Origin of the sequence: Micromonospora sp. WMMD1155, assembly GCF_029581275.1 — a bacterium.
In the GTDB taxonomy this organism is placed as follows: domain Bacteria; phylum Actinomycetota; class Actinomycetes; order Mycobacteriales; family Micromonosporaceae; genus Micromonospora.
This window is the reverse complement of record NZ_CP120742.1, coordinates 2,505,693-2,561,481: the sequence shown is the minus strand read 5'-3', so window position 1 is coordinate 2,561,481 and position 55,789 is coordinate 2,505,693. Positions and strand designations below refer to the sequence as shown.

The window sequence follows — 55,789 nt, the reverse complement described above, 5'->3', positions numbered from 1 at the left end:
AACGTTGAAGCACTGCACCCGCAGCAGTTGCGGCATCTTCGTCTCCTCCTGGATCAACCGTGTCACCTGGTCACCGTCGGACCGCCGCCGCTGCCCCGATCGTCGAGCATCAGCGGGGCTCGACCGTTCACGGCGTACCGGATGTGGGTGACCTCCGGTGTCTGGATGACGCGGGTCGGCGTCAGCTCGATCGCCTCCTTCTCGGCGAGGTCGAGGTCCGCGTCGAACAGTCGCAGGCCGCTGCCGAGCACTACCGGCACGATGTGCAGCTCCAACTCGTCGAGCAGACCCGCCTTGAGGACCTGCCGCACCAGGCTGCCGCCTCCGGCCACCGCGACGTTCTTGCCACCGGCCACGGCACGCGCCTGCTCGACGGCGCCGGCCACCCCGTCGGTCACGAAGGTGAAGCTGGTGCCTCCCTGCCGCAGCAGGCGCTCGCGGGGGCGGTGGGTGACGACGAAGACCGGTGCGCGAAACGGTGGCTCGTCACCCCAGGGCACCTCACCGCCGTCGGCCATCCGGCGTCCCATCACGTACGCGCCGGCGGCCTCGAACGTCTCGGCGATCACGTCGGAGTTGGTGTCCTGCTCGCCACCGGTGAAGCCCTGTCGTTCACGCCACGCCGACACCTCGGTCACCCAGCGGGTGACCCGGAAGAACCCGGCGCTCTCCGCCGAGTCCATCCAGTCGCCGTCGCCGTCGAACCGTGGGCCGGCGTAGAACCCGTCCACCGACACCGACAGCTGTGCGGTCACCTTCGTCATCGCGCTTGGTCCTCTCCTCGGATGGACACCTGTGCAGGTGCCGCTCGCCGAAGGGTCGGAGCCGGACGCGACAGCCCTACCGGAGGGGAGTGTGATCCACGTCACTTTCGGGCCCCCGGTGGTGCCCCGGTCTAGGCTGGCGATCATGCGGATTGGCATCGTGATCCTCCCGGACCAGCGGTGGTCGGAGGCGCAGCGTCGGTGGCGGCAGGTCGAGGAGTGGGGGTTCGACCACGCCTGGACGTACGACCACCTGGGTTGGCGGGACCTGGTCGACGGTCCGTGGTTCGACTCGATGGCCACGTTGACCGCCGCCGCGACGGTCACCTCCCGGATCCGGCTGGGCACCCTGGTGGCGTCGCCGAACTTCCGGCACCCCGCCGCGTTCGCCCGGCAGATCACCACTGTGGACGACGTCTCCGACGGTCGGTTGCTGCTCGGCCTCGGTGCGGGTGGCATCGGCTTCGACTCGGCTGTGCTCGGCGGCGAGACTCTGCCACCGCGTCGGCGCGTCGACCGGTTCGCCGAGTTCGCCGAACTGCTGGATCTGATCCTGCGCGAGGACGGCACGACCTGGCGTGGTGACTGGTTCGCCGCGGTGGACGCCCGCAACAATCCCGGCTGTGTGCAGCAGCCCCGGGTGCCGTTCGTGGTGGCCGCCAACGGGCCGCGGTCGATGCGGCTGGTGACCCGGTTCGGCCAGGGTTGGGTGACCACCGGCACCGGTGACGACGACGACCTGGAGAGCTGGTGGGGCAGCGTGTCGGCGTTGTCGGCGCGGATGGACCGCTCGCTGGACGAGGCCGGCCGGGATCCGGCGACCCTGGACCGTTACCTCTCGATGGACTCCGCGCCGGTGTTCTCGCTCAGCAGCGCGCAGTTCTTCGCCGACCAGGTCGGGCGGGCCGCCGACCTGGGCTTCACTGACGTGGTGACGCACTGGCCGAGGGCCAGCAGCTGGTACGCGGGCGACGAGACCGTGCTGGCGGACGTGGCGACCCGACTGCTCCCGGAGCTGCGCGGCTGAGCCGGTCGTCAGGTGCCGAGGTCGCCGCCGGCCACGCCGCCCTCGCCGCCGGAGACCAGCCGCAGGCGTAGGCAGACGATCGGGCTGTCGGCGTCCACAGGTGTGCCGAGCCGCGCCCAGTAGGCGGAGTGCCCGGCCCGCCACTCCTCGATCGACCGGTCCCCCTCGCCCTCGGCCTGGGCGAACTCCCATGGCACGTCGGCGAAGCGGACCACCTCGACTCCGGTGATCTCCACGACGCCGACCAGCGCGTCGTCGTCGATCAGGGCCAGCCGTTCGCCGACGTGCTCCAACTCCTCGCCCTCCTCCGCGTACTCGGCGAGCCGACCGGCCGTCGCGGTCTTCACACCGGCCAGCACGAGGGTGTTGAGGGTCGTCCGCAGCTCGCCGGGGGTGCCGAGGGCGAGGGTGCGCAGTTCACCGATCCGAGGCCACATCCTGCCGAGGCTAGGCCAGTGCGCCCCGCACCGCCGCCGCATTCTGCCCGGCCCGGTCAGATCAGCTGCCCCGCGTAGCCGGGGGTGGCGAGGAGGCGGTCGTCGCCACTGGCCGCGTGCGCGTCGAGCACCGCGTCGGCCAACTTCACCACGTGTGCGTCGCCGTGCCGAGCCGCCCGGGCGAAGACCTCCGCCGGGGTCGCGGCGGTCACGAGAGGCGGCGCGATGCCGTCGGCTGGGGCGTACACCGAGGTCATGGCCGCCGTCGCGGCCCAGGCCGCGGCGAGGCTCGGCGCCCACAGCGCCCGGTCCAGAGCCGGCAGGGTACGCAGCACGGCGGTCGGCGCGGTGACCGCGTGCACCAGCATCACCGGCTCGGCGTGCCCGAAGCGCAGGTAGTTCAGACCGGCGCGGTGCACCAACGCGGTGAGCCCCTTTTCCGCCTCGGCCGGGCTCCGCGCGGGGCGCAGCGCCGCGAGCGCCGGTTCCCATCGGGGTACGCCAGGCAGCCGTCCCAACCGATCACGGACGCCCCCGCTCTGGTCGTCGATCCGGGGTAGACCGGCCAGTGCCGCGTCCACATCCATCTGCTCCGGGCCTGCGGATTGGTCGACGGAGCGGTCGGCGGGCATCCGGCCGGCGCCCGGGACCGGCTGCCAACGCGCGGCCCAGTAGCCGAGGGCCTGGCCCAGCTCGGTGAGCCGCGGCGGGGTCTGGTCGTCCGTTTCGAGCGCGCGTACGGCGTGCCCGACCCGGATCACCCCGTGGGTGGCACCTGCGGCGATACCCGGCAGCAGTCGGGGCCACCAGGTCCCGAGCACGTCGCGCCACGGGTGTTCGCGCAGTTGCCGGTCGAAGTACGCCAGCCAGTCACCGGCCCGCTTCGCGTCACCCAGCGCGCTCCGCCAGTCGGTGATCGGGTGCAGCCCTCGGGGCAACTCGTCGAGTCGGCCGAGGTAGTCGTCGAGCCAGCGGTGTACCCGCTGCTGGTGCCCGTCTCGGGCCAGCGCCTCGACGGCCATCGGCCCGTGGTTCGAGAGCCACCCCTCGAATTCGGGGCCGGTCCGGTGCAGTCGTTCGTATGCCTCGTCGAGAGTTCCGTCGCTCATGAGTCGATCGTCGGAGCTGAACCGTGCTTGAGGTCAACACGGCAGATCCGCGGCGTCGATCAGGCCGGTGATCCGTAACTCGGCCGCGATCGCGGGCGGGCAGTCGACGGCCACCACGGCGGCGCCCAGCACCTCGGCGCCCCGTGCGGCGCAGATGTCGTGGAGGGCGCGGAGTTGCGCGCCGGTACGCACCCAGTCGTCCACCATCAGCACCCGGTCGCCGGGGCCGAGGTGGCGGTCCCGTACGGCCAGGTCGACCTGCCGGCCCCGATAGTCCGGTGGGCTCTGCGCCCAGGTGAGCGGCCCGGCCGGCAGTCGCCCGTCGCCGGGTTTGTGGGCGGCCACGAAGCCGACCCCGAGCGCGGTGGCGGCCAGGGGCCCGAGCAGCAGGCCGGTGACCGCCGGGGCGAGCACCACCGTCGGCCGGGTGGCCCGGTACGGCGCGACCAGGGCCGGCCCCAGTTCGGCCAGGACCGCCGGGTCCCGCCACCAACCGGAGATGTCGCTGACCAGGTGACTCGTGCCCGGCCCGGGGTCGATCCACCGGAACAGGGCGGCCAGGCGTTCGGTCAGTTCAGCGGGCATCCGCCCATCCTGCGGCACGGTCGGTGGACGCGCTGCGGCACCCGGGCCGCCCGGCCCACCCCGGGTCGGATGATCGGCTAAACGTACTGGTGCAAATGCGGGCATAGCACCATGATCACGTTGACTTCGGAAGTACTTCTCTCGTTACGGTCCGACCCGGTTTGTTCAGTCGACGAAAGGACCGGGCCGGTGGCAGGCAGGCACTCCCGTACCCGCATCTTCTCCTCTCCGGCGGGCATCGTGGCCACCGCGGCGGTCGGCGTCGCCCTCGCCGTCGGGGGCACGTTCGGTGCCGTGCAGCTGACCTCCGGCTCCGCCCAGTCGGGGCAGACGACCCTCGACCTCACCCCGACCACGGCCGCCGGCAGCCTCGCCCCCGGCTCGCCGGCCGCCTCGCCGAGTGCCAGCGCGTCCCCGAGTGCGTCTGCCAGCCCGTCGGCGACCCGATCCCAGCAGGCCGCCTCCCGGAGCAAGGCCCGCACCGCGTCGCCGAAGCCGAGCCCGACCGCCAAGAAGACCACGGCGGCGGCGAAGGTCCTGGACAGTGGCTCGTGTGGTGCCTCGTTCTACTCGGACGGGCAGCTCACCGCCAACGGTGAGTCGTTCAACCCGAACGCACTGACCGCCGCGCACAAGACGCTGCCGTTCAACACCAAGGTCCGGGTGACCAACCCGGCCAACGGCAAGTCGGTGGTGGTGCGGATCAACGACCGGGGCCCCTTCATCGACGGCCGCTGCCTGGACCTCTCCCGGGCCGCGTTCGCCACCACCGCCTCCGTCGACGTCGGCGCGCTCACCGTCCGCTACGAGGTCCTCGGCTGAGCGGGACGGGTGACGTCGGTTCGGGCGCCGGATTGGCCCGCCCGGTCAGAACCTCCTCAGACGACGGGTCAGGTTCATTCACCGTTTCACGAGGATCAGGCAAACTGTCAGTCGTATCCACGCGATTCCTCCAGCCGGGCCGTCGCCCGCTGAGCCCCGGATCCCGCGCCGGCCTCGGCGCGGCCCTCGTTCTGCTCGCGATCGTGTCGGCGGTGGAGGCGGCGGACGGCCGGGTGGCGCACTACGTCGCGCTGCTGGCGGCCGTGCCCTTCCTAGCCGCCGCACTGGCCTCCTGGCCGGTGGTGCTGGGGGTGGGCGTCGCGGCGACGGTGGTCGGGGCCGCCTTCGCCGTGGTCGAGCCGAAGATGTCGCTGGAGACCTCGGTCAGCGTGGTCGGGGTCGCGCTCGCCACCGGGTTGGCGGTGGCGGTGACCTCGGTCCGACAGCGGCAGGCGGAGCAGATCGTCGAGTTGACCAGGCTCGCCTCGGTCGCTCAGCAGGCGGTGCTACGCCCGCTCGGGCCGCAGGTCGGCACCCTCGCGGTCGCCGGTCGCTACATCTCCTCCACCGCGACCGCCGAGATCGGCGGTGACCTGTACGAGGCGATCGACACGCCCTACGGCGTCCGCATGATCATCGGTGACGTGCGGGGCAAGGGGCTGGACGCGGTCCGGCTGGCCAGCATCGTTCTCGGCTCGTACCGGCACGTGGCGTACGAGCGGGCCGACCTGCGCGCCGTCGTCGCCGACCTGGACCGCGCGGTCGCCCGCAACGTCGGTGACGAGGACTTCGTGACGGCGGCGCTGGTCGAGGAACGCGGCGGCACGCTCACCATCGTCAACTGTGGACACCCGCCGCCCCTGCTGCTGCGGCGTGGCGCGGTGATCCCGCTGGAACCGCCGGCCCCGGCTCCTCCGCTGGGGTTCATGCCGGTGGTCCGTCCCCGGGTCGAACGACTGGAGCCCGGTGACCGGCTGCTGCTGTTCACCGACGGGCTCGGCGAGGCGCGGCGGGACGGCGAGTTCTTCCCCACCGCCGACCGGGCCTGGCGGCTGCTCGGCCACGGCACGGTCGCCAACGGGCTGGCCTCACTGGAGACCGCTCTGATCGAGTGGGTCCACGGCCGTCTGGACGACGACATCGCGCTGGTGCTGATGGAGTACGTCGGTGCCCGTACCGGCGCGGCCGCGGCCGTCCCGAGCTGGGAGGTCGGTGCCACCGAGGGCTGATTCCGCCCACCCGGCACCGCAGATGTGTAATCGCCGTCACTCGGGTGATCCGCTTGTCGCTGGCTACCCGCGAGTAATACAGTTGGGGTTACTGATCGGTAACACTGTCCGGAAGCGGGGCCAGCGAGCATGACCCACTACAAGAGCAACCTGCGGGACCTTGAGTTCAACCTGTTCGAGGTCTTCGGTGCGGACCGGGCTTTCGGCCAGGAGCCGTACTCGGAGCTCGACGCCGACACCGCCCGCAGCTTCCTCGCCGAGCTCGACCGCCTCGCTCGCGAGGACCTTGCCGCCAGCTACACCGACAGTGACCGCAACCCGCCGGTGTTCGACCCGGCCACGCACACCGCGCCGTTGCCGGCGTCGTTCAAGAAGTCGTACCAGGCATTCATGGACTCCGAGTTCTGGCGCCTCGACCTCCCGCCGGAGCTGGGTGGCACCAACGCGCCACGGGCCCTCTGGTGGGCGCTCGCCGAGCTGGTGCTCGGCTCGAACGCCCCCATCTGGATGTACGCCTCCGGCCCGTCGTTCGCGCACGTGCTGCACGTCGAGGGCACCGCCCGGCAGAAGCAGTGGGCCAAGCTCTTCATCGACAAGCAGTGGGGCTCCACGATGGTGCTCACCGAGCCGGACGCCGGTTCGGACGTGGGCGCCGGCCGCGCCCGCGCGACGCAGCAGCCCGACGGGTCCTGGCACATCGAGGGCGTGAAGCGCTTCATCACCTCGGGCGAGCACGACCTGAGCGACAACATCGTGCACTACGTGCTGGCCCGCCCGGTCGGCGTGGAGGGCGTCGGTGGCCCCGGCACCAAGGGCCTGTCGCTCTTCGTGGTGCCGAAGTTCCACTTCGACGAGACCACCGGCGAGCTGGGTGAGCGCAACGGCGTCTACACCACCAACGTCGAGCACAAAATGGGCCTGAAGGTCTCCAACACCTGCGAGCTGACCTTCGGCGAGCACGGCGTACCGGCCAAGGGTTGGCTGCTCGGTGACAAGCACGACGGCATCCGGCAGATGTTCATGATCATCGAGTACGCGCGGATGCTCGTCGGCACCAAGGCCATCGCCACCCTCTCCACCGGCTACCTCAACGCCCTGGAGTACGCGAAGAGCCGGGTGCAGGGCGCCGACCTGATCCAGCAGGCGGACAAGGCCGCGCCTCGGGTCACCATCACCCACCACCCGGACGTGCGTCGCTCGCTGCTGCTGCAGAAGTCGTACGCCGAGGGTCTTCGTGCTCTGGTCCTCTACACCGCCTCCTGGCAGGACAAGGTCGCGATCGCCGAGGCGGCCGGCGACGAGAAGGCCACCAAGCTGGCCAAGCGGGTCAACGACCTGCTGCTGCCGCTGGTGAAGGGCGTCGGGTCGGAGCGGGCCTACGAGCTGCTCGGGCACGAGTCGTTGCAGACCTTCGGCGGTTCCGGGTTCCTCCAGGACTACCCGTTGGAGCAGTACGTCCGCGACGCCAAGATCGACACTCTGTACGAGGGCACCACCGCCATCCAGAGCCTGGACCTGATCTTCCGCAAGATCGTCCGGGACAACGGCAAGGCGCTGATGGCGGTAGCCGGCGAGATCCAGGAGTTCATCTCCTCCGAGGCGGGCAACGGCCAGCTCAAGGAGGAGCGGCAGGCGCTCGGTAAGGCGCTGACCGAGGTTCAGAACATCCTCGGCGTGATGACCGGCTGGCTGGGCGAGGCGCAGGGTGGCGACACCCGGGCGCTCTACAAGGTCGGCCTCAGCAGCCGCCGCTTCCTGCTGGCGATCGGTGACCTGGTCGTCGGCTGGCTGCTCCAGCGGCAGGCCGACGTGGCGCTGAAGGCCCTGGCCGGCGAGGTCTCCAACAGCGACAAGGCGTTCTACACCGGCAAGGTGGCCGCTGCCCGTTTCTTCGCCCGCGAGGTGCTGCCCCGCATCGGCGCCGACCGGCGGATCATCGAGGGTGCCGACCTCGACATCATGGACCTCCCGGAGGAGGCCTTCTGACCGTGCCACGGCACGGCTGACGGTCCCGGGTCCGCACCACCCGGGGTCGGCACCGACGGCCGGCGAGGGCTACCTGCCTCGCCGGCCGCCGCCGTTTCCGGTGGTAGCGCCTGCCGAGCCGCCACGGCACGTATGTGGCCCGCCCGGCCGGGTATGCCGGCTGTGTGGCGGGTAACCGTCGCGTGACCTCGAAAGGGAACGCCCAGAGCCACCGCACGGGGGAGTGCAGCGCACATGGGTGTAGGAAGCGGCATCTTTCTCATCGCGATCGGCGCGATCCTGACCTTCGCGCTGAGAGCCAACGTCTGGTGGATCGATGTGCGGGCGGTCGGCTGGGTTTTCATCCTGGCCGGGCTGGCCGTACTGCTGACCACGCTCTGGTTCTGGCAGGACCGGCGTAAGCGGGCCCGGACCCTCATCGTGGAGGAGAACCGGCTCTCTCATCCCACCGCGATGATGCCGCCGCCGCCGGATCCGCCTCCACCGACCGCCCCGCCGTCCTGAGCACGACCTGGGCGCGTACCCCTGAGCCACCCGCCGATGACCGGCGGGTGGCTCAGTCGCGTGCGGTGTGGCCCGCCGTGACCGGCGCTCCCGCCCGGCTCAGCTCCGCCCAGCCGAAGCGGCCACGATGCACCGCCAGTTCGGCGGTACGCAGACCCTCCTCGGCCGCCCCGTCCGGATCGAGGAGCGCGGAGAGCAGAGAAATGCCCGGGTTATGGGCGATCAGGAGCGCGGTCCGGGCGGCCGGATCGACAGTGCGGACCAGCGCCAACAACTCCTCCGGGTGCGCGTCGTACGCGCCCGGCTCGTAACGGACGGTCGGTCGAGGACCGGTCGGACCACCCTCCGGCGGTGAACCGGTCATCCCCATCGCCACCCCGTGCCAGGTCTGCCGGGTGCGCCTGGCCGTCGAGCAGATCACCACGTCCGGCAGCAGGCCGTTCCGCGCCAGCCAGGCACCAGCCGCCGCCGCATCGGACTCCCCGCGTGCGCTGAGCGGGCGTTCGGCGTCGTCCGCCGCATCGCTACCCTGCTCGGCCTTCGCATGCCGAAGCAGGACCAGTGTCCGTGTGTCGGGGTCGGCGTCCGTCATGCCCCCAGCTTGCCCGATTGGCGATCTCCGTGCCTGGGTAAGTCAATGCCTGCCGCACCCCTACCGACGGCCGCGGCGCGTCGTACGCCAGGTTAGAGCCGAGGAGCGAGACATGGGCATTGGTGGCAGCATCTTCTTGATCGCGCTCGGCGCGATCTTCGCATTCGCCGTGGAAGCCGACCTGGGCTGGCTGGACCTGTCCGTGGTCGGCTGGGTGTTGATGCTGGCCGGCGTCGCCGGTCTGCTCGCCACCCTCTATTTCTGGAACAGCCGCCGCCGCACGGTGGTCGCCGCCCCGGTCCGCGAGGAGCGCGTCGTGGCCGACCGCGTCGTGCCGGTCCAGGATGACCAGGTCATGCGGGAGTACCGCGAGGTTCGTCGGCCGGGCCACCCCGTCTGATCCTCGCCCGCGCACTCCGGGGTCCCGCAGCGCCGCGGGGCCCCGGCTCGCGTTCCGACCCAGCCGCGTTGCGCGCGCCCGGCTCGCGGGTGCGCCCCGCCCCGCCCCCGCGCCCTGCCCCACCCCCGCGCCCTCTCAAGATCCGCACACTTTCGGGGAAACTGCTGCCTGCGGGTGTGTTGAGGCAGCAGTTTCCCCGAAGTTGCGCGGATCTTGAGGGGTGTTGCCCGAGGCTGGGCGCGCTCGCTCGTCCCTCGACTGTGCCGGACGTTCCGGTCAGGCGAACAGCGCGAAGTAGATCGCGATGTGGTGGCAGATCGCCGCCAGCAGGGTGCAGGCGTGGAAAAACTCGTGGTGACCGAAGACCGTCGGCCACGGGTTGGGCCGCCGCAACGCGTAGAAGACCGCGCCGACGCTGTAGATCGCGCCGCCGACGATCAACAGCACCAGCGCCGCGACGCCACCGCCGTGCAGGATCTCCGGCAGCATGGCCACCGACACCCATCCGAGCGCCAGGTAGAGCGGCGCGGACACCCAGCGCGGCGCGTGCGGCCAGACCACCTTGAGGGCCACGCCGGCCAGTGCCCCGCCCCAGACCAGGGCCAGCATCACGGTGGCCGGTCGGGGCGCGAGCAGCATCACGCAGAACGGTGTGTACGTGCCGGCGATGAACACGAAGATCATCGAGTGGTCTATCCGGCGCATCACCTGATAGCCGCGCTCCGACCACACTCGACGGTGGTACAGGGCGCTCGTGCCGAAGAGTCCGCAGACCGTCAGGCTGTAGATGACGCAACTGACCAGGGGCGCCCACCCCGGTCGGCTGGCGGCGATCGAACAGAGCACGATGCCGCACACCACCGCGACGAAGAAGGCGTACGTGTGCAGCCAGCCGCGCATCCGGGGCTTACCGATGTCGACCGGCTTCAGGCGAAGCGGGGCGGAGGTGGTCACGACATCAGGTTACGGCACCGTAGGTTACTTTCAAGTAGTCGCGTCGGTGACGCCCGGCACCGTCATCGTGAACACCACGACCCCGGTCCATCGGCGAAGATGAGCCGATGCGGATCCGGACCGTCGGGGCGCACGCCCTCCTGCTCGACTGCACCACCGACGACGATGCGCCCCACGACGACGACACGCCCCACGACGACGTGCCCGAGGCCGACCTGGTCGACGCGTGGCGGGCCGAGTTGTGGCGGCGTCGGGAGCAGGGCGACCTGATCGCCGTCGAGATCGTGCCGGCGGCCAGCACCGTCCTGCTCGACGGTTTGCCCGACCCGAGCGCCACGGCCGAGCAACTGGCCCGTTGGGCGGGCGACGTCGCCGCCGCGACGAACCGTCCCGCCAGCGCCGCGGCGGCCGCCAGGACCGGCGAGCGCGACGCCCTCGCCGGAGCCGCCGAGCGCGACTCCACCACCAGAGCCGCCGACCGCGACGCCGTCGCTGGAGCCGCCGACCGCGACGCCGTCGCCGGAACCGTCGACCGCGACTCCACCACCGGAGCCGCCGACCGCGACGTTGCGGAGGTCGTCGTTCCGGTCTGCTTCGACGGACCGGACCTGCCGACGGTGGCCGAGCACTGGAACGTGGACGTGCCCGCCGTGCTGCGCCGGTTGACCGGCACCCGGTTCCGGGTCGCGTTCTGCGGATTCGCCCCCGGCTTCCCCTACCTGACCGGGCTGCCCGCCGAGTTGGCGCTGCCCCGGCTGGCCACACCCCGCCCTCGGGTGCCGGCCGGATCGGTCGCCCTCGCCGGCCCGTACGCGGGCATCTACCCGGGTGCGTCCCCCGGCGGTTGGCAGTTGGTCGGCCGCACCGAACTGGTCCTCTTCGACGTCCACGCCGATCCACCGGCTCGGCTCGGCCCGGGCACGCTGGTGCGGCTGGTGGCGACGTGACCCACCCGGCTGCCATCGAGGTGCTCCGCGCCGGGGCGCTCACTACAGTGCAGGACCTGGGTCGGCCGGGGTGGGCGCACCTGGGCGTACCCCGTTCCGGCGCCCTCGACCCGGCAGCTCTGCGGTTGGCCAACCGGCTGGTCGGCAACCCCGAGCACGCCGCCGGGCTGGAGATCACCCTGACCGGCTGTACCCTGCGGCTGACCCGGGCCACCACGGTGGCGCTCACCGGCGCGGAGGTCACGGTCCAGGCGGGCGATCGGCCCGCCGACGCCGGACGTCCGCTCACCGTGCCGGCCGGTACGGTGCTGCGGGTCGGCCCCGCCCGACGGGGCGTACGGAGTTGGCTGGCGGTGGCGGGTGGCATCGACGTGTCGCCGGTGCTCGGCAGTCGAGCCACCGACACCCTCTCCGGGCTCGGCCCACCGCCGCTGCGCGACGGTGACCGGCTGCGGCTCGGTGACCCGCTCGGCGCACCCGCGCCGGTGGACCTGACCGTGTGCCCCACGCCCCCCTCCGAGCTGCGGTTGACACTGCGACTCGGTCCTCGCGACGACTGGTTCACACCGACCGCGATCGACCGGCTGTTCGGCAGCGCGTACACCCTCAGCCCGGTGAGCAACCGGGTCGGCGCGCGACTCGCCGGCGCGCCGCTGCCCCGCGCGGTCGCCGGCGAACTGCCCAGCGAGGGCATCGTGCTCGGCGCGGTACAGGTGCCGGCGGACGGACAACCGCTGATCTTCCTGGCGGACCATCCGACCACCGGCGGATACCCGGTCATCGGGGTGGTCACCGACGTGACCCCGCTCGCGCAGGCCCGGCCAGGGACTACCGTCAGATTCCATGGACCTCAACGCTGACCTCGGCGAGGGATTCGGCATCTGGCGACTCGGCGACGACGAGGCGTTGCTGAGCCTGGTCACCTCCGCCAACGTCGCCTGCGGCTTTCACGGCGGCGACCCGTCCACCATGCGACGGGTCTGTGAGGACGCCGCGCGGCGGGGGGTCGCGGTGGGCGCGCAGGTCGGCTACCGGGACCTGGCCGGCTTCGGTCGGCGCAGCATCGCGTACGCCTTCGGCGAGCTACGCGACGAGGTGACGTACCAGCTCGGGGCGCTGAACGCGTTCTGCCGGTTGTTCGGCACCCGGGTCCGCTACCTGAAGCCGCACGGGGCGCTCTACCACGCGACCAGCATCGACGAGTCTCAGGCGGCGGCCGTGGTCGCCGCGGTCACCGGGTACGACCCCGAGTTGCCCGTCCTCTGCCTGCCCGGCTCGACGCTGGCCCAGTTGGCCGTCGGCGCGGGTCTGCCGGTCGTCGCCGAGGCCTTCGCCGACCGCGCGTACCTGCCCAACGGGGCGTTGGTGCCGCGCGGCACCCCCGGTGCCGTGATCAGCGACCCGGAGCAGGTGGCCGAACGGGCGGTGCGGATGGCCGTCGAACGGGTCGTGGTGGCGGTGGACGGCACCGTCATCCCCTGCTCGGTCGACTCGATCTGCGTACACGGCGACACCCCGGGCGCGGTCTCCGCCGCCGAACTGGTCCGCGCCACCCTGATCGACGCCGGCGTGACCCTGGCACCGTTCGCGTGAGAGGAGGGGCGCGCACGGGGCCCCTCCGCACGCGTCAGGCGTCCAGGCCGCGAAGCACCAGCGGCAGCCGGTTCACCGCGCCGTCGACCACCCGGACCGGTACGCCCCAGTCCTGCCGGGTCAGGTGGCACGCCGCGTGTTCGACGTCCGCGTCACAGGTGGCCGCCTGGGCGGTCACCTGCAACACACCGGCGGTGACCTCGCCGTTCAGCACCAGTCGACGGGACAGTTCGGTGCCCGTTCCGGCACCCTCGACCAGCAGCTCCGGTGGAGAGGCGGACACCACCAGCCGGGTCGACGGCCCGTACGTCTCGTCCAGCTTCTGCCCCGGCGCCGGGGTGAAGACGATGTCCAGGGTGACCTCACCGGCCGAGACGTCGGTCGGCTTGCGTTCGGTGCGGTGCCGGGGCCCGTCCACCGTGCTGGCGCCCGCCGCCGACAGTGCGCCCGGAGCGAGCCGGGTCAGTCGGTGCGCGGCGGACTCCACCACCAGCACCTCGCCGGCCGGGGTGAGCACCAGGTCGCTGGGCTCCGCCAACCCGTCGGCGACGGTGGAGACCTGGTTGCTGTCCGGGTCGAAGCGGCGCACCGCACCGTTGTACGTGTCCGCGATCAGCACCGAGCCGTCCGGCAACGCGCACACCCCCAGCGGGTGCTGGAGCAGCGCCGACTCCGCCGGGCCGTCCACGTGCCCGAAGTCGAACAGGCCCTGCCCCACGGCGGTGCCCAGCACGCCGTTCTCGACGTAGCGGACGGCACTGGTCTCACTGTCGGCGATCCAGAGCCGGGTGCCGTCGGCGGAGACGGAGAGCCCGGACGGCTGTGCCATCCACGCCTCGGCCAGCGGGCCGTCGCGCAGCGCTTCGACCGTGGTGCCCGCGTACATGCCGGCGGTCCGTTTGATCGGGTCGAACCACCAGAGCTGGTGGATACCGGCCATCGCGATGATCAGTTTGTCGTCGTACCAGGCCAGGTCCCACGGGGACGAGAGATCCACGGCGAGCGCGTCGTGGGCGTGGTCGTCCACCTCGGCACGCCACTGCCGGCCGCTCCCGGCCACGGTCAGCACCTCGCCGGACTCCAGCCGTACGCCACGCAACAGGTGGTTGACCGTGTCGGCCACCACCAGGTCGTAGCCGGCCACCTCGGCGACGTGCGTGGGCAGCAGGCACACCCCCTGCGGCTCCGAGAACGTCGCCGCGGCAGCCGGCCCGTCGGCGCGGCCCCGGTCGCCCGAGCCGATCCGACGCACCGGCGTCTCGCCGTCCGGTGCCACCTCGACCAGCGAGTGCCGAGCCGAGTCCGAGACCAGCAGGTTGCCGTTCGGCAGTTGAGCCGCCTTGCCCGGGAAGCGCAGCGCGGTCTCCGGCGCCGGTGGCGGAACGTACGGCCCGTCGCCCCGGTGCAGGGTGCCCTTGGCCTCGTGGGTGGCGATCAGCTCGTCGATCAACCGGGCCAGCCCTTCGGCGTGCCCCTCGCCCGCCATGGTGGCGACGACGTACCCCTCGGGGTCGATCACCGACAGCGTCGGCCAGGCCCGGGCGGCGTACTGCTGCCACATGTCCATCTCGGGATCGTCGAGGACGGGGTGGTGCACCCCGTACCGCTCGACGGCGGCGGCGAGCGCGTCCGGGTCCTTCTCGTGTTCGAACTTCGGCGAGTGCACACCGATCACGACGAGCACGTCGCCGTACTTCTCCTCCAGCGGGCGCAGCTCGTCGAGGACGTGCAGGCAGTTGATACAGCAGAACGTCCAGAAATCCGCGATCACGATCTTGCCGCGAAGGTCCTGCAGGGTCAGATTCCGGCCGCCGGTGTTGAGCCACTGCCGGCCCCGCAGTTCGGGCGCCCGTACACGCGCTGTCGTTGCCATGCCCTCAGCCTGCCACGCGCCACCGGCCCGATCGCCGTGACCCGGACGACAGAGGGCCATGACGCGCACTGTCGGAGGGGGTCGACGACCTGCCAACTGGCCAGCCAAGATCCGCGCAAGTTCCCCGATGGTGCTGCCTCCGAGGCGCTGGAGACACCAACATCCCCGATCTTGTGCGGATCTTGGACGGTGCGGCGCGTTCGGCGGCGGGCTTGGGCGCGGGGACGGGTACGACGACGGCGGGGTCACGGTCGCCCGTGACCCCGCCGTCGACGGAGTTACTTCGTGGCCGGCTTGAGGCAGAGCACCCGGTTGGTGCCGTCACCCGGCAGCACCACGTGCGGCTGCGTCGGGTCGGCACACTTCTCCTTCGCGTCCACCTTCGACACGATCGTGAAAGCGCCCGCCTCGCCGCAGTCCGCCGCCGAAGCGCCACCCTGACCGGACTGCTTCACGCAGGTGCCGACCGCCGGGTCGAAGGCCGGCGTGTCGTTGTCGCCGAACTTGCCGAGCAGCAGCAGCAGACCGAGCGGCACCGCGAGGATCAGCACCGCGGCGACCAGCACCGCGGCCAGCACCCGGCCGTTGCGTACCTTCGGGGTCGGCGGTTCCACCTTCGGCTCGTCGGCGTCCGGCTTGAACGCGTCGAACCGGCCCTGCTCCGACTGCCCGGCCTCCTGGCCCCACGGCGACGGGGGCTGCTGCGCGGGCGGGAACGACGGTGGGAAGTTGCCGCCCGGCACCGGTTCCGTTGCCGGCCCGGCACTGAAGCCCGGCCCACCGAAGCCACCAGAGCCCGGCCCACCGGAGCCCGGCCCACCGAAGTCCGCTACGCCGAAGGTGGCGGTGCCGTTGACCGCGGCGCTACCGGCGGCCGGCGACCCGGGGCCGCCGAACTGGTCGGCGGGCCGTTCGGCACCGGCGTTCGGTCGGTTGCCGTTGACCGGCCGGTTGTTGCCGGGCGCGTCGACGAAGGACGGCACACCCGGCGGGAACGCCGGCGGTGCCGACGGAGCCTCACCGAACGCGTTCGGTGCGGGCTGCCGGTCGTCGAAGCGCGGATCGGCAGCCGGCTCGCCGCCCCAGCCGGGGCCGGCCTGGCGCTGCGCGTCGTCCTGCCACTCGGGCACCACCGGGCGTTGCGAGTCGTTCTGCCACTCGGGCACGACCGGGCGTTGCGGATCGTTCTGCCACTCCGGCGCGGCCTGCCGCTCGACTGCCGGCTCGGCCTGGAACGCCTCCGGCTCCGGCTCGTTCTCCGGCTCGGGGCGGGCCGGGCGGCCGTACACCCGGGGTTGTGGCGAAGCCGTGCCGGTCGGTCGGGCGGCCTGGTCGGTCGGGGGCATCACCCGGCTGGCCAGCGGCACCGATGCGCTCGCGGTGGCTCGGGCCGCCGCGCCCGCCGCCTGATCGGCCTCCGATGTGGGTACGACCGCACGGCCTGCACCGGACTCCGGGGAGGTACGCGGGGCGGGCACCACAGCACCACTCGCGGAGGCATCCTCCGCGCGACCCCAGCCGGCCGGCTCCGCCTCGTACTGTGCGGCGGCGTCCGGTGTCTCCCGCTCGGCGTACGCGGGCTGCTCGGGGATCGGAGCGAACTGGGCGTGCGGTGCCGGGTAGTCGGCCGGCGGGATGGCGGCCAGGCTGGCGCCCGGCACGCGCTGCTCCTGCGGGGGCAGCGGCACCGCGTTCGCCGGTGAGATGCCCGGTGCGGGCCCGGGCTGGTAGGCGGGTGCCTCGCCGCCGCGGTCCGCTTCCCAGCCACCACGGGACTGGGCGGAAGCTTCCGCTTCGGCGCGACCCCACACCTCACCGGGTGCCCACGGTTCGGCCTCCGGAACGACGGGAGTGCTCGGGGCCGGGTTGTCCGGGTTGGCGGGCCAGCCGGGCGCCCCGTCGTTGCCGGGCACGCTGACGCTGGCGCGAGCGGGGAGGCCGCTCTGCTCGGGCGGGGTCCACCCCGACGGCTCCGGCCGATCGGTCGGCTGGTCCTGAGGGGTGAGCACCCAGTCGGGCTGCTGCGGACGGCCTTCGGCGGCGCCCCAGGCGGCGGGCTGCGCGGGTTGGTCCTGTCGCGCCTCGCTGCCGTCGTTCCAGGCGGCGGGCTGTGCCTGCTGCTGTGCCGCCCACCCGCCGGACTGCGCCGGGTCCTCCTGGTCGGGTCGGCTCGGTGCCGGCACCTGAGCCGCCCCACGGGCGGCGTTCGGCGGGGCGGCCTGGCCCCACGCCGGGGCGGGCTGCTCCGTCGGCTCGGCGGGTTGGCCCCAGGCCGGCGGTGACTGCTCGGCCGGCGTCCACACCGGCTGGTCGTCGCGGGCGGCGGTGCCGGCGGGCCAGCCGCCGTTGCCGGTCGCGCCCTCCTGCTGGGCAGCGCCGGACCAACCACCGGCCTGCGGAGGCTCGGGCTGCTGCGCCTCGGCCCCGCGCCAGTCACCGGCGGGCGGGTTGGCCTGGGCGGCGCCACCCCAGCCGCCGGACTGGGCCGGGTCTTCCTGGGCGGGCCAGGCAGTGGTGGCCGGAGGCACCTGCGCGGCGCCCCTCGCGGCCGGCTGGGCCTGCACCCACTCGGGCTGGTCGGCGGCACCCGACTGCCAGCCCTGCTGCTGCGCGCCCCACGCGGCGGGCTGGGCGGGGGCGGGCGCGCCTGCGTCGTTGCCGGGCCAGCCGCCGGGCTGCTGCTGCGGTGGTTCGCTCGTGCCGCCGCCGGCGGCCCAGGCGGGCTGCGCGGGGTCGTTGGGCTGCGGGGCGCCACCCCAGGCGGGGGTGGGCTGCTGCTCGCCCTGGGTCGCCCAGGCCGGCGTCGACGGGTTGGGCCGCGTCGGCGGCGGGGGCGCCCAGCCCAGGTCGGGGCCGGCGGCGTTCTGGCCGTTGTCCGGCTGCGCCGGGCGGTCGCCGTACGGCGCCGGTCCGCCGGCGCCCGGTGACACCTCGTCCGGCTCTTGGCCGGGACGGTGCGGGCCCTCGGACGTCATGGGTGCGCCTCCTCCATCACATGTCGGCTCGCCGGTGCCGATCGGTCTCCTCGGCATGGCTGCCGGCGTCACCGGCGTACCGCTGTGCCGGCTCCCCGCACGGTATCGGGTAGCGGCACGGCGCGTCCAAGGAGCACCGGTCGTCACTACGCGTGACCGGTCGGTGTCGAGCAGCTTCTATCGGCTCGGCCTCTGCCGGGTCGGCGGGCGGCGACCGAAGCCCACCGTACCGGGCGTTGCGGCAGGGCGGAATCCCGGTGGTGGGTGGCGGGAAACGCCGATGGCCCACCCGGTGCGCCGGGTGGGCCATCGATCTGGAGGAGGTGCGGAATGTCGTGGAGCGTCAGCTCATGTGACGCTGGGCGATGACGAGGATCTCCTCGCGGACCGCCGGCGAGTTCGCCGAGCGCAGCGCGTGCTCGATGGCACGGGCGCGGCGGTTGGCGTCGCGGTGGTTGCGGATTCGCTCGATCATGCTCATTGGTGGGTCCCCCTAGCTATTCGGTTGTCAGCCCCTGATGCGTCTATTCAACCGCAGAACCCGGTGAACTTCCATCGATTATTAGGTGAGCTGAGACACTTGCCTAACAATCAAAGGTCAACAGGCTGTCTGGCCGACGGTTCCGTTGCCAAAATGACACGGCCGGTGTGCCGGGCGTTAACCCGTGGCACACCGGCCGTGGCTGGCGTCGCGAACGATCAGGTCCAGGCGAGCAGGGCCGCCTCCGGATCGGCGAGGAAGTCGCCGATGTCGCGCAGGAACTTCGAGCCCAGCTCACCGTCGATGATCCGGTGGTCGAAGCTCAGCCCCAGGGTGGTCACCTGACGCACCTTGACCTTGCCCTTGTGCACCCAGGGCATCTCCCGCACCGCACCGAACGCCAGGATCGCCGACTCGCCCGGGGGCAGGATCGGCGTGCCGGTGTCCACCCCGAACACACCGACGTTGGTGATGGTCAGGGTGCCGCCGGACATGTCCGCCGGCGAGGTGCGGCCGGACTTGGCCGTCTGCACCAGGTCGGTCAGCGAGTCCGCCAACTCCCGCAGCGAGAGCCGGCCGGCGTCCTTGATGTTCGGCACGATCAGACCGCGTTCGGTGGCTGCCGCGATACCGAGGTTGACGTACTCCTTGACCACGATCTCGTCGCCGGCCCAGGTCGAGTTGACCATCGGGTGACGCTTCACCGCCAGCAGCACGGCCTTCGCCACCAGCAGCAGCGGCGAGACCCGTACGTCGCGCCACTCCCGTCGGCCGCGCAGTCGCTCCAGCGCCTTCATCGCCCGGGTCACGTCGACGGTCAGGAACTCCGTCACGTGCGGAGCGGTGAACGCCGAGCGCGACATGTTCTCGGCGGTGAGCTTGCGTACCCCCTTGACCGGGATGCGCTGCTCGCGATCCGTGCCGAAGCTCGCGGCGCTCGTCGCCGTCGCCGTGACCGGCTCGGCCACCACGGTGGCGCCGCTCGCCGCCCGCTGCACGTCCTCGCGGGTGATCGAGCCCAGCGGACCCGAACCGGTCAACGTCGCGAGATCGACCCCGAGATCCTTGGCGAGCTTGCGCACCGGCGGCTTGGCCAGAACCGCCCCGCCCCGTCGATCATGGACTTGTGTTGCCGGAACAGCAGGGGTAGGGGCTGGTTTGTCACCCGCCACAACTCCATGATCCACCGCCGGGGCGGGGGTCTGCGCCGGGACGCCGCCCTTGCGGGGGCGGCGCTTCGCCGTCGTGGTGCGCGGGCCGTAGCCGACCAGCACCGCGGTCCGACCACCCGGGGCCGGACCGCCGATCAGGCCGGGCTCCACCATGCCCTCGGCCGGCGCCACCTCCACCGCCGCCAGCGAAGCCGCCGACGGAGTGGGCAGGTCGCCGCTCGGTGCGGCGGTGGTCGACGGGGCTTCCAGCGGACCGGCGCCCGGGTCGGTGTCGATCGCGATGATCGGCGCACCCACCTCCACCGTGGTGCCCTCCGGGTGGTGGATCGCCTGCACCTGACCGGCCCACTTCGCCGGGATCTCCACCGCCGCCTTCGCCGTCTCGACCTCGACGATCGGCTGGTTCAGCTCGATGGTGTCGCCGACCTTGACCAGCCAGGTCAGGATCTCGCCCTCGGTCAGTCCTTCGCCCAGGTCGGGCAGGTTGAACGTCTTGATCCGGGACATGTCGCTCACCAACCGAAGGTGCGGTCGACGGCGTCGAGCACCCGATCGAGGTCGGGCAGATACTCCTCCTCCACCCGGGCGGCCGGGTAGGGGGTGTCGAAGCCGGTCACCCGCAGCACCGGCGACTCCAGGGAGTAGAAGCACTCCTCGGTGATCCGGGCGGCCAACTCGGCGCCGAGACCGATGTTGGACGGCGCCTCGTGCACCACCACCGCGCGGCCGGTGCGCTTGACCGACTCGTACGCGGCGCTCAGATCCAGCGGGGACAGTGAGCGTAGGTCGATGACCTCCAGCTCCCGGCCGTCCTCGGCCGCGGCGGTCGCCGCCTCCAGGCAGGTCCGCACCATCGGCCCGTAGGCCAGCAGGGTGACGTCGGTGCCGGGCCGCACGACCCGGGCCGAATGCAGGGGGTACGCCTCGGACAGCGGCGCGTCCAGGTCGACCTGACCCTTCTCCCAGTAGCGCCGCTTGGGCTCCAGGAACACGATCGGGTCGTCCGAGGCGATGGCCTGCTGGATCATCACGTACGCGTCCTGCGGGTTGGAGCAGGACACCACCTTCAGACCGGCGGTGTGCGCGAAGTACGCCTCCGGCGACTCGGAGTGGTGCTCGACCGCGCCGATGCCGCCACCGAACGGGATCCGGATCACCATGGGGATGCTGAGCTTGCCGCGCGAGCGGTAGTGCATCTTCGCCACCTGCGACACGATCTGGTCGTACGCGGGGTAGACGAAACCGTCGAACTGGATCTCGCAGACCGGCCGATAGCCACGGATGGCCAGGCCGACAGCGGTGCCGATGATGCCGGACTCGGCCAACGGGGTGTCGATCACCCGCTGGTCGCCGAAGTCCTTCTGGAGCCCGTCGGTGATCCGGAAGACGCCGCCGAGCTTGCCGACGTCCTCGCCCATGATGATGACCTTGGGGTCGGTCTCCAGGGCGCGGCGCAGACCGGTGTTGAGGGCCTTGCCGAGGGTGAGCGTCTCCGTGGCCATCAGTGTGCGCTCCCCTCGAACGACTCCATGTAACGGCTGAACTGCGCGCGCTGCTCGTCGAGCAGCGGAGAGCCGTTGGGGTAGACGTGGTCGAACATCGTCACCGGCTCCGGGTTGGGCATGGCGAGCACCCGCTCACGCAGGTGCACCGACTCGCGGCGGGCCTGCTCGTCGACCTCGGCGAAGAAGTCCGCGTCGGCGATCTTCTGCTTCTCCAGGAAGGCCCTGACCCGGCTGATCGGGTCCTTCGCCTGCCACGCCTCGACCTCGCTGGCGATCCGGTAGCGGGTCGGGTCGTCGGAGGTGGTGTGCGCGCCCATCCGGTACGTGTACGCCTCGATCAGGCTCGGGCCCTGCCCGTGCCGGGCGTTGTCCAGCGCGGTGCGGGTGACCGCGTACGTGGCCAGCACGTCGTTGCCGTCCACCCGTACGCCGGGGAAGCCGAAGCCGGCGGCCCGCTGGTAGAGCGGGATGCGGGTCTGCCGCTCCAACGGCTCGGAGATGGCGTACTGGTTGTTCTGGCAGAAGAAGACCATCGGCGCGTTGAACACGCCCGCCCAGACGAACGCCTCGTTGACGTCGCCCTGGCTGGTGGCCCCGTCACCGAAGTACGCGATCACGGCTTCGCCGTCGTCGGTGCCGGTCTTGCCGTCCATGGTGATCCCCATGGCGTAACCGGTGGCGTGCAGGGTCTGCGCCCCGATCACGATCGTGTACATGTTGAACTTGAACTCGTTCGGGTCCCAGCCGCCCTGGTCGACGCCGCGGAACAGGCCGAGCGGCATGATCGGGTCGATGCCCCGGCAGTAGAGGACACCGTGCTCCCGGTAGGTCGGGAAGGCCATGTCCTGGGTACGCAGCGCCCGCCCCGAGCCGACCTGGGCGGCCTCCTGGCCGAGCAGACTGGCCCAGATGCCCAGCTCGCCCTGACGCTGGAGAGCGGTCGCCTCGGCGTCCAGCTTCCGGACCAGCACCAGGTCGCGGTAGAGCCCGCGGTATTCCTCGTCGGTGAAGTCGACGCGGTACTCGGTGCCGTCCGGACCGGTGACGCTGTCGATCCGTTCGCCTTCGGGGGTCAGTAGCTGCACCAGCTCAGGGTCGCCGGCCGCGCCCTTCCTGGAGCGGGGTGCGGCCCGCCTGCTGCGGGTGGTGCCCCCGGGGTCGCCCTTTGCCATCGGTCTCTCCCTGTCGTGTCTGCGTCGGCACCGGGGGGTCACCCGGCCGCGCAACTCGTGCGCCTGTCCGGCTGCTGCCGGACCGGTTCCTGGCGGCCGCGCCTAGCCCCGGTGGGGGTTGCCGCGCGGCGTGAGCCGGGTTCTGGCCGAACCCGGATCGGGAGCGCCGGCGCCGGGCCGCGCCTGCCGCGAGGGTGCGCGGAGGTCACGGCTGCGTTGCCGTCGTGCTCCATATTCGCAGAGCAGGTGAGCGCGCCCACAGTACGCCCGCCCCGCATCCCGACCGGCCACGCTTTGCGATTGTTTGTCGTCATCATGCCGTCCTGCGTTTCCAGGGCGATCCGGCGATGATTCGTCACCGTTCGGTCAGGCCCGCGTGTCGACACGCGGTGGAGGTTGGCTGACGCAGGGTGACTACGTAAGGCTGATTCCCGCAGGATCGCGCCTATCGGGTTGTTTGCCAGCTTTAGGCGGGGCGTCTTCATCTCCTCGACGGCTACGACAAGGGGTGTGCGGTGCACGAGCCAGCTGACGGTCCCGGCACACCGGCGCTCGGCCGGCACCGGTCCGCAGGCGGTTACCGCCGCGTGGTGGGCGTCCACCGTGCTCCCGGCGGCGGCCCCACCCGGGGCTACCTGCTCACCGTCGCCCTGCTGGCCGGGACCGCGTCGATGCCGATCCTCGCCGCGATCAGCGCCGGCTCGGCCACTCCGGGCAGCACCGCACTGCCGGACAGCAGCACCCCGTTCATCCCGACCCCGTCGGTCGGGCCGGTGTTGATCCCGATGCCGATGACCAGTCAGCCGGCGCTCCCGCCGCTCGGCACCCCCAGTGTCGTACCGACCAGCGGCTGGCTGCCCGCCGCTCCGCGACGCCCGGCGGAGGAGCCGGCCCCGGCGGACCGGGGTCCCGCCCCGCGGACGACGACCGGGCCGCTCGCGCCGAATCCCACCCGGGGTTACTCGCCCCCCGCCCGCCCGCCCGTTGCTCCGCCACCACCGACCGCTTCACCGACCGACCCGGGCCCGACCGGTTCACCCGACCCGGACCCGACCGATCCGGATCCCACCGGCTCACCCGACCCGGACCCGACCGATCCGGACCCCACCGGTTCGTCAGACCCGGACCCGACCGACCCGCCGGATCCGGACCCGACCGGCTCGACCGGGCCCGATCCGACCCCGACCCTGACGCTGGACCCGACGCCCACGTTCGACCCGACGCCGACTGTCGACCCGACCGCCACGCCGGCTCCGACCTGCCCGACGGGCGCCGTGACCGCCACACCCACCAGCACCCGGTCCGTGCCGCCGTCCAGGACATTCGTGCCGCCGTCCGCGATGCCCGCGCCACTGCCCACCACGCCCGGGACGACTGCCGCACCGAGCAGCCGGCGCGGTCCCGCGATTCCGTCGTCGCCGGCCGACGCCTCGGCTGCCGCGACCGGCCCGGTGCCGCCGGCCCGACCGATGCGCTCCGCGGTGTCCCCAGCGGTACGGTGACGAGCAGGCGCGGCCCATCCGGTGCCGACGGCGTTCGACGGTAGGCGCGTACCGCGGGGGGTGGCGTGGGCGGCGGTGCGAAACTCCGCCCGGTCACCCGACCCGGCCCGGGGCAGCGACTCGCCCGGCTGGTCACCGAGGTGACCGCACCGGCGGTGCTGGTGTCGTTGCTGATCCTCACCGTGAGCTGGCACAGCGCGAGCCGCCCCGGTCAGGGTCTCGTCTGGGGTCTGCTCGCCACCGTTTTCGTGACCGGCATCCCCTTCGCCTACATCGTCAGCGGAGTACGCCGTGGCCGGCTGACCGACCACCACGTCGGGCGGCGGGAGCAGCGCCGGGCCCCGTTGCTGGTCGGCCTCGGCTCGGTCGCGGGCGGGCTCGGCCTGCTCACCGTGCTCGACGCGCCCCGCCCGGTGCTGGCGTTGGCGTTGGCCGGGCTGGTCGGCCTCGCGGTCACCGTGTCGGTCAGCCACTGGTGGAAGATGTCGATCCACTCGGCGGTGGCCGCCGGCGCTCTGGTCATCCTGACGCTGACCTTCGGCACGCACGTGGTGATCGCCGCCCCGGTGTTGGCGTTGGTCGGCTGGTCCCGGGTGCGGTTGGGGGACCACACGGTGCCGCAGGTGCTCGCCGGCGGGCTGCTCGGCGCGCTGATCGCCGCAGCGGTCTTCGGCCCGCTGCGCTGAACGCGCCCGCCGCGTCGAGGCGGCCCGACGCCGAGGGCCGGGTCGGGACGGGCGGCTTCACGCCGCCCCCTCGAATGTCGTCAGGCGCCGTCGTCGGCGAGGCGGTGCCGGTTCGCCTCGATCCACGCGTCCAGGGCGGCCGGGTCGTCCGGGTCCACCCCGTCGGCCATCAGTTGTGCCACGGCGGCGGTGGCGGCGCTGCGCCGCTCGCCCGTCGAGTAGAGACGGGCGAACTCCGGAACCATCTCCTCGATCGCCTCGTCGGTACGCGTCGTCGCCGCCTCGGGCAGGCCGCGCTGACGGGACGCGTACCGCGCCCACGCGCGCAGCACGCGGGGCAGCATCGCCGCGTCGTCCATGTCGAGCACGGCCCGGCGGTGCACCCAGTCGAGCAGGAACAGCCCGGACACCGCTGGGCTCCAGCGCATGGGGTCGGCGTCCGGGAAGGTGGCCGAGTGGTCCAGCAGCAGGCTCAGGCAGAAGTGCAGCGAGGCCAACTCGGGGCCGTCGACGGAATCGAGGCCGAACCGGGTGGCCTCCGGTGCGGCCAGGAACCGCCGGACCAGGTCGGTGCGTTCGGCGGCGGAGAGCGGCTCGACCTCCGCCGGGCCGGTCGGGTCGGCCGCGGTGGGCAGCATCGCCAGTCGGGCGCCGACCAACGCCCGGTCGGTGGCGAGCGAACCCTCGCCCGGCAGCTCGCTCAGCTCGTCGGTCACCGCGAGGTGGCGGGCCACCTCACCCCGGAGCCGGGCTGGGTTCTCGGTGCGGAACCAGGTCAGCTCGTCGTCCGCGCACATCTGCCGGACCTGGTCCAGGATCCGTTCCGCCGGCCCGCCCACGAAGATGTCCTTGGTGATGCCGATGTTGTGGTCCACCAGCGCGACCAGCGCGTGCTCGGCGCCGCCGGACTCGTCGTCGTAGGCGAAGGTGGCGAGGTAGGAGGTCTGGTCGCCGTAGACGTCGCCGTACGCCCAGGAGCCGGTCAGGTGCACCCGGCCGAGCTGACCGGTCCAACTGGGCGCCTGGCTGCCGGGGCGCACCCGTTCGGTGCCCGTGGCGTCCGGGACGAGCCTGGCGAAGATCTGGCGGATGGTCGTCGCCGACGCGATCCGGCGGCGGGCGGTGGCGGCGAGGAACCCGGTGACGAACTCCCGTACGGCGGTGTCGCGGTCGGTCTCCGCGATCGCGTAGACACTGCCCAGTAGCGCGCTGCCGAGCATCTCGGCGTCGAGGGCGGACTCCAGCTTGGTCACGTCGCGTGCGGCGTGCAGCACCGCGTCGTAGGGGGTCTGTGGCGTGGCCATGCTCCGACCCTACGCCGCCCGGGGCGTACGCAGAGCGGTAGCGAGCCGCCCGGAACGTCAGCGGCGGGCGGCGTCCCGCAGCGCGTCGCGTGCCTGCGCGTACGAGCCGAGCACGATTCGCACCGGTGCGAGCACGTACTCCTCGCCCACCTCGGAGACCCGGACCGTCAGCCGTTGCCGGGCCCGGGCCCGCGCTCTCCGGGCTGCCCAGCGCACCACCGGTCGGGTCAGCGCGGCCACCAGCAGCCCGGCCAGCAGGCCGCCGAGCAGCAGAACGGTGGGCATCGGCACCTGCCCGACCATCGGGTTGTCCAACGCGGGCAGGCCGAGCGCCCGTAGCGCGTAGCCGAGCACCAGCCAACCCAGGCCGACCGCGGCAGCCACCGTCACCAGCCACTGCACACCGCCGACGACCCGCCACCACACCGGTTGACGGTCCAAACCGAGGTCGGTGCCGGCGATGGCGCGGTCCAACGCGTCCGGCAGGTCGTCCAGGCGGGACCGGGCGGCGGCGGTCACCGCCGTCGGCCAGGTGGCGGGCAGGCCGCCGGCGGCCCGGTCGGCCACCGCGCGGATCGCCAGCCCGAGGGCGGAGCGCTGCGCGACCGTCGGGTCCGGCACCGAGGTCGCCGCCACCAGGCTCTCCGACGGGTCGGCGTCCGCGCCGGCCGGGCCGGGTAGGTGCAGCCGCCGCAGCGGATCGGGCCGCAACCGCCGCCAGCCCCGAACCACCGGCCAGCCGGTGGTCGCGCCGGCCCGATGCCGGTACGCCCGCTCCACCGCCTCGCTCACCGCCGGCACACCGGCGGCATCGGCCAACGCCCGGTTCAACGCGGCGACGGCGCCGTCGTCCGGCCCACCGGCGGGCCGGGACGAGCCGACCAGCTCGTCCAGCGCGACGACGACGCTGTCGACGTCACCGGCGAGCCGCCGCAGCGCGGCCTGCCGCTCGGCGACGGTCCGTTCCAACGCGTCGCGCAACCCGACCATCCCGGCCGGGTCGATGGCGGTGGTGGACAGCAGGGGCACCCCGGTCAGCCCGTCCGTGTCGAGCAGCCGCCGCAGGTCGTCCATGACCCGGGGCAGCTCGGTCGGGGGCAGCCGGTCGGCCTGGTTGAGCACGACGACTGTGACGTCGCGGTGCCGGTGGAACTCCCGCAGGTAGTTGTCGTGGACGACCCGGTCGGCGTACTTCTGCGGGTCGACCACCCAGACCACCTGGTCGACCAGGCCGAGAAGGCGGTCCACCTCGAGCCGGTGGGACCGTTGCACCGAGTCGAAGTCGGGCAGGTCGAGCAGGATCAGCCCGTGCAGCGCGGTCTCGTCGTCAGCGTCCAGGGCGCTCTCCCGGACGAAGCGGTGTCGGGGCAGCACGCCGATCCAGTCGAGCAGTCGGTTGGCGTCCTCCAACGGACCCCACACGCAGGCGTGGGTGACGCCGGTGGTGGGGCGGCGGACGCCGACCGGCGAGAGCTGGAGCCGAGCCAGGGCGTTGAACAGGCTCGACTTGCCGCTGCCGGTGGCGCCGGCCAGGGCCACCACGGTGTGGTCCCGGGACAGCGCGAGCCGGGTGCCGGCCCGCTCGACCACCGTGTGCGCGGGTACGAGTTCGGCGTCCGGCAGCAGGCCGTCCACCGCGGCCAGGAACCGGCGTACCGCTTCCAGGCGGCCGATCAGCTCGTCGGCGTCGACCCGCTGGTCCCCGCGGAAAGCCTCGCGGAGCCGGCCGGTGATGTTCGTCACCGGGAACCCTCCTCGTCGACGGCGGGCGGGGTGTCACCGTCGGCGGACAGGCCGCTGCGGTGTCGGGCCAGCTCGACCCGCCCGGCGGCCCGACGTAGGCCGTCGCCGACCTCCGCGGCGGGGCGGGCCTCCGCGCTGCGGCTCAGGAAGCGGTCGGCCTCCGCGTCGAGCAGCGTCCGCACCCGGCTCAGCAGATCGGTGCGGGCCTTCGCAGCGAGGGTACGCACCGCCTGGTCGCCGAAGATCGCCTGGAGGACGGCCTGCGCGGCGACGGTGGTGCCGGCGCCGGTGGCCACCTCCAAGCCGGTGGGGATGAACGCCGTGGAGGCGAAGACCGCGATCATCACGGCCAAGCCGGTGGCGTTGACCGCGTACGCGGCCGTGCGGGCCACGAACCGTTTGTCACCGCCCTCGACCCGGACCAGCTCCAGGACCCCGCGCTGCCAGTCGCGGACCATCCGTTCGGCGCGTTCCGGCAGATCGTCGCTCGGGTGGGCGAGCGCGGGGTCGAGCAGCTCGGCACCGGCCGGGTGTGCCTTCCACCCGGTGTACGCGGATTCGGCCGCCTCCGAGGCCACCCCGCGCAGCAGTGTCACCAGCTGCGACTCGATGGCGTTGCGAAGTTCGGTGGCGGGTGCCGGACGCCCCGTGACAGCGGCCACGACCCGGTCGCGTATGCGGCCGATCCGGGCCTCCAGGGTGCGGAACAGCTCGCCGGTGCCGACGAACTCCTGCCAGCGGGCGAGTACCTCACCCCGGAGCAGCCGACCGTCCTGGAGCCCCTGCTCGGCGGTGCGTTCGGCACCCCGGTACGCGGCCCGGACCCGCTCGTCCAGCGCGTCGGCGGTGGCGATCTGCTCGTCGGCGGCGTCGGCCAACTCCTCGACGGCGGGGTGCAGCGCGGCCAGCGCCCCGTCCAACGTCTGGCGGACCACCGCCGCCCGGGCGTCCGCGTCGGCGGCCAGCCGGGCGAACCAGTCGGCCAGCGACGCGGTCACCGCCTCGGGCAGCAGCCCCTGCCCGTCGACCCAGGTCTCCGGCAGCACGAACAGCGGCGCCTGGCCGAGGCCCTGTTCGGCGAGCATCTCGCCCAGGTGCGCGGCGATCTCGTCGGTGGCCTCGGCGGGCACCCGGTCCAGCACCATGGCGATCACCGCGCCTCGCGCCCGGGCGCTGCGCAGCAGCTCCCAGGGCACCGCGTCGGCGTACCGGGCGGCGGTGGTGACGAACAGCCAGAGGTCGGCGGCGGCCAGCAGTTGGGTGGCGAGTGCCCGGTTGGCGTCGACGACCGAGTCGATGTCGGGCGCGTCGAGGAAGGCCAGCCCGGCGGGCAGGGCCGGCGCGGTGACCAGCTGCAGGGTGCGCGAGTCTTCGCTCGGCTCGGTGGTGCGGGTCAGCCCGGGCAACAGGTCGCCCTGGCGGAACCAGGCGGCGTCGGACGGGTTGCAGACCAGCACCGGGGAGCGGGTGGTCGGCCGGAGCACCCCGGCGGCGCTGACCCGGGCCTTGACCAGGCTGTTGACCAGCGTCGACTTGCCCGCTCCGGTGGAGCCGCCGACCACCACGAGGAGGGGGGCGTCCAGCCGGGCGAGCCGGGGTAGGAGGTAGTCGTCGAGTTGGTCGGTGAGGGCCGCGGCGGTCTGCCGGGCGGCGCTGGCCGAGGGCAGCGCGAGAGGGTACCGGGCAGCACCCATCGCCTCCCGGAGGCCCGACAGCGCGCTGGGGAGGCTGTCGTCCCCGGTGGTGGCGGACGGCTCCTCCGCGACGTGCGGCGGGCCGGTGCGGGTGGCGACGGCAGGCGCGCCGGAACGGGTGGCGGGATCGCCGTGCGTCGTCACCGCTAAAGCGTGCCCGACCGATGCAAGGGAAGACAACCGGACGAGAATTGCGGGCCGGGTTGCGTCGGGTCGACTCAACCCGACTTGACGATTGGCCAACCCGTGGCACTATTGAGTCAAGTTCACTCAACTTGTGGTGGGGCCCGCTGCGGGCGGTGCTCGCCAGGCAGCCGCGGGCAGTGCCCGTCACCTGCACAACCTTACGAAGCGAGGAAGCGAAGATGGCACGTGCGGTCGGTATCGACCTCGGCACGACGAACTCCTGCGTCAGCGTTCTCGAGGGCGGTGAGCCCACCGTCATCGCCAACGCTGAGGGCTCGCGGACGACCCCGTCGATCGTCGCGTTCGCCCGCAACGGCGAGGTGCTCGTCGGTGAGGTCGCCAAGCGTCAGGCAGTGACCAACCCGGACCGGACGATCCGTTCGGTCAAGCGCGAGGTCGGCACGAACTGGTCCGTCGACATCGACGGCAAGAAGTACACCCCGCAGGAGATCTCGGCCCGGACCCTGATGAAGCTCAAGCGGGACGCCGAGGCGTACCTGGGTGAGCAGATCACCGACGCGGTGATCACCGTCCCGGCCTACTTCAACGACAGCCAGCGGCAGGCCACCAAGGAGGCCGGTGAGATCGCCGGCTTCAACGTGCTGCGGATCGTCAACGAGCCGACCGCCGCCGCCCTGGCGTACGGGCTGGACAAGGGCTCCAAGGAGCAGACCGTCCTGGTCTTCGACCTCGGCGGCGGCACCTTCGACGTGTCGCTGCTGGAGCTGGCCGAGGGTGTCATCGAGGTCAAGTCGACGAGCGGTGACAACCACCTCGGTGGCGACGACTGGGACCAGCGGATCATCGACCACCTGGTCAAGACGTTCCGTGGTGAGCACGGCATCGACCTCGGCCAGGACAAGATGGCCCTCCAGCGCCTCCGCGAGGCCGCCGAGAAGGCCAAGATCGAGCTGTCCGCCGCCACCACCACCAACATCAACCTGCCGTACATCACCGCCGGCGCGGCCGGCCCGCTGCACCTGGACGTGACGCTCAGCCGCGCCGAGTTCCAGCGGATGACGCAGGACCTGCTGGACCGCTGCAAGGGCCCGTTCGAGCAGGCCGTGAAGGACGCCGGGATCAAGATCTCCGACGTCGAGCACGTCATCCTGGTCGGTGGTTCGACCCGGATGCCCGCCGTGACGGACCTGGTCAAGCAGCTCACCGGTCGCGACCCCAACAAGGGCGTCAACCCGGACGAGGTCGTCGCCGTCGGCGCCGCCCTCCAGGCCGGTGTGCTCAAGGGTGAGGTCAAGGACGTCCTGCTGCTCGACGTGACCCCGCTGAGCCTGGGCATCGAGACCAAGGGCGGCATCTTCACCAAGCTGATCGAGCGCAACACCACCATCCCGACCAAGCGCTCCGAGGTCTTCACCACTGCTGACGACAACCAGCCGTCGGTGCTGATCCAGGTCTTCCAGGGTGAGCGTGAGATCGCGGCCTACAACAAGAAGCTCGGCACCTTCGAGCTGACCGGTCTCCCGCCGGCGCCGCGTGGCGTGCCGCAGATCGAGGTCGCCTTCGACATCGACGCCAACGGCATCGTCAACGTGCACGCCAAGGACCTGGGCACCGGCAAGGAACAGAAGATGACGATCACCGGCGGCTCGTCGCTGCCGAAGGACGACATCGAGCGGATGCGCCGGGATGCCGAGGAGCACGCGGAGGAGGACAAGCGCCGCCGCGACGACGCCGAGACCCGCAACGTGGCCGAGGCGCTCCAGTGGCAGACCGAGAAGTTCCTGGCGGAGAGCGGCGACAAGCTGCCCACCGAGAACCGGGAGCAGCTCAACGAGGCCCTCGGCGAGCTGCGGGGCGCCCTCGGCGGGCAGGACATCGAGAAGATCAAGTCCGCGCACGAGAAGCTCGCGCAGGTCTCCCAGCAGGCCGGTTCGCTGCTCTACTCGCAGCAGGCCGAGCAGGGTCAGCAGCCGGGTGGCGAGCCCGGCCCGGGTGCGACCGGTGCGACCGGCGGCTCGCAGGCCGGCGGCGCCGACGACGTGGTCGACGCGGAGATCGTGGACGAGGACGGCAAGAAGTGACCGTCGGCCTCCGACACGTACCCACGGCGAAGGGGATGAGGTAGCCGCATGACGCAGAAGCCACGAGCCGCCGACCCGGGCGACACCGGGTCGACGCCGGGTGGCTCCGCGCCCACGGAGCCGACCACCGGCGACGGGGAAGGGGTCGTCATCCGCAACAACCGCAAGCTCATCGACACGTCGGAGCCGGAAGGCACCGCCGCCGATGCGGAGACCGGCGTGCCGGCCGAGGGTCTGGTCGAGGACGCCGAGGTCGTGGTCGACGAGATCGAGGTCGAGGTCAACGCCACCGACGGTCCGGAACCCTCCGGGCCGCCGGTGGTGGACGCCCCGGCGCAGCCGGTCGACGGCGGCGGCACGGGCGGTTCGCTCGGCGCCGAACTGGAGGCGCTCCGGGCCGACCTGGACGAGCGGACCAGGGACCTGCAGCGGGTGTCGGCGGAGTACGCCAACTACCGCAAGCGGGTGGACCGGGACCGCAGCCTGGTGCAGGAGCAGGCGACCGGCTCGGTGTTGGCCGCGCTGTTGCCGATCCTGGACGACCTGGACCGCGCTCGGGAACACGGCGACCTGGTCGGGCCGTTCGGCACGGTGGCGGAGCAACTCACCACCGCGCTGGGCAAGTTCGGCCTGAACGCCTTCGGCGAGCAGGGTGACCCGTTCGACCCGACCCGGCACGAGGCGGTCGCGCACCAGACCTCGGCCGACGTCAGCGAGCCGACCTGCGTGCAGGTCATGCGGCGCGGCTACCAGCTCGGTGAGCGGCTGCTGCGCCCCGCGCTGGTCGCGGTCGCGGATCCGGAATAGTGCGAGACAGTGACCGGGCCGTCCCGCCCACCCCCGGGTGGGCGGGACGGCCGGGCCACGAAGGTCGAGAGGAGGTGGACCGGTGAGTTCCAAGGACTGGATCGAGAAGGACTTCTACGCCGTGCTCGGCGTGGACAAGGCCGCCTCCGCCGATGACATCAAGAAGGCGTACCGCAAGATCGCCCGAGAGTCGCATCCGGACCACAACCCGGGCGACCCGAAGGCCGAGGAGCGGTTCAAGGCTGCCTCCGAGGCACATCACGTGCTGTCGGACACGGGTCGCCGCCGTGAGTACGACGAGATGCGCTCGCTGTTCGGCTCGGGAGCCTTCCGCCGCAACGCACGGGGCGGGGGCCAGCCGGGCGGCATGCCGTTCGACGTCTCCGACATGTTCGGCGGTGCCGGTGGCGGCGACCGCCGCTTCGGAGGCGCCGGCTTCCAGGACCTGTTCAGCTCGATCTTCAGCGGTGGTCAGGCCGGTGGTCAGACCGCGCCACGCGGTCCGGCCCGTGGTCGGGACGTGGAGACCGAGGTGGCGCTCGACTTCGGTGACGCGGTCCGCGGGGTGACGCTGCCCCTGACGCTGCGCGCGCCGGGAGTCTGCGAGACCTGCCACGGCAACGGGGCGAAGCCGGGCACCCAGCCCCGCACCTGTCCGGTCTGCCACGGTGCCGGAGTCACCACCCGCGACCAGGGGGCGTTCAGCTTCTCCGAGCCGTGCCGCAACTGTCAGGGCGTCGGCACGGTCGTCGAGGAGAAGTGCCCGGAGTGCCACGGCAGCGGCGGTGTCACCAAGACCCGGACCATGAACGTGCGGTTCCCGGCCGGGGTGGCCGACGGTCAACGCATCCGGCTGGCCGGGCGCGGTGAGCCGGGCGAGCGCGGCGGTCCGGCCGGCGATCTGTTCGTGCACGTCAAGGTTCGGCCGGACGAGCTGTTCGGGCGTACCGGCGACGACCTGACGTTGAGCGTGCCGGTCACCTTCGCGGAGGCCGTGCTCGGCACGGACCTGCGGGTGCCGACGCTCGACGGCGCGGTGACCCTGCGGGTTCCGCCGGGGACGCCGAGCGGCCGGGTGCTGCGGGCCCGTGGCAAGGGTGTGGTTCGCCGCGACGGCCAGGCCGGTGACCTGCTGGTCACGTTGGACGTGGTGGTTCCGGCCCGGTTGTCCGACGAGGCGCGCGCGGCCCTGGAGGCGTTCGCCGAGCAGAGCCCGCCGGCGGCGCGGGAACATCTCGACGCTCGGGTGCGTCGGGTCGGTTAGTCCGATGGAATGGACGCGGAGGTGAGCGGGATGTCGGGCGAGTTCCTCGGTTCGGGTGACCCTGCCTACGAGGCCAAGGTGCTGATGATCTCGGTTGCGGCTCGGATGGCGGGGATGCACCCACAGACCCTGCGCCAGTACGACCGACTCGGGCTGGTGCAGCCCGGCCGGGCTGCCGGCGGCGGTCGCCGGTACAGCGTCCGTGACGTGGTGCTGCTGCGCGAGGTGCAGCGGCTCAGCCAGGACGACGGGATCAACCTGGCCGGCGTCAAGCGCATCATCGGGTTGGAACGACTGCTGGAGCAGGCCCAGCAGCGGGTGGCTCGGCTGGAGGCGGAGCTCGACGCCGCGTACCGCCGGATCGCCGAACTGGAGTCGCTGGCCCGCTTCCCGGGCAGTGACCTGGTGCCGACCAACCGCACGTCCACGGCGCTGGTGGTGTGGCGGCCTCGCCGCACGCCCGGTCGCTGACTCGCCGCTCATCCCGGATCCGTCTCCTCGGCCCGGGCCGTACCGGATTTCCCGGCGCGGCCCGGGCCGCTTCGGTTAACCTGTCGATACGGGTCCAATCGCATTAATCCGGACCTACCGGCATGGCGAGGGGGAGCGATGGCGGAGCCGGCGAAGAACGTGGCCCAGCAGACCGAGGACCGGTTGGAAGACCTGGCCGAAACCGTCCGCGAGAAGTTCGACAGGGTGACCAAGGGGACCTACCGGGACCGGCTCGCCGGCGGCAGGTTCGCCGAACCGGGCGAGAAGAGTCGACCCGAGGCGGAACGGAAGCAGGACTGACCGGTAACCGACGTGCGGGCCGGGACCCACGGGGGGTCCCGGCCCGTTCGCGTTGCGATGTGCGGGCCGGGACGCTGGTGATCGCAGGGCGGGCGTGCGTGATGTCGGGGCCCAGTTCCTACGGCGAGCCTTTCGAGCTGAATCGTTTACGACATCGCGTCGGGGCGAGGGCCTTGTTGCCCCCAGCCCTGCAGCCCGTGAATCGTCTACGACATCAGCTCGACAGTGGCGCAGACAGACACCGCCGTCACCGCGACGACCAGCTCGACCTCAGCCGAGGCGGCGGTTCTCGCGGACCAGGCCGCCTTCGCACCAGTCGCGATAGACGAAGAGGTCCGGTCGGGCCAGCAGCACCCGCCCGTTGTGCGCCCAGATCCTCATCAACTCGTCGCCCTCACGCTCGGCCTGTTCGACGAGTTTGCGGAAGCGGCGCTTGGGGTGGGCGCGGAAGTTCGTCCGGATGCCGTCGGCCGCGTAGATGTAGAGGCAGTGCAACGCGAAACGGCGCGCCGGGCAGGTCGGATCCATGGCTAACTCGAAGAGCGTCAGCACCAGTCGGTCGCCGGAGACCAGGAGGTCCCAGTCGGGTGGCATCGAGGCCAACGGCACCGAATCGGGCTTGTACGCCCAAGCTCGCAACTCCGCCGGGCTCGGATCGACGGGGTTAGCGAAGCCGTGGAACGTCGACTCCTGCACGCTCACCGGCCAACCTTCCGCTCTGGCCCGCGGGTGGCAACGCTGCCTGCGGACCCTGGCTGCTGGGGCGAAACGGTAACCCGCCGTCGGGTGCTGCGGTAGCCCCCGTGGGGAGCAATTCCGCAACCGTTGGCACGGGTGGGTCGTAGGCATCGACAGTGCAGCCGATCATGCTCCTATGACAATCCACGTTCAACGCTTCCAGCCCGGTGCCGAGGCTCAGTTCGTGATGGGGCTGGAATGGCTTTTCGCCCCTCCCGGGGGCCGTCCCGTGGATTGGGACAACGACCGTGCCATCGAGCGGACCGCGCAATTGCTCACCGACGAAGACGTCGCACTCTTCGGGGCGCGATCGGACGAGGATCAGTTGGTCGGCGTGGCCAGCGTCTACGTGGACATCCTCTCGGTGCGCTTCGGCCGGCGGGCTTCGATCGAGGATCTCGCCGTACACCCCGGGTGGCGCTCCCGGGGTGTCGGCTCGACCCTCCTGACGGTGGCCAGGACGTGGGCGCACGAGAAGGGCGCCGACTACGTGTTCCTGGAGTCCGGGCTGGCCCGGACCGAGGCGCACCGCTTCTACCTTCGCGAGGGTGCGACCCACGCCGCCGCGGCGTTCCGGTGGACCGGAGGACCCACCCGCTGACGTGTGCGGTCAGTCGTGGATCGGCACCGACAGTTGCCGTTGCGCGGCCGCGCGGGTACGCAGCCACCGCTTGAACCACGGGAAGTCCGGCAGTCGGGCCAGGATCGGCCCGGTCACCACGGTGATTAGGACGTACGTCGCGGCCAGCGCCGCCAGCCTCGGCTCGACGCTCCCGGCGGCGACCGCGAGACCGGCGATGACGATCGAGAACTCACCACGGGGTACGAGTGACAGACCGGCCCGCCATCGACCCGGTTCGGCGATGCCGACGCGGCGAGCGGCCAGGTAGCCGGTGAGCGTCTTCGTCGCCATCGTGACGATGGCCAGGGCGAGCGCCGGCAACAGCACCGGCGGGATGTCCCGTGGGTCGGTGACCAGGCCGAAGAAGACGAAGAACACGGCGGCGAACAGGTCCCGAAGCGGGGAGAGCAACTCGGTCGCGTGGTGCGCCACCGGACCGGAGAGCGCGATGCCGACCAGGAACGCGCCGACCGCCGCGGACACCTGCAGCTTCGCCGCGATGCCCGCGACCAGCACCGTCAGGCCGAGTACGCCGAGCAGCAGCGCCTCCGGGTCCTTCGCCGACAGCGCGGACGAGATCAGGTGGCCGTACCGGATGGCGACCACCAGCACGATCAGCACAGTACCCACCGCGACGGTGAGCGCGATGCCACCGCCGACCAGGCCGCTGCCTAGCAGCACGGCGGTGACGAGTGGCAGGTAGAGGGCCATCGCCAGGTCCTCGATGACAAGCACCGAGAGGACCACCGGGGTTTCCCGGTTACCAAGTCGTCCCAGGTCGGCGAGGACCTTGGCGATCACCCCCGACGAGGAGACCCAGGTGATGCCGCCGAGCACCAGGGCAGCGACCCAGTCCCAGCCGAGCAGCAGAGCGAACCCTGCTCCGGGCAGCGCGTTGAGAACACCGTCGATCAGCCCTGCCGGTGCCGCCGACCGGAGGTTGCCGACCAACTCGTTGGCCGAGTACTCCAGGCCCAGCATCACCAGCAGCAGGATGACACCGATCTCGGCGCCGACCGCGAAGAACTCCTCGCTGGCATCGAGTGGCTGCAGCCCGCCGTGCCCGAACGCGAGCCCGGCGAGGAGGTAGAGGGGAATGGGTGAGAGGCCGAAGCGCCGGCTGAGCCGGCTGAGGAGCCCGAGGAGGAGCAGAAGCGCGCCGACTTCGATGAGCAGCGTGGTGAAATCGTGCATCCGCCTCAGCCGTCCGGGTCACTGTCGGCGAGGATGGCGGACACACCGTCGAGACCCCTGCGGGTCCCGACGACGACCACCACGTCGCCGGCCGCGAAGCGGAAGGAGGGGAGTGGCGAGACGATCACTTCGCCTTCGCGCAGCACCGCCACGATGGAGGCGCTGGTGCGGGTACGCGCCTTGGTGTCGCCGAGCTTCCGGTTGACGTACGGCGACCCGGCCGGAATGGCGATCTGCTCGGTGAGCAGACCGGCGGCCTGCTCGCGGAGCCCGGAGAGTTGACCGAGCATCAGCGACGCGCCGAGAATGTCGGCCAGAGCCTCGGCCTCGTCGTCGGTCAGCGGAATGTCCGCCTGGCAGGCGTCGGGATCGTCGGGATCGTAGAGGACGAGATCACGGCGGCCATTGCGGTGGGAAACGACGCCCAGGCGGCGTCCGGACTCCGTCACCAGGTCGTGACGTACCCCGATCCCGGGTAAGGCGGTCTGCTCGACACGTACTCGCACCCGCCAAGGCTACCGCTCGGTGAACAAAGCGCAGATCTTGGAGTGACAGCGCTCGACCTCATCCGACCCCTCCATGATCGACTCGACTTCGGCGAAGTCGGGGTGTCCCAGCGCCGGGATACCGCAACTTTCAGGAAGTCGAGTCGATCAAGCGCTCGTGGTGGTCGGGTCGATCAAGCGCTCGTGGGTGGTCGAGTCGATCGAGCGCTCGCGTCGGTCAGGTGAGGCTGGCGAAGAACTCGCGGATGTCGGTGACCAGGACGTCGGTGGCCTGGTGGGCGGCGTAGTGGCCGCCGACGTCGCCGCGGCCGTCGACGTCGGCCTCGTATGCCGTCCACCGGACGATGTTCGCGTGGTCCCGTTCGGCGAAGCGGCGGATGGACTGGAAGTCACCGGGGAACATGGCCAGCGCGGTCGGGGCGGTGGTCGGCCCGGTCGGCGGCTCGCCGGCGTGCGCGTCCTCCCAGTAGAGCCGGATCGCCGAGGCGGCCGTGCCGGTGAACCAGTAGAGCGCCACGTTGGCCAGGATGAAGTCGGCGTCCAGGCTCTCGTCGAAGAGTTGGGCGTTCCAGGCGAGCAGCCCCACCGGTGAGTCGGCCAGACCGAACGCGAGGGTCTGCGGCTGCTGGCTGTGCACCTGGTTGAAGGAGAACTTGTTCTCGTAGAACCACTGGAGGTGCCCGAGCGCCGCCTGGTCGGCCTCAGAGAGCCCGGCGAACTCGGCCGGGTCGCCCGAGGGGAACGAGAAGAGTTGGGTGACGTGTACGCCGAGCACCCGCTCCGGCGCGATCCGGCCCAGCTCCGGCGCGATCATCGAGCCGGCGTCGTTGCCGACCGCGCCGTAGCTGTCGTACCCCAGGCGGTTCATCAGCTCGGCCCAGGCGCTGGCGGTGCGGAACCGGTTCCAACCGGCGCTGCGGGTCGGGCCGGAAAAGCCGAAGCCGGGCAGCGACGGGATGACCAGGTGGAAGGCCGGCGCGTCCGGGTCGGTTGGCTCGGTGAGCGGGGCGATCACGTCGAGGTACTCCAGCACCGAGCCGGGCCAGCCGTGGGTGAGCACCAGCGCGGTGGCGTCCGGCCGGGACGAGCGGACGTGCAGGAAGTGGATCCGCTCGCCGTCGATCTCGGTGACGAACTGCGGGTGGGCGTTCAGGCGGGCCTCGACGGCACGCCAGTCGAACTCGCCCCGCCACCTGTCGACGAGGGCGCGCACCCGGCCGGTGCTCATCCCGTACGAGTCGCCGGCACCGGGCAGGTCGGCGGGCCAGATCGTGCGGTCCAGGCGGGCGGCCAGGTCGTCGAGGGCGGTCTGCGGGATCTCGACGCGGAACGGGCGGATCGCGGTGCCGGTCATCTCGGAACTCCTTCGGAACGGAATGTTTCGTTCTGCAATCACAGTAGCAGACCGGAACGATCCGTTCCACTGATAGTCTGGTGTCATGCCGACCTCATCCGAGAAGACGCTGGGCGGCCGCCGCGCCCAGGCCGCCCGCAACGACGAAGTCATCCTCGAAGCCGCCCGCGCGGTCTTCCTGGACGACCCGAAGGCCCCGATCGCCGCCGTCGCCGAGCGTGCCGGGGTCGGCATCAGCGCCCTCTACCGGAGGTACGCGAGCAAGGAGGACCTGCTGCGGCGGCTCTGCCGCGACGGGTTGCGCCGGTACATCGCCGAGGCCGAGACGGCTCTCGCCGAGCCGGACGACTGGACGGCGTTCCGCACCTTCCTGGCCGGGGTGGTCGACGCCGACGTGCACTCGCTCACCGTCCACCTGGCCGGCACCTTCACCCCGACCGAGGAGATGGGTCGGGACGCGATGCGCGCCGGCGAGTTGGCCGCCGCCCTGTTCGATCGGGCCCGCGCCAGTGGTCGGCTGCGCCCGGACGTGGTCGTCCAGGACCTGGGGCTGTTGCTTGAGGCGTGCGCCGCGGTGCGCGTACCCGATTCGAAGCGGGCCGGTGAGCTGCGCCGCCGGCAGCTCGCGGTGCTGCTCGCGGGCCTGTCGGCCGTGCCGACCGCGGACCCGTTGCCCGGTCCGGCACCCGCTGCGGGCGAGTTCGACTGGCGGTGGCGTCGCCGGGAGTGACGGGCGTCACAGCGCTAAGGTTGAGCGGAATACGCTCAACTCTGGTTGTGTCCAACCCAATGGACATCGCCGATCCGGGGGAGCCCATGAACACCGAGAAACTCACCACCAAGAGCCGCGAGACCATCACCGGCGCCGTCGCGCTGGCCAACCAGCGCGGTCACGCCACCGTGGAGCCCTGGCACCTGCTGCTGTCCCTGCTGGACACCGACGGATCGACCGCCACCGGTTTGCTGCGCGCCGTCGGGGCCGACCCGACCGAGCTGCGCCGGGCCGCCCAGCGTGCGGTCGACGCCCTCCCGGCCGCCCGGGGCTCCAGCATCGCCGAGCCGACGCTGGCCCGGGAGTTCGTCAACGCCATCGGTGCCGCCGAGCAGATCGCCCGTCCACTGGGCGACGAGTACACGTCCACCGAGCACCTGCTCGCCGGTCTGGCCCGGGTGGGTGGCGCGGTCTCCGGCCCGCTGAAGGCGGCCGGTGCCACCGAGGAGGCGCTGGTCGCGGCCTTCCCGACCGTTCGCGGTGGCGACCGCCGGGTCACCACCGCCGATCCGGAGCAGACCTACCAGGCCCTCACCAAGTACGGCGTCGACCTCACCGCCAGCGCCCGGGACGGCAAGATCGACCCGGTCATCGGGCGGGACTCCGAGATCCGCCGGGTGATCCAGGTGCTCTCCCGGCGTACCAAGAACAACCCGGTGCTGATCGGCGAGCCCGGCGTGGGCAAGACGGCGATCGTCGAGGGCCTGGCCCAGCGGATCGTCACCGGCGACGTGCCCGAGTCGCTGCGCGACAAGAAGTTGATCTCGCTGGATCTTGGCGCGATGGTCGCCGGAGCGCAGTACCGGGGCCAGTTCGAGGAGCGGCTGAAGTCCGTCCTGGAGGAGATCAAGAACTCCAACGGGCAGGTCATCACCTTCCTCGACGAGCTGCACACCGTCGTCGGCGCCGGTAAGGGCGAGGGCTCGATGGACGCCGGCAACATGCTCAAGCCGATGCTGGCCCGTGGCGAGCTGCGGATGGTCGGCGCCACCACGCTCGACGAGTACCGCGAGCACATCGAGAAGGACCCGGCGCTGGAGCGGCGGTTCCAGCCGGTGCTGGTCGGCGAGCCGACGATCGAGGACACCATCGGCATCCTGCGCGGTCTCAAGGAGCGCTACGAGGTGCACCACGGCGTACGAATCACCGACGCCGCGCTGGTCGCCGCCGCCGCGCTGTCCGACCGCTACATCACCGACCGGTTCCTGCCGGACAAGGCGATCGACCTGGTCGACGAGTCGGCGTCCCGGCTCCGGATGGAGATCGACTCCCGTCCGGTCGAGGTGGACGAGATCGAGCGGGCGGTTCGCCGGTTGGAGATCGAGGAGATGGCGCTGGCCAAGGAGCCGGACGCCGCCTCGGTGGAGCGGTTGGAGCGGCTCCGTAAGGAACTGGCCGACAAGCGCGAGCAGCTCACCGTGCTCTCCGAGCGTTGGCAGACGGAGAAGAGCCACATCACCAAACTCTCCACCGCGAAGGAGGAGTTGGAGCGTCTCGGCGGCGAGGCCGAGCGGGCCGAGCGCGACGGTGAGCTGGAACGCGCCGCCGAGCTGCGCTACGGCCGGATCCCCGCGCTGAAGGTCGAGCTGACCCAGGCCGAGGAGGAGTTGGCCCAGCTCCAAGCCGACGGCGCGATGCTCAAGGAGGAGGTCGGCGCGGACGACATCGCCGCGGTGGTCGCCTCCTGGACCGGCATCCCCGCCGGTCGCCTGCTCGAAGGCGAGACGGCCAAGCTGCTCCGGATGGAGGAGTCGCTGGGCGGCCGGGTGGTCGGCCAGGCCGAGGCGGTGGGCGCGGTCTCCGACGCGGTACGCCGTGCCCGGGCCGGCATCGCCGACCCGGATCGCCCGACCGGCAGCTTCCTCTTCCTCGGCCCCACCGGTGTCGGCAAGACGGAACTCGCCAAGGCTCTCGCCGAGTTCCTCTTCGACGACGAGCGGGCGATGGTCCGCATCGACATGAGCGAGTACGGCGAGAAGCACTCGGTCGCCCGCCTGGTGGGTGCCCCGCCCGGCTACGTCGGCTACGACGAGGGCGGCCAGCTCACCGAGGCGGTGCGGCGTCGGCCGTACTCGGTGGTGCTGCTGGACGAGGTGGAGAAGGCCCACCCGGACGTCTTCGACGTGCTGCTGCAGGTGCTGGACGACGGTCGGCTCACCGACGGCCAGGGCCGCACCGTGGACTTCCGCAACGCGATCCTGATCCTCACGTCCAACCTCGGTTCGTCGGTGATCGGTGACCTGACGCTGGCCGAGGAGCAGCGCCGGGAGGGCGTCCTCGCCGTGGTCCGGTCGCACTTCAAGCCGGAGTTCCTCAACCGGCTGGACGACATCGTGGTCTTCGCCTCGTTGCGGGGTGACGATCTGCGCTCCATCGTCGACATCCAGTTGGACCGGATGCGGCGGCGGTTGGCCGACCGCAGGCTGGGCCTGGAGATCACCGACGCGGCCCGGGACTGGCTCGCCGAGCACGGCTACGACCCGATCTACGGTGCTCGCCCGCTGCGTCGCCTGGTCCAGACCGCGATCGGTGACCAGTTGGCGAAGTCCCTCCTGGCCGGCCGGATCCGCGACGGTGACACGGTCAAGGTAGACCGCGCCGAAACCGGAACCCTAGAGGTGACCGCCGCCTGACCCCGCCTGACCCCGCCGGACCGCGGTGATCAAGAGGTTTGCGTCAAGAAGTTGCCCTTTCCTGACGCAAACCTCTTGATCAACAGGGTGGGGAGCGGCTGGGCGGGGAAATGGGTTCGGCATGTTTGGTATCGGCAAGAAGTGGGAGCGCGAGCTGGAGTCGGCCATCGACACATTGGTCGCGGCCGACACGCTCGCCTTTGGTGGGGTCGGCATCGCCGGCACGTTGTTGCCGGTGACCGAGGCGTACCACCAGGTTGCGGCCATCCTCGACGACCACCCCGAGGAGGTACGCGAGCAGCTCGACCGGCTGCTCGCCGACGGCACACCCGCCGGCCGGGCGTACGCGGCGACGCTGCTGGAGCGGCTCGACCCGGCGGCGGCCCGAGCGGCGTGGACGTCGTTGCGGGACGACCCGAGCGAGTTCACCACCTTCGTCGGCTGCGTCATGGACCGGGAGACCATCGGCAACTACGCCACCCGACGCCTCGCCGCGGCGTGACCCGCACGCCGGACACCACGGGTGCCGTCGGTAGCTGAGCTGTCGGTCACGGTACGGGTCCCGACAGTGCCGACGGTTGTTACCGTCTGCGCCGACGTACCTGGGGAGGTTGTCGGGTGAGCGGGTCACTGGCGTACCTGGTGGTGGCGGTTGTCGTACTCGTGGTGGTCGTTGTCGTCGTGATCGTCGTGCGGGCCCGGCCCGACCGGACGCCGACGCCCGGACGGCCGCCGCGCGGTGGCCCGCTGCGCCTGGCTCTGCACGACCGTCTCCGCATCCGCGACCGGGAGTACGCGGTGAGCGGCACCATCCGCCTCGTCGAGGGGGACTGGAGTTGGGTGCAGCACCTGCTCGACGACGACTCCGGCACCCGGCACCGGCTCTCCGTGGAGGACGGCCCCGAGGTGGAGCTGGTGCTCTGGACGGACGAGCCGGGCGCGACGGTCAGCCCCGGTGCACCGACCATCGAACTCGGTCGGCGGCGCTACACCTGGACCGAGACCGGGCAGGCGCGCTACACCGCCACCGGGGAGACCGGGCTGCCGTCGGCCGGAACCGTGCGCTACCACGACTACCAGTCGGGTGGTGCCGCGCGGCTCTCCTTCGAGGCGTACGGCGAAGAGGGGTGGCGGGTGGCCCGCGGCGAGCTGCTCGACCCCGCCGATCTGACGATCCTCCCCACGAACGAGGACCGCTGAGCCGAACGGACGGGACGCGCGGGTCGCGGCGGCATGCCGAAGTGGCCGGTTGTCGATACGGTGTGGGCGCGATCTTAAGGGAAGGAGAATCGTGGTCGATTCCCAGAACACGCCGGCCCGTCAGCGGCCGTCCACCGTGTCGATTTCCAGTTATCTGCTCTACCTGTTCCTGGCCTGCCAGGTGATCAGCGTGATCATCACGCTCAGCACCATCGGCAAGACGCGCGACGCTCTCCGCGACGCGTACGAGGGCAGCACCGTCGAGAATGCCGACCAGGTGGTCGACGTCTTCGTCGCCGTCGGTGTCGGCGGCGCAATCGTGCTGTTGCTGGTCGCCATCGTGCTGGGCGTCCTGGCTCTGTTCAACAACCAGGGCCGCAACGGTGCCCGGATCACCACCTGGATCGTCGGCGGCATCATGGTCTGCTGCAGCGGTCTCGGCCTGGTCAGCAGTGCGGGCGGCGGTTTCACCGGTGGACAGGCCAGCGGTGACGGGCCGAGCGGCGAGGAGGTCCAGCGCCGCGTCGAGGAGGCGCTGCCCTCCTGGATCACCCCGGTCAGCCTCGTGCTCGGCGTGATCGGCCTGATCGCGCTGATCACGGCGCTGATCCTGCTGGCGCTTCCGAAGTCCAACGAGTTCTTCCGCAAGCCCACCGCGGCCTGGGAGCCGCCCACCCCGGGCGCCGGCTACCCAGCGCAGCCGCAGGGCCCTGGTCAGCCTGGCTACCCGCAGTCGACGGGTGAGCCCGGCTACCCGTCGAGCGGCGAGCCGAGCTACCCGCCGCCGGCCACGAACCGGCCGGACGACACCCCGCCCGCGGACCGTCCGGGGTCGACTCCGCCGTCGACGAGTTGACCGAGGGATAAGCACGACTCCGACGATCCCTCCGAGTAGGTTGCAACCCGACGCCTACCGGAGGGATTCGTCGTGTCGTACCCGGAATCGGCACCGGCCCGCCGGCCCGCCGTCGTCCTGCTGGCCGCTGTCGCGCTGCTGGTGATGGCGGCCGCCGCGCTCGCGTACGCCGTGGTCGACCTGGCGGTGCTGGGCGGGACGGTCGACGCGTTCCGCTCCGCAGCCCGGGACACCTCGGCCGGTCCGGAGCAGATCGCCGACGTGGTGACTCTGCTCCGGGCGTCGATCGTGCTGTCGGCGGTGGTGGCCGCGCTCTCCGCGCCGGTGCTCGCCGGCCTGGCCCTCGGGCTGTTGGCGGGTCGCAACGGCGCGCGGGTGGCGACCTGGGTGGTCAGCGGGCTGGGCCTGCTCGCCGGCTGTTGCAGCGTGGCGGTGCTGATCGGGGAACGGGCCGCACCCCTGCACCTGGGCTCCGGTGAGGAGGCGGTCGCCGAGCTGCTGGGGCTGATCGGCGACGCGTACCCGTCGTGGTGGATCCCGCTGAACGCCGGGCTTTCCGTCGCGCAGGGGCTCGGTTACCTTGTAGTAGCTACGCTGCTGGTCCTGCCGGCGGCCAACGCCTGGTTCGGTCGCCACCGCTCGACCGCACCGACCATGCCGTCCGCACCACAGGCGTTCACGCCTGCCCCGTACCAGCCGCCGTCGGCGCCACCCGCGCCCCCGTACCCGCCCAGGTGAAGGAATCCGCCGTGCCGCTCGATCCCTCGACCGCTGAGCGTCGGGCCCTGATCACCGGGGCCACGGCGGGCATCGGCGCGGCGTTCGCCCGGCGGCTGGCCGGCGACGGTTGGCAACTGGTGCTCATCGCCCGTGACGCCGCCCGGCTGACCGAGATGGCCACCGAGCTGGGATCGACCCACGGCCGGGTCGTGGAGACCATCTCGGCGGATCTGTCCACCGACGACGGCTGCGTCGCGGTGGAGCGGCGCATCGCCGACGGCAGCCCGGTGCACCTGCTCGTCAACAATGCCGGGATCAGCCTGAACAAGCCGTTCCTGCGCTCGACGGCCGAGGACGAGGCCCGCCTGTTGCGGCTCAACGTGCACGCGGTCATGCGACTGACGCTCGCGGCGCTGCGACCGATGACCGAACGGCGAGACGGGGCAGTGATAAATGTCTCTTCGGTAGCCGGTTTCGGCGCGGCCATGCCCGGCTCGACGTACTCGGCCAGCAAGGCCTGGGTCACCAACTTCAGCGAGTCGGTCGGCCTTTCGGCACGACCATTCGGTGTGCGCGTGATGGCTCTCTGTCCCGGCTACACCCGCACCGAATTCCACCAGCGGGCCGGGATCAACATGTCGAAGACGCCGGAATGGCTGTGGCTGCGGGCCGAGGATGTGGTCGACGAAGCCCTGCGTGACCTGCGCAAAGGCAAGATGGTCAGCGTCCCGGCGTGGAAGTACAAGATGGTCGTCGCGGGCATGCGGCATGCGCCACGGCGGCTACTCCAGGCTGTCGCGAAAGACACTCGCGGTCGCATCGGTCGCGACGAACGCTGACCCTCGACCGGCCCGTCCGACCCCGTGGGTCACCGAGGCGCTGCTGGCGCGCCGCTGTCAGGCCAGTAGCTGAGCGTAGTCGAACATAGCCAGTCATCGGTGCCCCGCCGGGCTGGTCAGGGTGGACCCCGCACACGGCGTTCAGACTTGAGCAGTAACCTCTATCGCCATGGGGGACCACGACGACCTGCGTAAATTCATTGCCGACCTGGCTGTGGTCCACGGACGGGTCGTGCTCTCCTCGGGGCGTGAGGCCGACTGGTACGTGGATCTGCGGCGCGTCACGCTCCATCACCGGGCCGCTCCTCTGGTCGGCCGGGTGTTGCTGGACCTGACCGCCGACTGGGAGTACGACGCCGTCGGTGGCCTCACGCTGGGCGCGGATCCCGTCGCGCTCTCGATGCTGCACGCCGCCGCACCGACCGGTCGGGCCCTGGACGCCTTCGTGGTGCGCAAGGCGGGCAAGGCGCACGGTCTACAGCGACGGATCGAGGGACCGGAGGTGGCCGGCCGCCGGGTGTTGGCGGTGGAGGATACGTCCACGACAGGCGGAAGTGTGTTGACCGCTGTCGAGGCACTTCGTGAGGCCGGGGCGGAAGTCGTGGGCGTGGCGGTTATTGTTGATCGAGGCGCCGGCGACGCGGTGCGAGCCGCCGGATTGCCGTACCGGGCGGCCTATACGTTGGCTGACCTCGGCCTTGTGGCGTAAAAGTTTGCCGATTCGGATCTGCTGATATGCAGGCGGATCGATGCTGCTGGTGGAAGGATGGAATACGTGGGAACTGCGTTGGCCGAAATGACTATGCCTCAGATCTCGCCGCTTAACGGCGAGCCGATCGAACGTGCCGATGCCGAGCGTCTCGCCGGGGTCCTCAAGGCCCTCGCCGACCCTGCTCGGTTGCGGCTGCTCAGCCTGATCCAGTCGGCCCCCGAGGGCGAGGCGTGCGTCTGTGACCTGACCGCGCCGCTCGGCCTCTCTCAGCCGACGGTCAGTCATCACCTGCGTATCCTCACCGAGGCCGGTTTGCTGCAGCGGGAGAAGCGCGGTGTCTGGGCGTACTACAGCCTGGTCCCGAGTGCGATCGCGACGATCGCCGACCTGCTGACCCCGCCGCGTAAGCGAGCCACCAAGAAGGCCCGCTGACGTAGGCACAACACGCCGCCCTGCGTCGAGGCGGCGTCCGGTGACGAGCCAGGGGTGGCGTCACCGGTGGGTGACACCTGCTCGTCCCCGGTCGCACCACCGGAGGCCGGGCACGACATGCCGACGGCCGACCCCCTCGCCAGGGGGCCGGCCGTCGTCGTACCCGGGTCAGCGATCCTGGCCGTGCTCCGGTCGGCGGCGGTCGTGCTGGTGGTGCCCGTCGTGGTCGAACGCCTCACGGGCCGCCTCCACGGCCCCGGCGGCGCTGGCCGCCGCGACCACCGCGACCGCCTCGCCGCGCTTACGAGCCCGCCGGTCGCGGAGGAACTCGAAGAAGATCGGCAGCACCGAGATCACGATGATCAGGGCCACCACCGGCAGGATGTAGTGGTCGATCTTGTCGCCGATGGCCTGGTAGATCTGCTCCGCCAGCAGGTAGCCGATCAGCAGGATGCCGTCCACCCAGAGGATCGCGCCGACGACGTTCCAGAGCAGGAACTTCTTGGCCGGCATGCCGAGCGCGCCCGCGACCGGGTTGAGGAACGTCCGGACGATCGGGATGAAGCGCGCCAGGACAACTGCCTTCGCAGGGCCGAACTTCTGGAAGTAGTACTCGGCCTTCTCCACGTACTCCTTCTTGAAGAGCCGGGAGTTGGGCCGCTCGAACATCGGCCGGCCGTACCGGGCACCGAGCCAGTGCCCCAGCTGGGCGCCGACGATCGCGCAGATCGGCCCGCCGATCAGCAGGCCGGTCAGGGAGAGGCGGGTGCCGTCGCCGAAGATCGCGTCCGCCACCGGCGACGAGGCCACTCCGGCGAGGAACAGCAGCGAGTCGCCGGGGAAGAAGAAGCCCACCAGCAGGCCGGTCTCGGCGAAGAGGATCACCCACACACCGATCAGCCCGAAGGTCTGCAGGAGTTCCTTGGGATCGAGCGGGTTCAGGGCGACGCTCTCCCCGAGAGCGCGGATGTTCTCAGCTGTGTCCACGGCCACAAAGGGTACCGAAGCCCGAGGCCCCGGCCGCGCCGGACCGGCCCGTCACCACCCGCCCGCGCCGGGTGGCCCGACGACGGTGCCCCGCCGACCGCGACGGGTCGACGGGGCACCGGTGGTGCGGGGAAGGATCAGGCGACGAAGCGGGTCCGACGGCGCTTGGCCACCAGGTAGCCGCCGACGCCCACGGCGAGCAGCAGCGCGCCGAGACCGGCGATCAGACCGGTGGACTGGCCGGTGACCGGCAGACCGCCGTCGTCACCGCCCTGGCCCCCGCCGTTGCCGCCGTCGCCACCATTGCCACCGTTGGCGGCGTTCACCAGGATCTCGGCGATGTCGTTGGCCGGGTTCAGGTCCTTGATCTCGGTCTCCTCGTGCCCGGTGCGCAGCATGACCTCACCGGCGTGCTTGCCGGCCTGGTCGATCCGCACCTGGAACTCGTAATCGACCTCCTCGCCCTTCCTGATCGAGCCGTCCACGAAGCACCGGTAGACCCGCGCGCCGGGCTTGCCCGGCTGCCACTCGTCGTCGTCGGAGTCGAAGCAGTTCTGCGGAGCGCGGACGGCGGTGACGCCCTTCGGCAGCGTGACGGTGGTGCCGACCCAGGGCGACTCGCTGCCACCCGTGTTGACGGCCGCCGGCCCGTTGTTGACGTAACCGACGGTGAGCCCGACGGTGGCGCCGACGTCACCGGTTACCGTCGCACCGCGTGCTGCCACATCGGCCCTCTGGTCACCGGTCACCTGAAGGTCGATCCAGGTCGAGTTGTCCCACGGGTTGACGTCGGTCTGCTGGGAACGCCGGTTCGCGACCGGCTCGAGCTTCAACTCACCTTCGGTGCCGTTCGGCCCGAGCTTGGCCGGAAGTTCGGCCTGGGACCGGTACTCGTCCCAGTCGGCGGGCGTGAACCAGGTGGCGAACCCGCCGAAGGCGCTCGGTGCCCAACTGTCGGCAGGCACGGTGAACCCGAAGCTGTCGTCCAGGCGGAAGCCGGCGTTCGTGTCGATGGTCGCGTCGAAGCGGCAGGCGAACGCGAAGTCGTGCAGCAGGCCCTCGGTGTACTCGCAGTTCTCGTAGCGCTTCGACGGCTGAAGACCATCCGCGCCGACGACATAGAGAACGGCGTCCTTCGCGGGCACCTCGCCCCGGTTGGTCACCTGCAACGGGGCCTTCAGCGTGCTGCCGGGCGCGCCCTCGAGCTCCAACAACTCGTTGGTGGTGAGGTCGACGCCCTCGCCGATCTCGACGGTCGAGCTGTAGGAGACGGGTCCGGACTTGTCGTCCGGCGTGACGGTGAAACGCAGCTCGCCCTTCTGATCGGGCTTGGCGTCGGTTTTCGCGCGAACGACGAGGGAGACGAGGCCCAGGTACGAACCGTCGTCGTCCTGGTCCTCGACCTTGCAATTCAGGATCGCACCGGACTCGGTGCAGTTCTCCGCGCTGCTCTCGACGTCGGCGAAACCGTCGACCTTGCTCCGGTCCACCGTGATCGTGTAGTCGCCGGGCTGTCGCTCCGTGGTGAGCGAGAAGAGGGTGAGCCACTTCTCGGTGCCGCCGGGCGCGACGATCACATTGTTGGCGTACAGGTCGAGATCCTCTGCCAGTGAGGGCGGTGCGGCGGAGGCGGGGGTGGCGGAGGCGGCGACGAACGCGCCTGCGACGCCCAGCCCGGCGAGCCAGCGCCGGGTGGAGTGCTTGAGCATTGAGGTTCCCTCATGTCGGGGGACGGAAGGTGAAGCCTGCGGATCTTAAGAAACCGTTAAGGCTGGTTGCAGCCCGCTAAGCCACCCGCTGAGCAAGACCAACCAAAAGGTTGATCGGCGTCACCGCAATGTTCGGTCGGTCCGCTCCCGTCATCTGAGGCAGGACCCCCAGGAGGTGCAGTGACGTACGAGGAGTTCGTGGACCTGCGGCTGGCACCGCTACTGCGGTACGCGGTCATGCTCACCGGTGATCCGCACGAGGCTCAGGATCTGGTCCAGGAGACCATGGTCCGGGTCCAGCTCAACTGGCGACGGGTCGCCCGGGCGGACTCGCCCGAGCGCTACGTACGCCGGATGCTCACCAACCAGTACGTCGACTGGCGGCGCGGCTCCTGGGTCCGCCGGGTGCTGCTGCGCGCGGAGCCCGACGCGGCGGTGCCGGCGCTCGCCGACCACGCCCAGTCGGCCGTGGACCGCGACCAGATCTGGTCCTGGCTGTCCCGGCTGCCGCGTCGCCAACGCGCCACCCTGGTGCTGCGCTACTACGAGGACCTGCCCGACGCCGAGATCGCCGACATCCTCGGTTGCGCCGTCGGGACCGTACGTTCGTCGATTTCCCGGGCCCTGGCCACGCTGCGGGCCGAGTACGTGGAGGCGTGAACATGATCGAGGACGACCTGCGTGCCGCCTTCACCCGGCACGAGCAGTTGACCCCGTCGACCGGCCCGGTGCGGGCCGCGATCGACCGGCTCGCCGCGACCCGCCGTCGCCGTCGGCAGCGGTTCCAGGCCGCCGGTGTCGCGTTCGCCCTGCTCGCCGCGCTCGGAGTCGGGGTACCGCAACTGCGCCCCGATCGGGCGGAGGAGGGCCCGTTGTTGCCCGCTCGACCGGCTGCCCCGCCTTCCGGGGCGCTGAACGTCCTGCTGCTCGGCGTGGACGGCTTCGGCGAGAACCCGTCGTACCGGTTGGCGGACTCCGTCCTGCTGCTGCACGTTCCGGCCGACCGGAGTCGGCCGTACCTCATCTCGTTGCCGCGCGACCTGGAGGTGACGGTCCCCGGCCGGGGGGTCGACAAGCTCAACAGCGCCTTCTACGGCGGTGCCGCCGAGCCCCGGCCCGACCTGGACGCCGGCTACGACCTGACCCGCCGGGTGGTCACCGACCTGACCGGGGTACGCGTCGACGCCGGCGCGGTGCTGACCTTCTCGGGGCTGCGCCGGATCACCGACGCCGTCGACGGGGTGGAGGTGTGCCTGCCGGACGAGGTCCGGTCCTGGCACACCCGCCGGGTCTTTCCGGCCGGTTGTCAGCAGCTCGACGGAGCCGCCTCGGTCGATCTGCTGCGGCAACGGCGGTACCTGCCCGACGGCGCTATCGACCGGGACCGTAACGCCCAGCGCTACGTCGCCGGGCTGGTCAGGCGGGCGGTCGCCCAGGACGTGCTGAGCAACCCCGTCCGACTCGCCGCGCTGCTGTCGGCCGCCGGCGAGGGTCTGACCGTCGACGACGACGGCCTGCCGCTGACCGGGCTGGTGGCGGTGCTGCCCGAGCTGCGAAGCGTCGACCCGGTGGGGCTCAGCCTTCCGGTCGGCCCGCCGGTGGGCGACGCCTCGCGGCTGCAACTGGACCCGAAGCCGGGCCGGGCGTTCCTCGCCGCGCTGCGTGAGGACCGGTTGGCGCAGTGGGTGGAGCAGCACCCGGAGCAGGTCAACCGCACCCGTTAACCGAGGTGGTGCGCGGTCACGCGGACCGCGACGGAGCCCCGCCTGGCAGGTGCGGCACGGCGGGGCTCCGGTCGGACGGGGGGCGGGTCAGGCGACGAAGTGGGTGCTGCGGCGTCGGGCGAGCAGGTAGCAGCTCGCACCGACGACGAGCAACAGGCCGCCGAGGCCGGCGATCAGGCCGGTGGGGGCACCGGTGATGGGCAGCGCACCGCCGCCACCCGCGTCACCGCCGCCACCGCCGCCGTCGTCTCCGCCCTGGTCACCGCCGCCCTGGCCCGCGTTGATCACGATCCGGGCAGTGTCGTTGGCCGGTTGGATGTCGTCCGCGAAGCTGCCCCCGCCGGGGCATTCGCACGGCGCGTTGACCCGCACCGAGCCCCGGGCGTTGGGGATGACCCTGTCGATGCGTAGCCGGAACTCCATGGTGTAGGCCGCACCGGCCACCAGGAGCATCTCCGAGGCGCACAGGTACGTCCGGGTGCCCTGCCGCAACCGGCAGCTCTCGGGGACCTCGACGGCGGTGGTGCCCGGCGGCAGCTCGACGTCCGTGTGGGTGGCGGCCTCGTAATCGGCGTTCACCTTGTCGAGTGTCGCCGGGCCGTTGTTCCGGAAGCCGACGGTCGCCGTGGCGACGGTGCCCGCGCTGCCCTTGAGCGCGGCACCGATCGCCGCGAGGTCGGTGCCGTTCGTGCCGGTGACCTTGATGGTCCACCCGGTGTGGTCGTCGCCCGGGTCGACGTCGGTCTGGTCGGCCTGCCGCACCCTGCCGGGTGCCTCGGCCAGAGTCAGTTCCGGGCCGCTGCCGAGGGTGGCCGCCCGGGCGCCGACGGCCTCGCGCACCCGGGTCAGGTCCTCGAAGTCGGCGACGGTCATGAACTGGGCATAGCCGGCCTGGTTGCTGGGTGCGTAGGTGTCCCTGGCGAGTTCGAGGTTGAGCGTCCCGGCGAGCCCCGAGCCCGCCGGGATCTCCTGGTCGAACCGGCAGGAGAGCAGGTGGTCGTCGGAGTAGCGGCAGTTGCTGAACCGGTCGGTGGTCCGGATCGAGTAGTCGAGGTCGAAGACCACGACGAATCCGGTGACGGTCCGCTCGCCGACGTTCGTCACGGCCAGCGGCACGCTGAACTTCCCGCCCGGCGTGGAGGAGGCGGTGGTGTACGGCCCGCCGGCCAGGTCGACCCCCTCGCCGACGCGGACGCGCGAGGTGTAGCCGCCCTGCCGCCCACCGGCCGCCTGGAAGCTGACGGCGACGTCGCCGGAGTCGCCGAGCTGCGCATCTCCGGTGAGACCGATGTGTACCCGCTTGGCGACGGCGCGGTAGATCCCGCTGCCGAACGGCGGCAGCTCGTCGAGGACGACGTCGAAGGGCTCCTCGCAGACGAGAACGCCCGACTCCGGAGCTGTGCACTCCTGGCCGTCGGCGGGGGCCACGGTGATCTCGTCGGCCAGGGAGCGGTAGTCGTACCGCACGGAGACGTCGGTGAGCACCGTCGGCTCGTCGGCGTACAGGAACAGGGTGCGGGTGGTTCCCGCCGAGCCGACGGCCACTGTGCTGTCCTGGAAGTAGGGCTCGACGACGGCCGCGGCGACGGCGGGGGTGGCGGAGGCGGCGACCAACGCGCCTGCGGCACCGAGCCCGGTCAGCCAGCGGATCGATTGCCTGAACATGAGGGTCCTCCCGTGGGGATACCGGTGGCGCTCGTCCAACCTAGGCAGGCCCAGGCTCCTCCGGCACCCCACAGGGGATCGACAGCCGTCTAACGAACCGAACGGCTGAGCGGCTCTGCCGCAACGGGCAGCCCACCCGGCGACCGGGTCAGCGGTAGTCGTCCTCGTCGCTGGTGACCACCCGGGCCTGCTCCATCGCGTCCCAGTCGCCGACCTCCAGGCCACGGTGGGGTTCGCCGTCGACGTCGTCCGGACCGACCGCGGTGGCCTGCTCGACCGCGTCGGCCGGTTCGGCCTCCGGGTCACGCTCGTCCGGGGCGAGGTGGTCGCCGGGCGTGAAGTCCTCGTCGGGCTGACCCATCGTCCCTCCCGGGGTCTCGGGGCACGGTTCCCACCCACCGTACGGGCTCGGGCGGCGCCGCGCCCGGAAGCGAGTAGGCGGAATCAGCCCTCGACCACGCGACCCGATGCCAGGATGGTGCCGTGGGCTTCCTCATCCGACTGGCGATCACTGCGGTCGCGCTGTGGATAACCACTCTGATCGTGCCCGGGGTGGACGTGCACGGCCGCTCGGGCGGCAACACCGTCCTCACCCTGATCGTGGTGGCGTTGATCTTCGGCGTGATCAACGCGGTGCTCAAACCGGTGATCAAAGTCGTCGGCTGCGTGTTCTACCTGCTGACCCTGGGCCTGTTCGCGCTGGTGGTCAACGCCCTGCTGTTCCTGCTCACCGACCGGATCGCCCGCGGGCTCGACCTGCCGTTCCAGGTGGACGGTTTCTGGGCGGCGTTCTGGGGAGCCATCGTGATGACAGTGGTGACCTGGCTGATCAGCGTCATCGTGCCGGACAACTGGGACCGCCGGTGAACGGCTGACACCCGGGTCGGTTGTTCCGACGCACGCCACCTGCGGGATACTGCCGGGCGGAGGACAGCGCGGTCCGGCGCACACGTGAACAACAGCGGCCAGCACGGCCGAGAGTGGTAAGTAAGGAGCACATCACATGCCCATCGCTTCCCCCGAGGCCTACGCGGAGATGCTGGACCGCGCCAAGGCCGGCCGGTTCGCGTACCCCGCGATCAACGTGACCTCCTCCCAGACGCTGAACGCGGCGCTCAAGGGCTTCGCCGACGCGGAGAGCGACGGCATCATCCAGGTCTCCACCGGTGGTGCCGAATACCTCTCCGGCCCGTCGATCAAGGACATGGTCACCGGCGCGGTGGCGTTCGCCGCGTACGCGCACGAGGTGGCCAAGAAGTACTCGGTCAACATCGCCCTGCACACCGACCACTGCCCGAAGGACAAGCTGGACAAGTTCGTCCGTCCGCTGATGGGCATCTCGCAGGAGCGGGTGAAGCGCGGCGAGGAGCCGCTGTACCAGTCGCACATGTGGGACGGTTCGGCCGTGCCGGTCGCGGAGAACCTCGAGATCGCCGCCCAGCTCCTCGACGAGGCCGCCAAGGCCAAGATCGTCCTGGAGATCGAGGTCGGCGTCGTCGGTGGCGAGGAGGACGGCGTCGAGAACGCCATCAACGACAAGCTCTACACCACCACCGAGGACGGCCTGGCCATGGTCGAGGCGCTCGGCCTCGGCGAGAAGGGCCGCTACATGGCGGCCCTGACCTTCGGCAACGTGCACGGCGTCTACAAGCCGGGCAACGTGAAGCTCCGCCCCGAGATCCTCAACCAGATCCAGGAGGCGGTCGGCGCGAAGTACGGCAAGGACAAGCCGCTCAGCCTGGTCTTCCACGGCGGCTCGGGCTCCCTGCTCAGCGAGATCCGCGAGGCGCTGGACTACGGCGTGGTGAAGATGAACATCGACACCGACACCCAGTACGCCTTCACCCGGCCCGTCGCGGACCACATGCTCCGCAACTACGACGGCGTGCTGAAGATCGACGGCGAGGTCGGCAACAAGAAGCAGTACGACCCGCGTGCCTGGGGCAAGGCCGCCGAGGCCGGTCTGGCCGCCCGGGTCGTCGAGGCGTGCGAGCACCTGCGCTCCACCGGCACCACGATGACCAAGTAACGACGTACCACCGACGGCCGGCTCCCCACGCGGGGGCCGGCCGTTCGTCGTTCAGGCGGTCAACAGGCGGACGGCTTCGTAGACGTCGTCGGTCAGGTGGATCGACGCCGACAGGTCCCCGAACGGGGACGCGGCCAGCAGCGGACGCAGCAACGACTCCACCGGCAGCTCTCGGGTCCAGTAGGCGCGATCCAGGAAGATGTACGCGCCACTGGCACCGTCGGTGCCGTAGTAGGTCTTGGTGGCCGCCTGGAAGACCTCCTGCACCGTGCCCGCCCGCCCCGGAGCGAAGACGATGCCGCCCCGGGCGAGCCGCAGGATGGTGTCCTCCCGGATCGCGTTCGAGAAGTACTTGGCGATCCGCCCGGCGAACAGGTTCGCCGGTTCGTGCCCGTACAGCCAGGTCGGGATGGCCAGCCCACCCGCCCGCGCCCAACCCCGCTCGTCACCCCGCTGCCGGGGTACGCCCGCGTAGCGCTGCCGGACCGTCAGCGCCGTAGCCGTGTAGCGGTGGTGGTCGGTGAAGTCGGGCGCGGTGGCCAACAGGTCGATCGCCGCCGTCACGTCGGTCGCCGGCCGGTCCGCCAGAAAGGCGCCGAGGTTCGCCGCCTCCATCACACCGGGACCGCCGCCGGTCACCACCAGGCGGTCGGCCCGGGCCAGCTCCCAACCCAACACCGCCGCCATCCGGTACGCGGGACTGCCTCGCCGTACCGCGTGGCCACCCATGATGCCCACCACCGACTGCGGACCGTGCCCGGCCAGCCAGGCTCGGATCGCGTCGGCCAGCGCGTTGTCCACGCCGTGGTCGTGCAGGCGTTGGCCCAGCGCCTCCTTGACGTCCGGCAACGCACCGCCGTGCGCCCGGTAGTGGTCGTACACCCGGGTGTCGTACATCCCGGCGAACCCGCCCTCGGCGAACCCGGCGGCCAGGTCCTCGGGGGTGTAGA

At 71.5% G+C, this 55,789-nt stretch carries 55 protein-coding genes (2 of these 55 only partly in view); 30 read left to right on the top strand and 25 right to left on the bottom strand.

Features of this window, described 5'->3' with window-relative positions; all coding sequences use genetic code 11:
• Together O7617_RS11550 and O7617_RS11545 are read right to left on the bottom strand one after the other, a co-directional pair.
• Positions 1–66 carry the beginning of a dihydrofolate reductase family protein gene (locus O7617_RS11550; RefSeq protein ID WP_282263406.1) on the bottom strand. The gene continues 609 nt to the left of window position 1, outside the view, so only the first 66 of its 675 coding nucleotides appear in the window; the start codon lies at positions 64–66; its stop codon lies beyond the left edge, outside the window.
• On the bottom strand, positions 63–764 hold the full coding sequence (locus O7617_RS11545) for a dihydrofolate reductase family protein (protein WP_282263402.1): 702 nt from the start codon (positions 762–764) through the stop codon (positions 63–65). Before O7617_RS11545 ends, O7617_RS11550 begins: the two co-directional genes overlap by 4 nt.
• A gap of 145 nt (positions 765–909) precedes the next feature.
• Between O7617_RS11545 and O7617_RS11540 the strand changes: the two genes are divergently transcribed.
• The gene (locus tag O7617_RS11540; protein WP_282263401.1) at positions 910–1,791 is read left to right on the top strand and encodes an LLM class flavin-dependent oxidoreductase; all 882 of its coding nucleotides are present in this window, start codon (positions 910–912) and stop codon (positions 1,789–1,791) included.
• Between the two features lie 8 nt (positions 1,792–1,799).
• Here O7617_RS11540 and O7617_RS11535 read toward each other — a convergent pair whose 3' ends face one another.
• From O7617_RS11535 to O7617_RS11525, 3 genes are read right to left on the bottom strand one after another with little or no spacing between them, the layout of a single operon-like run.
• A complete protein-coding gene (locus O7617_RS11535; RefSeq protein WP_282263400.1) occupies positions 1,800–2,228 on the bottom strand; it encodes an ASCH domain-containing protein in 429 nt (142 codons plus the stop codon).
• Between the two features lie 56 nt (positions 2,229–2,284).
• Entirely contained in the window at positions 2,285–3,337 is a 1,053-nt protein-coding gene (locus tag O7617_RS11530; protein WP_282263399.1) for a questin oxidase family protein, read from the bottom strand.
• Positions 3,338–3,370: 33 nt separating this feature from the next.
• On the bottom strand, positions 3,371–3,922 hold the full coding sequence (locus O7617_RS11525; protein WP_282263398.1) for a phosphoribosyltransferase family protein: 552 nt from the start codon (positions 3,920–3,922) through the stop codon (positions 3,371–3,373).
• A gap of 189 nt (positions 3,923–4,111) precedes the next feature.
• On the opposite strand from O7617_RS11525, the gene O7617_RS11520 reads away from it, so the two are divergent.
• From O7617_RS11520 to O7617_RS11505, 4 genes are all read left to right on the top strand, one after another.
• A complete protein-coding gene (locus tag O7617_RS11520) occupies positions 4,112–4,744 on the top strand; it encodes a septal ring lytic transglycosylase RlpA family protein (RefSeq protein ID WP_282263397.1) in 633 nt (210 codons plus the stop codon).
• 104 nt (positions 4,745–4,848) lie between these two features.
• Complete coding sequence (locus tag O7617_RS11515) at positions 4,849–5,973, top strand: PP2C family protein-serine/threonine phosphatase (RefSeq protein ID WP_282264708.1); 1,125 nt, start codon at positions 4,849–4,851, stop codon at positions 5,971–5,973.
• 129 nt (positions 5,974–6,102) lie between these two features.
• Complete coding sequence (locus O7617_RS11510; protein WP_282263395.1) at positions 6,103–7,959, top strand: acyl-CoA dehydrogenase; 1,857 nt, start codon at positions 6,103–6,105, stop codon at positions 7,957–7,959.
• A gap of 234 nt (positions 7,960–8,193) precedes the next feature.
• A complete protein-coding gene (locus tag O7617_RS11505; protein WP_030332052.1) occupies positions 8,194–8,463 on the top strand; it encodes a DUF6458 family protein in 270 nt (89 codons plus the stop codon).
• 52 nt (positions 8,464–8,515) lie between these two features.
• On the opposite strand, the gene O7617_RS11500 is transcribed toward O7617_RS11505, so the two are convergent.
• Positions 8,516–9,055, bottom strand: a complete 540-nt coding sequence (locus O7617_RS11500) for a histidine phosphatase family protein (RefSeq protein WP_282263394.1) — start codon at positions 9,053–9,055, stop codon at positions 8,516–8,518.
• A gap of 112 nt (positions 9,056–9,167) precedes the next feature.
• Between O7617_RS11500 and O7617_RS11495 the strand changes: the two genes are divergently transcribed.
• A complete protein-coding gene (locus O7617_RS11495) occupies positions 9,168–9,455 on the top strand; it encodes a DUF6458 family protein (RefSeq protein WP_282263393.1) in 288 nt (95 codons plus the stop codon).
• A gap of 276 nt (positions 9,456–9,731) precedes the next feature.
• Here the strand turns inward: O7617_RS11495 and O7617_RS11490 are convergent, their stop codons facing one another.
• Positions 9,732–10,409, bottom strand: coding sequence for a hemolysin III family protein (locus tag O7617_RS11490; RefSeq protein ID WP_282263392.1), 678 nt, complete (start codon positions 10,407–10,409; stop codon positions 9,732–9,734).
• Between the two features lie 107 nt (positions 10,410–10,516).
• Between O7617_RS11490 and O7617_RS11485 the strand changes: the two genes are divergently transcribed.
• From O7617_RS11485 to O7617_RS11475, 3 genes are read left to right on the top strand one after another with little or no spacing between them, the layout of a single operon-like run.
• Positions 10,517–11,356 (top strand): carboxyltransferase domain-containing protein, encoded by an 840-nt coding sequence (locus O7617_RS11485; protein WP_282263390.1) that lies wholly within the window; start codon positions 10,517–10,519, stop codon positions 11,354–11,356.
• Positions 11,353–12,216 carry a biotin-dependent carboxyltransferase family protein gene (locus tag O7617_RS11480; RefSeq protein WP_282263389.1) on the top strand — a complete coding sequence of 288 codons (864 nt, stop codon included), beginning with the start codon at positions 11,353–11,355 and terminating at the stop codon, positions 12,214–12,216. The genes O7617_RS11485 and O7617_RS11480 overlap by 4 nt, the downstream gene beginning before the upstream one ends.
• On the top strand, positions 12,200–12,949 hold the full coding sequence (locus tag O7617_RS11475) for a 5-oxoprolinase subunit PxpA (RefSeq protein ID WP_282263388.1): 750 nt from the start codon (positions 12,200–12,202) through the stop codon (positions 12,947–12,949). Before O7617_RS11480 ends, O7617_RS11475 begins: the two co-directional genes overlap by 17 nt.
• A 34-nt stretch (positions 12,950–12,983) precedes the next feature.
• Here the strand turns inward: O7617_RS11475 and O7617_RS11470 are convergent, their stop codons facing one another.
• The 6 genes from O7617_RS11470 to pdhA all read right to left on the bottom strand — a co-directional run bounded on the left by O7617_RS11470 (position 12,984) and on the right by pdhA (position 22,127).
• Positions 12,984–14,822: an NHL domain-containing thioredoxin family protein gene (locus O7617_RS11470; protein WP_282263387.1), complete on the bottom strand. Its 1,839-nt coding sequence runs from the start codon at positions 14,820–14,822 to the stop codon at positions 12,984–12,986.
• A gap of 278 nt (positions 14,823–15,100) precedes the next feature.
• Positions 15,101–17,797 carry a hypothetical protein gene (locus tag O7617_RS11465; protein ID WP_282263385.1) on the bottom strand — a complete coding sequence of 899 codons (2,697 nt, stop codon included), beginning with the start codon at positions 17,795–17,797 and terminating at the stop codon, positions 15,101–15,103.
• 343 nt (positions 17,798–18,140) lie between these two features.
• The gene (locus O7617_RS11460; protein WP_167393602.1) at positions 18,141–18,278 is read right to left on the bottom strand and encodes a hypothetical protein; all 138 of its coding nucleotides are present in this window, start codon (positions 18,276–18,278) and stop codon (positions 18,141–18,143) included.
• A 218-nt stretch (positions 18,279–18,496) separates the two neighbouring features.
• Entirely contained in the window at positions 18,497–19,957 is a 1,461-nt protein-coding gene (locus O7617_RS11455; RefSeq protein ID WP_282264707.1) for a 2-oxo acid dehydrogenase subunit E2, read from the bottom strand.
• 5 nt (positions 19,958–19,962) lie between these two features.
• The gene (locus O7617_RS11450; RefSeq protein ID WP_282263384.1) at positions 19,963–20,952 is read right to left on the bottom strand and encodes an alpha-ketoacid dehydrogenase subunit beta; all 990 of its coding nucleotides are present in this window, start codon (positions 20,950–20,952) and stop codon (positions 19,963–19,965) included.
• Entirely contained in the window at positions 20,952–22,127 is a 1,176-nt protein-coding gene (gene pdhA / locus O7617_RS11445; RefSeq protein ID WP_278136806.1) for a pyruvate dehydrogenase (acetyl-transferring) E1 component subunit alpha, read from the bottom strand. The genes O7617_RS11450 and pdhA overlap by 1 nt, the downstream gene beginning before the upstream one ends.
• Before the next feature lie 515 nt (positions 22,128–22,642).
• On the opposite strand from pdhA, the gene O7617_RS11440 reads away from it, so the two are divergent.
• Both O7617_RS11440 and O7617_RS11435 read left to right on the top strand, forming a co-directional pair.
• Positions 22,643–23,629 (top strand): hypothetical protein, encoded by a 987-nt coding sequence (locus O7617_RS11440; RefSeq protein WP_282263383.1) that lies wholly within the window; start codon positions 22,643–22,645, stop codon positions 23,627–23,629.
• 65 nt (positions 23,630–23,694) lie between these two features.
• On the top strand, positions 23,695–24,315 hold the full coding sequence (locus O7617_RS11435) for a phosphatase PAP2 family protein (RefSeq protein ID WP_282263380.1): 621 nt from the start codon (positions 23,695–23,697) through the stop codon (positions 24,313–24,315).
• Positions 24,316–24,395: 80 nt separating this feature from the next.
• Here the strand turns inward: O7617_RS11435 and O7617_RS11430 are convergent, their stop codons facing one another.
• From O7617_RS11430 to O7617_RS11420, 3 genes are read right to left on the bottom strand one after another with little or no spacing between them, the layout of a single operon-like run.
• A complete protein-coding gene (locus O7617_RS11430; protein ID WP_282263378.1) occupies positions 24,396–25,619 on the bottom strand; it encodes a hypothetical protein in 1,224 nt (407 codons plus the stop codon).
• Between the two features lie 57 nt (positions 25,620–25,676).
• Complete coding sequence (locus tag O7617_RS11425) at positions 25,677–27,362, bottom strand: GTPase (RefSeq protein WP_282263376.1); 1,686 nt, start codon at positions 27,360–27,362, stop codon at positions 25,677–25,679.
• A complete protein-coding gene (locus tag O7617_RS11420; RefSeq protein ID WP_282263375.1) occupies positions 27,359–29,200 on the bottom strand; it encodes a GTPase domain-containing protein in 1,842 nt (613 codons plus the stop codon). The genes O7617_RS11425 and O7617_RS11420 overlap by 4 nt, the downstream gene beginning before the upstream one ends.
• Positions 29,201–29,421: 221 nt before the next feature.
• Here O7617_RS11420 and dnaK point away from each other — a divergent pair, with 221 nt between their 5' ends.
• The 5 genes from dnaK (at position 29,422) to O7617_RS11395 (ending at position 34,147) form a co-directional block, all read left to right on the top strand.
• Positions 29,422–31,284: a molecular chaperone DnaK gene (gene dnaK / locus O7617_RS11415; protein ID WP_282263374.1), complete on the top strand. Its 1,863-nt coding sequence runs from the start codon at positions 29,422–29,424 to the stop codon at positions 31,282–31,284.
• Between the two features lie 48 nt (positions 31,285–31,332).
• Positions 31,333–32,091, top strand: coding sequence for a nucleotide exchange factor GrpE (gene grpE / locus O7617_RS11410; protein WP_282263373.1), 759 nt, complete (start codon positions 31,333–31,335; stop codon positions 32,089–32,091).
• Positions 32,092–32,173: 82 nt separating this feature from the next.
• Positions 32,174–33,355, top strand: coding sequence for a molecular chaperone DnaJ (gene dnaJ, locus O7617_RS11405; protein WP_282263372.1), 1,182 nt, complete (start codon positions 32,174–32,176; stop codon positions 33,353–33,355).
• A gap of 30 nt (positions 33,356–33,385) precedes the next feature.
• Positions 33,386–33,826 carry a helix-turn-helix transcriptional regulator gene (locus tag O7617_RS11400; RefSeq protein ID WP_088991285.1) on the top strand — a complete coding sequence of 147 codons (441 nt, stop codon included), beginning with the start codon at positions 33,386–33,388 and terminating at the stop codon, positions 33,824–33,826.
• Between the two features lie 138 nt (positions 33,827–33,964).
• Positions 33,965–34,147: a hypothetical protein gene (locus tag O7617_RS11395; RefSeq protein WP_282263371.1), complete on the top strand. Its 183-nt coding sequence runs from the start codon at positions 33,965–33,967 to the stop codon at positions 34,145–34,147.
• A 270-nt stretch (positions 34,148–34,417) separates the two neighbouring features.
• On the opposite strand, the gene O7617_RS11390 is transcribed toward O7617_RS11395, so the two are convergent.
• A complete protein-coding gene (locus O7617_RS11390) occupies positions 34,418–34,849 on the bottom strand; it encodes a hypothetical protein (protein ID WP_282263370.1) in 432 nt (143 codons plus the stop codon).
• 172 nt (positions 34,850–35,021) lie between these two features.
• Here O7617_RS11390 and O7617_RS11385 point away from each other — a divergent pair, with 172 nt between their 5' ends.
• Complete coding sequence (locus O7617_RS11385; protein ID WP_282263369.1) at positions 35,022–35,486, top strand: GNAT family N-acetyltransferase; 465 nt, start codon at positions 35,022–35,024, stop codon at positions 35,484–35,486.
• 9 nt (positions 35,487–35,495) lie between these two features.
• Here the strand turns inward: O7617_RS11385 and O7617_RS11380 are convergent, their stop codons facing one another.
• From O7617_RS11380 to O7617_RS11370, 3 genes are all read right to left on the bottom strand, one after another.
• On the bottom strand, positions 35,496–36,701 hold the full coding sequence (locus tag O7617_RS11380) for a cation:proton antiporter (RefSeq protein ID WP_282263367.1): 1,206 nt from the start codon (positions 36,699–36,701) through the stop codon (positions 35,496–35,498).
• A gap of 5 nt (positions 36,702–36,706) precedes the next feature.
• Positions 36,707–37,207 (bottom strand): TrkA C-terminal domain-containing protein, encoded by a 501-nt coding sequence (locus O7617_RS11375; RefSeq protein WP_278136818.1) that lies wholly within the window; start codon positions 37,205–37,207, stop codon positions 36,707–36,709.
• Positions 37,208–37,424: 217 nt separating this feature from the next.
• Positions 37,425–38,561, bottom strand: coding sequence for an epoxide hydrolase (locus tag O7617_RS11370; RefSeq protein ID WP_282263365.1), 1,137 nt, complete (start codon positions 38,559–38,561; stop codon positions 37,425–37,427).
• An 85-nt stretch (positions 38,562–38,646) separates the two neighbouring features.
• Between O7617_RS11370 and O7617_RS11365 the strand changes: the two genes are divergently transcribed.
• From O7617_RS11365 to O7617_RS11325, 9 genes are all read left to right on the top strand, one after another.
• Positions 38,647–39,291 carry a TetR/AcrR family transcriptional regulator gene (locus O7617_RS11365; protein WP_282263363.1) on the top strand — a complete coding sequence of 215 codons (645 nt, stop codon included), beginning with the start codon at positions 38,647–38,649 and terminating at the stop codon, positions 39,289–39,291.
• A gap of 86 nt (positions 39,292–39,377) precedes the next feature.
• On the top strand, positions 39,378–41,966 hold the full coding sequence (gene clpB, locus O7617_RS11360; protein ID WP_282263361.1) for an ATP-dependent chaperone ClpB: 2,589 nt from the start codon (positions 39,378–39,380) through the stop codon (positions 41,964–41,966).
• A gap of 121 nt (positions 41,967–42,087) precedes the next feature.
• A complete protein-coding gene (locus tag O7617_RS11355; protein WP_282263360.1) occupies positions 42,088–42,468 on the top strand; it encodes a hypothetical protein in 381 nt (126 codons plus the stop codon).
• A gap of 116 nt (positions 42,469–42,584) precedes the next feature.
• On the top strand, positions 42,585–43,166 hold the full coding sequence (locus tag O7617_RS11350; RefSeq protein WP_282263359.1) for a DUF4178 domain-containing protein: 582 nt from the start codon (positions 42,585–42,587) through the stop codon (positions 43,164–43,166).
• Between the two features lie 91 nt (positions 43,167–43,257).
• A complete protein-coding gene (locus tag O7617_RS11345) occupies positions 43,258–44,022 on the top strand; it encodes a hypothetical protein (RefSeq protein WP_282263358.1) in 765 nt (254 codons plus the stop codon).
• A gap of 72 nt (positions 44,023–44,094) precedes the next feature.
• Positions 44,095–44,760 carry a hypothetical protein gene (locus O7617_RS11340; protein WP_282263357.1) on the top strand — a complete coding sequence of 222 codons (666 nt, stop codon included), beginning with the start codon at positions 44,095–44,097 and terminating at the stop codon, positions 44,758–44,760.
• Between the two features lie 11 nt (positions 44,761–44,771).
• On the top strand, positions 44,772–45,581 hold the full coding sequence (locus tag O7617_RS11335) for an SDR family oxidoreductase (RefSeq protein WP_282263355.1): 810 nt from the start codon (positions 44,772–44,774) through the stop codon (positions 45,579–45,581).
• A 169-nt stretch (positions 45,582–45,750) separates the two neighbouring features.
• Positions 45,751–46,290: an orotate phosphoribosyltransferase gene (gene pyrE / locus O7617_RS11330; RefSeq protein WP_282263353.1), complete on the top strand. Its 540-nt coding sequence runs from the start codon at positions 45,751–45,753 to the stop codon at positions 46,288–46,290.
• A gap of 57 nt (positions 46,291–46,347) precedes the next feature.
• Entirely contained in the window at positions 46,348–46,725 is a 378-nt protein-coding gene (locus O7617_RS11325; RefSeq protein WP_030332125.1) for a metalloregulator ArsR/SmtB family transcription factor, read from the top strand.
• Positions 46,726–46,893: 168 nt separating this feature from the next.
• Here O7617_RS11325 and O7617_RS11320 read toward each other — a convergent pair whose 3' ends face one another.
• Together O7617_RS11320 and O7617_RS11315 are read right to left on the bottom strand one after the other, a co-directional pair.
• Positions 46,894–47,718, bottom strand: a complete 825-nt coding sequence (locus tag O7617_RS11320; RefSeq protein ID WP_282263352.1) for a DedA family protein — start codon at positions 47,716–47,718, stop codon at positions 46,894–46,896.
• A 131-nt stretch (positions 47,719–47,849) separates the two neighbouring features.
• Positions 47,850–49,421: an LPXTG cell wall anchor domain-containing protein gene (locus O7617_RS11315; protein ID WP_282263351.1), complete on the bottom strand. Its 1,572-nt coding sequence runs from the start codon at positions 49,419–49,421 to the stop codon at positions 47,850–47,852.
• 180 nt (positions 49,422–49,601) lie between these two features.
• On the opposite strand from O7617_RS11315, the gene O7617_RS11310 reads away from it, so the two are divergent.
• On the top strand, positions 49,602–50,081 hold the full coding sequence (locus O7617_RS11310) for a SigE family RNA polymerase sigma factor (protein ID WP_282263350.1): 480 nt from the start codon (positions 49,602–49,604) through the stop codon (positions 50,079–50,081).
• A 2-nt stretch (positions 50,082–50,083) separates the two neighbouring features.
• Positions 50,084–51,145 carry an LCP family protein gene (locus O7617_RS11305; protein WP_282263349.1) on the top strand — a complete coding sequence of 354 codons (1,062 nt, stop codon included), beginning with the start codon at positions 50,084–50,086 and terminating at the stop codon, positions 51,143–51,145.
• Between the two features lie 87 nt (positions 51,146–51,232).
• Here O7617_RS11305 and O7617_RS11300 read toward each other — a convergent pair whose 3' ends face one another.
• Positions 51,233–52,810: an LPXTG cell wall anchor domain-containing protein gene (locus O7617_RS11300; RefSeq protein WP_282263347.1), complete on the bottom strand. Its 1,578-nt coding sequence runs from the start codon at positions 52,808–52,810 to the stop codon at positions 51,233–51,235.
• Between the two features lie 148 nt (positions 52,811–52,958).
• Positions 52,959–53,171 carry a hypothetical protein gene (locus O7617_RS11295; protein ID WP_282263346.1) on the bottom strand — a complete coding sequence of 71 codons (213 nt, stop codon included), beginning with the start codon at positions 53,169–53,171 and terminating at the stop codon, positions 52,959–52,961.
• 122 nt (positions 53,172–53,293) lie between these two features.
• On the opposite strand from O7617_RS11295, the gene O7617_RS11290 reads away from it, so the two are divergent.
• Positions 53,294–53,677 carry a phage holin family protein gene (locus O7617_RS11290; RefSeq protein WP_282263345.1) on the top strand — a complete coding sequence of 128 codons (384 nt, stop codon included), beginning with the start codon at positions 53,294–53,296 and terminating at the stop codon, positions 53,675–53,677.
• 136 nt (positions 53,678–53,813) lie between these two features.
• The gene (gene fbaA, locus O7617_RS11285; RefSeq protein ID WP_088986918.1) at positions 53,814–54,839 is read left to right on the top strand and encodes a class II fructose-bisphosphate aldolase; all 1,026 of its coding nucleotides are present in this window, start codon (positions 53,814–53,816) and stop codon (positions 54,837–54,839) included.
• A gap of 51 nt (positions 54,840–54,890) precedes the next feature.
• On the opposite strand, the gene O7617_RS11280 is transcribed toward fbaA, so the two are convergent.
• Positions 54,891–55,789: the 3' portion of a hypothetical protein gene (locus tag O7617_RS11280; RefSeq protein ID WP_282263342.1), read on the bottom strand. Its footprint extends 295 nt past the window's final position; only the last 899 of its 1,194 coding nucleotides appear in the window; its start codon lies off the right edge, out of view; it ends in the stop codon at positions 54,891–54,893.

Coding starts and splice junctions, on each gene's coding strand:
- O7617_RS11545 (WP_282263402.1), bottom strand. CDS start 764: ATGACGAAGGTGACCGCACAGCTGTCGGTGTCGGTGGACGGGTTCTAC.
- O7617_RS11540 (WP_282263401.1), top strand. CDS start 910: ATGCGGATTGGCATCGTGATCCTCCCGGACCAGCGGTGGTCGGAGGCG.
- O7617_RS11535 (WP_282263400.1), bottom strand. CDS start 2,228: ATGTGGCCTCGGATCGGTGAACTGCGCACCCTCGCCCTCGGCACCCCC.
- O7617_RS11530 (WP_282263399.1), bottom strand. CDS start 3,337: ATGAGCGACGGAACTCTCGACGAGGCATACGAACGACTGCACCGGACC.
- O7617_RS11525 (WP_282263398.1), bottom strand. CDS start 3,922: ATGCCCGCTGAACTGACCGAACGCCTGGCCGCCCTGTTCCGGTGGATC.
- O7617_RS11510 (WP_282263395.1), top strand. CDS start 6,103: ATGACCCACTACAAGAGCAACCTGCGGGACCTTGAGTTCAACCTGTTC.
- O7617_RS11505 (WP_030332052.1), top strand. CDS start 8,194: ATGGGTGTAGGAAGCGGCATCTTTCTCATCGCGATCGGCGCGATCCTG.
- O7617_RS11500 (WP_282263394.1), bottom strand. CDS start 9,055: ATGACGGACGCCGACCCCGACACACGGACACTGGTCCTGCTTCGGCAT.
- O7617_RS11495 (WP_282263393.1), top strand. CDS start 9,168: ATGGGCATTGGTGGCAGCATCTTCTTGATCGCGCTCGGCGCGATCTTC.
- O7617_RS11485 (WP_282263390.1), top strand. CDS start 10,517: ATGCGGATCCGGACCGTCGGGGCGCACGCCCTCCTGCTCGACTGCACC.
- O7617_RS11475 (WP_282263388.1), top strand. CDS start 12,200: ATGGACCTCAACGCTGACCTCGGCGAGGGATTCGGCATCTGGCGACTC.
- O7617_RS11470 (WP_282263387.1), bottom strand. CDS start 14,822: ATGGCAACGACAGCGCGTGTACGGGCGCCCGAACTGCGGGGCCGGCAG.
- O7617_RS11465 (WP_282263385.1), bottom strand. CDS start 17,797: ATGACGTCCGAGGGCCCGCACCGTCCCGGCCAAGAGCCGGACGAGGTG.
- O7617_RS11460 (WP_167393602.1), bottom strand. CDS start 18,278: ATGAGCATGATCGAGCGAATCCGCAACCACCGCGACGCCAACCGCCGC.
- O7617_RS11455 (WP_282264707.1), bottom strand. CDS start 19,957: ATGTCCCGGATCAAGACGTTCAACCTGCCCGACCTGGGCGAAGGACTG.
- O7617_RS11450 (WP_282263384.1), bottom strand. CDS start 20,952: ATGGCCACGGAGACGCTCACCCTCGGCAAGGCCCTCAACACCGGTCTG.
- pdhA (WP_278136806.1), bottom strand. CDS start 22,127: ATGGCAAAGGGCGACCCCGGGGGCACCACCCGCAGCAGGCGGGCCGCA.
- O7617_RS11430 (WP_282263378.1), bottom strand. CDS start 25,619: ATGGCCACGCCACAGACCCCCTACGACGCGGTGCTGCACGCCGCACGC.
- dnaK (WP_282263374.1), top strand. CDS start 29,422: ATGGCACGTGCGGTCGGTATCGACCTCGGCACGACGAACTCCTGCGTC.
- grpE (WP_282263373.1), top strand. CDS start 31,333: ATGACGCAGAAGCCACGAGCCGCCGACCCGGGCGACACCGGGTCGACG.
- O7617_RS11400 (WP_088991285.1), top strand. CDS start 33,386: ATGTCGGGCGAGTTCCTCGGTTCGGGTGACCCTGCCTACGAGGCCAAG.
- O7617_RS11395 (WP_282263371.1), top strand. CDS start 33,965: ATGGCGGAGCCGGCGAAGAACGTGGCCCAGCAGACCGAGGACCGGTTG.
- O7617_RS11385 (WP_282263369.1), top strand. CDS start 35,022: ATGACAATCCACGTTCAACGCTTCCAGCCCGGTGCCGAGGCTCAGTTC.
- O7617_RS11380 (WP_282263367.1), bottom strand. CDS start 36,701: ATGCACGATTTCACCACGCTGCTCATCGAAGTCGGCGCGCTTCTGCTC.
- O7617_RS11370 (WP_282263365.1), bottom strand. CDS start 38,561: ATGACCGGCACCGCGATCCGCCCGTTCCGCGTCGAGATCCCGCAGACC.
- O7617_RS11365 (WP_282263363.1), top strand. CDS start 38,647: ATGCCGACCTCATCCGAGAAGACGCTGGGCGGCCGCCGCGCCCAGGCC.
- clpB (WP_282263361.1), top strand. CDS start 39,378: ATGAACACCGAGAAACTCACCACCAAGAGCCGCGAGACCATCACCGGC.
- O7617_RS11355 (WP_282263360.1), top strand. CDS start 42,088: ATGTTTGGTATCGGCAAGAAGTGGGAGCGCGAGCTGGAGTCGGCCATC.
- pyrE (WP_282263353.1), top strand. CDS start 45,751: ATGGGGGACCACGACGACCTGCGTAAATTCATTGCCGACCTGGCTGTG.
- O7617_RS11325 (WP_030332125.1), top strand. CDS start 46,348: ATGGAATACGTGGGAACTGCGTTGGCCGAAATGACTATGCCTCAGATC.
- O7617_RS11315 (WP_282263351.1), bottom strand. CDS start 49,421: ATGCTCAAGCACTCCACCCGGCGCTGGCTCGCCGGGCTGGGCGTCGCA.
- O7617_RS11305 (WP_282263349.1), top strand. CDS start 50,084: ATGATCGAGGACGACCTGCGTGCCGCCTTCACCCGGCACGAGCAGTTG.
- O7617_RS11300 (WP_282263347.1), bottom strand. CDS start 52,810: ATGTTCAGGCAATCGATCCGCTGGCTGACCGGGCTCGGTGCCGCAGGC.
- O7617_RS11295 (WP_282263346.1), bottom strand. CDS start 53,171: ATGGGTCAGCCCGACGAGGACTTCACGCCCGGCGACCACCTCGCCCCG.
- fbaA (WP_088986918.1), top strand. CDS start 53,814: ATGCCCATCGCTTCCCCCGAGGCCTACGCGGAGATGCTGGACCGCGCC.